This window comes from Faecalicatena orotica, assembly GCF_003149245.1.
In the GTDB taxonomy this organism is placed as follows: Bacteria; Bacillota; Clostridia; order Lachnospirales; family Lachnospiraceae; genus Faecalicatena_A; species Faecalicatena_A orotica.
On the sequence record NZ_QGDL01000018.1, the window covers coordinates 57,672 to 115,342 of the forward strand.

Here is a 57,671-nt window from a genome sequence, read left to right on the forward strand (position 1 = left end):
TGGCCACTCCCTTTCCGCCCCTAAAACCGTTGTAAAATGGAAGAATATGTCCGATAACCGCCATACTCCCGGCCACAATGCCTCCCAAAAGGAAATCCGGGTATAAATATCTGCTGACTACAACCGCAAGAACTGCCTTTCCCATGTCGCAGATCAGCACCAGCACCCCATATACTTTTCCAAAATTTATAAAAGCATTCGTGGTTCCCAGATTCCCCGTTCCCTGATTTGTAATATCCTTGTCCTTCATCTTAGAAATTAGGTATGCGGGGTTTATACATCCCAACAGATAGCCAATCACTACACATATTAATAGTTTACCCATCTTTAATATTTTTCCTCCATTTTTGTTTTATTTACGTCACATCCAGAACAAAGCTTCTTATATGATAAAAACCGCCGCCACATATCTACTCGAAATGCAGCGGCAGTGAGGTTCAATACCTTAGTCTCGAATCCCTTTCATAAGTGGAATCAGCATCAGCAGGGCAACAATGCCTATCAGCCCGATTACGATGCCAAGGATCATTTTATTAAATACCATCGTCAGGCACATGCCTATACCCAGCAGCAGAGCACCTATAACACCAACCGCTACAGAACCTACTGTTTTCGCATTCAGCTTAATGGGTTCTTTCCCTTCCATTTTTCTCCACACAAGCAATGTGAGCAGCAGGATAAGGAGACCGACGACACCAACGATAATCCCCTTGTTTAGCATGCCCCATTCCTCTATCAATACCATGCACATACCCAGTGCAAAAAACACACCGCCGATTGTTCCCAGGATCAAGGCAACAAAATTACTCTTTTTCATAATATCTCCTCCGTTTTTATTTAGGTTTTATTATTTGGCTATTAACTGTACTAAGGATATAATTACAATTACTCCTAAGATAACACCAACTCCCGCGCCAATACCTAATACTGCTTTCTTCATGATAAAATCCTCCTTTTTATATGTCTTCAATACCCATTACCAGACCGCCTGTACCCCATCTATTTCTTTTTCTTTACAAACACTGCCACGACACCTGCCGCTATTACAACAATTGCTGCTACTACAACCTTTAACATTCCATTTCCTCCTTTCCCATTCTGTCTGCAGTATCATGATATTATTGCAGACTTTATCTGTTTTCTGTACCAGATTTCCTGTCACTGTATTGATCTGATGAAAACAGAATACAGCAGAAATATTTGACTTTTAATTGAATCTTGTTTCTGTAATATTAAAAACAAAGGAATAAAAACGAGTTTCGCTTGCGAAACTCGCGCCTGCGGCGGTCGCCTCGCGACATCTACCTTGTACGCCGCATTGTGCATCCCGCCGGGAGGGCTTTTTATCTTATAGGCGCACTTTCCTATAAGATAAAAAAGAACCGCCGGCTTTGACGATTCTTTTTCTTACTTTCAATTACACTCCCTATATCAACAGATCTTTCCCTTTCCTGCACACCTCATAGAGTTCTTCCATTTCATCTTCGATCAAAGGCTGTATCTTGGCCGCCCTTTTTCTGACAAGCACCCGGTACACAAACCAGGGTGCAATCCAGCCGGCAAATCCCGGAATGGCAAGAATGATACACAGCGTAATAAGCGGTGGCTCTGCAGTCACTGCAAATACGGAGCCTGCCATACAGGCAGTGCCCGCAACGCCAATCACCATTGCTGCAATTGTTGCAAGGGTGGCTTTCGACTTTTCCAGCCTGTCAATTTCCAGAATACAGCCGTCAAAATTTCTCTGCAGCCTGGTCAGTTCCACCTTATTGCATATCTTCCTGTCCCGCCGGAAATTTAAGGTCACATACCCTCCCGGCTGGGTCCGCTCCTGTGCGATCTCTGCATTTGGATCCTCTTCCCATCCGAAACAGGGATAACTGTCCAGATATAAAGAAGCATGTTCCTTCAATATTTCCTTTCTTTTATACTCGTAACCCACATATTCGGATCCGACTTTACTGACTTCTGCCATGCGTTCACTCCTCCTGTTCTTTACCTTCCTGTTCCTTTTCCGTCATAAGGGAAACCGGGAACCTCACACGGAAAACAGTTCCTTTCCCTTCTGTGCTTTTCACCGTGATCGTCCCTCCGCTCATCTGCAATATACGGAGAATTAACGACAGCCCCAATCCATTTCCTTCCGTTGCATGGGATGTATCCCCCTGATAAAACTTATCAAACATCCTCTTCATGGTCTGTTTTGACATACCACATCCTGTATCAGATACCTCTGCCGTAATATATTCCTTGTCAGAATACTGGCGTATGCCCACTGTACCGCCTGCATCCGTAAATTTAAACGCATTGGATAAAAGGTTGTTCCACACCAGTCCCATCAGCTCCCTGTCCGCCTCCACATAAGCACAATCTTCCATATCCGCTTCAAATTCAATCCCTTTCTTTTCCCAGACCGCCTCAAACCCAATGGCACACTCGGCCAACTGGCCGCACAGGTCATACCTTTCGGGCTTCGGCTGTATCTTCTGACTTTCCAGTTTATTGAGTTTTAGAACATTAAAAATCAAGGAAGACAGGCGTTTTGTACTTTCCAGTATGGCGTCTGCATACTCCCGCTGCACAGTATCCAGTTTTGTTCCCTGCAATAGCTGCACATAATTATTAATAGCAGAAAGCGGCGTTTTCATTTCATGGGACACATTTGCTGCGAAATCATTCTTCAGCGTTTCAATGGAACCAAGCTCCGCCACCATCTTATTAAAATCCATATACAGGGTATCAATATAATCCATATCATTTGGTGCATGGCGGAGCGGGAGGTATACGGAGAAATCTCCCTCCGCGACCTTCTTCGCAGCAATGCTCAGCCTGCGGATCGGGCGCTCCACCGTCATGTACTTATGCAGATTGAGCGCAGACAGAATCACCGCCGTAACTACAACACAGTAAATAAAATACCATTTCACATAAGGCCCGGACTCATCCCGGATCAAATGGATACCCCCATATAAAACAGTGGGCAGCATCATCAAAGTACCCACTGCAAAAAACAATGCGAGATAAATGGGGAATACAAAATATCTCCGGGATATTCTCGGATCTGTTGTTTTTTCCTCCTGTTTCATAAGATCACCGCCTTATATCCCAGACCGCGGATTGTCTTGATCTGTATGTTCTTACAGACAGAAAACTTATCCCTCAGCTTTGTCACATAAACATCCACCGCACGGAGCCCGGTGTCACTCTCCACACCCCAGAACTCATCCAGAAGCTGCGCTCTGGAAAAGGTATGGTTTGGATAAGACAGCAGCTTGAACATAATATTAAATTCCCGTGTCGTGACGGTAATCTCCTCATCGCCGTACATGACCGTCATGGCGTCCGCGTCCAGAATTAATTCCCCCACCGCCAGCCTCCGGCTTTCCTCAATATTAGCACGCCGAAGAAGCGCCCTGACCCGCATCAGAAGTTCACTCATGTCAATGGGCTTAACCATATAGTCATCAATCCCCATATCAAAGCCTTTCTGCTTTGATGCCATATCGTCTCTGGCGCTCATGAATAGAATTGGAATCCGTTTGTTGAGCCTGCGGACATTCTCCGCAAACGCAAACCCGTCCGTCCCCGGCATCATGATGTCAGAAATGATCAGGTCATACAGCGCGCCGTACATTTCTTCATAGGCACGATCCACTGACAGCATGCCTTTCGCCTGGTATCCGCTGTTGTTCAGATAAGCACAGACACTCTGCGTTAATTTTGCGTCATCATCTACCACAAGTATAGAAATCATCTTTCTCTTCCTTTCTTTCCGGACAGGCATTTTTCTGCGCCTCCATTTTCACGATCCGCCAGATCAGATATCCGCCCAGCAAAGCAGCCACAGCCCCCATGACAGAGCCAAGCAGCCCGTTCACGGATGGATTCTGCACATCATCTGCAAATGCAAGAATCGCCGATTGGGTCAGCACCAGAGAGATCAGGGAAGTTCCAAGACTGATGGTCTTGATCGCATGGAGCACAGGGGATTTTGCTTTCCTGTATTTCATGACTCCCCGCAGATTCATTCCAATTTCAGTAAAAGTGATCGTAGCAATGGTGATCGCAGTAATTTTCCCATAATACACCGTTTTCGGATGCCAGATTGTCCACAGGGAATATGCTACATAAAGCAGGCTTGCCGCCACCATAACTGCACCTGCCAGACGGTAATAATCATACTGGCTTCTCCGCCCGTCCTTCTTCACTAAACCCGCCAGCGCACAGTACCGCGCTAATGCCATCCCCAGGGTATACCCGCCATTCATACAGACAAACCCCGACAGGGAAAACAACCCTGACGCAATCTTTCCCATGCCAAGAAGAATGCTGAAACCGCCTACAGCCCCGGTAATATGCAGGGAACGGCTGTCGGACGCATTATTATTTTCCCGGACCGCACTGCTGATCTCCTTTATCGCTTTTTTACCTGAACTCAGCCAATGTAAACCCATCTGCAGCTCCCTCCTGCATGATTAAAACCGGATTGCCACGTTCAGCGCATGATCAGCATCCGACGCTGTCCGGATTGCCTTGTCAATCTCATCAATCGAAAATTCATGGGTAATAATAGATTCCAGATTCCATCTCCCGCCTGCCATCATGTCCATGACATCCTTTACATCTTCGGGAAAATAACCGCCGGAACCAATGATGCTTTTCTGTGCGTAAGTCATATGGAGCAGGTCAAGCTGGCGCATTGAATTGTTCACTGCCACAGACACAAAGCGGCTCTCTATTTTCCCATGCGCCATAAAATCCTCCAGAATACTCTCATGGCCTGCGGCATCCAGAAAGATGTCTACATCCGCCGTATCCCCCATAAGAGCCGGCGCTTTACCAAAGTATTCTTCTGCTTTTTCCCACATAGGTTCTTTTACTGTATTACAGTTGTCAAATCCGAGTTCTCCTGCAATATGCAGCCGGTAATCTGATAAATCACAGACCATTACCTGCTCCACACCAAAATGTTTCAGAGCGACTGCCGCAGCCAGACCAATGGTTCCGCAGCCAAACACTATAGCTTTTTCTCCCGGCTTCGGCTGTCCCCGCCTGGCCGCCCTGCATCCCACCGTAAAAGGTTCAATCAGACAGGCCAGCCGGTCTGAAATATGTTCCGGTACATCATACAGGGAATAATTCTTTTTCGCCTGCGGCACAAGGATATATTCTGAAAATCCGCCAATGGTACCCGCCCGTCTGGTGTCATTTTTGGCGTAGCGGGGATATGGATAAACTCTTTCCCCTATCTGAAATTCCGTCACATTTTTACCTACCGCCGCAACCCTGGATACTGTCTCGTGGCCAAATTCTCCTCCAACAGCAATCCTGTGTCCTGTATTCGCTCCATGCTGATAGACCGCCACATCTGTTCCGCAAATACTGGAATAAATATTCTTGATCAAAACATCATTTCCCCCGCATTCCGGCAGGGGAAGTTCTCTCACCTCTACCTGCTTTCTTCCTAAATAAATTGCCGCTTTCATCTTTTCCATTCCTCCATATCAGTACAATGCTATCTGAGAATATCATCTGTTCGTTTTCATTCTGTTTGAGTTTTGTTTTAGAAATATTAAAAATAAGGCATTTTCGTTCTTTTTTCCAACGCGTGTTGCTATTATACCTGTTTTGTATTATGATTTTATCACCAGCTTCCACACTGTTCAATCATCAATACGTCAATTCGTGTTGGAATAAAGGAGATTTTTGATGAATACAAAGAATAACAAAAGATTTCGTGATATGGATAAGAAATTGAAAGCCACAATGCTGGAGCTTTTAGAGACAACTGATTTTGAAAAGATTACCGTAAAGTCCATATGTGAAACTGCCCATGTAAACCGCTCCACCTTTTATGCCCACTATTCCGATGTCTATGAGATCATGGAACAGATGGAAGAACATCTGAATGAAGAACTGTTGGAAAGCTATACCGGCAGCCCACAGGAAAAGGACAGCGTATTCCCCATGTGGCCGTTCATCCCTTTTCTGCGCCACATAAAAAAACACGCCTGCTTTTACCGGACAGCATTAAAGCAGCGCAGGGACTTTCCACTAAAACAGGGATATGAGCCTATGTGGAACCAAATCATAAAACCCAAATGTATTGCCGCAGGTATCACCTCAGAATCAGAAATGCTCTATTATTTTGTCTATTTTCAGGCAGGCTTCACAATGGTTTTGAGGCGTTGGGTAGATACCGGATGCCATGAGTCAGAGGAAGTGGTTGCCCGGATTATTGAAAACTGCATACCTGCTATATGGAACACAATACAATAATGCCGGGATTTTTAACAATTTTTTGCTGCGATACGGTTTAATCTTTTCATCAGATCACCTATCTGCTGTCTGTCCCGCACTTTCCACAGGCCATACATCTATTGGACTCAGACCATAATCTTTCTGCCACCGGTTTCCATTTTGCGGCAGTAAGCACACATTTATCAGAAAACTCTTTTGCGGTCTCCAGATTTTGGTAATCTGTGCTTATGGCACCGCTCTTGTCTACAATTTCTGTCAATCGGCCCGGATTGTCCAGTACCGGGCATGGGCGAAGCATGTTGTCATTCCACGGCTGGTTGTCATGGTATCCCATGAATAAGGGTGAGCGGTAAGCCTCTAATAATGTCTTTTCCCGGATATTGGAATCAGAATAATGGATGAAAGCACAGGGTTCAATGTCTCCGTTCGCGTTGATATGACAGTAGCTCCTGCCACCGGCAATACAGCCGCCAACATATTCGCCGTCATTCCAGAAATCAACCGTAAATATTGGCTTTGTCTGACGATACTCACGGATCTTGTGATACATCATCTCACGCTGCTTAGCTGTAGCCATCAGTTCAGGTACCGCTCCTTTTCCAACCGGCATATAGGTAAAGAACCATGCAAATTTTGCTCCAAGTTCGATCATATAATCAAAATATTCTTCACTGCCGATCACCTCTGCATTATCGCTTGTATAACAGCAGGAAATTCCAAAGGGAAGCTTTTTCTTTTTTAAGATTGACATGGCATTTAAAATTTTTTCATAAGTTCCCTCACCGCGTCTTCCATCTGTCGCCTCTTCAAATCCTTCAATGCTGATAGCCGGCATGAAGTTCTGCACGCGGAGCATCTCGTCAGCAAAGGCTTCATCGATCAGGGTTCCATTGGTAAATGTGGAGAACACACAGTCCTGATGCTCCTCACATAACCGGATAATGTCTTTTTTCCGCACCAGCGGTTCCCCTCCCGTAAAAAGATACACATAAGTTCCAAGTTCAACCCCCTGGTTTACAATATTAAACTGTAGCCCATCTCTCCCAGCCCTTGATTTTACTGGCCTTAACACCATACACTTCTGTGTTTTATGTACGGTTTTTAACGAAATTTGCCGTTTTTATTTCACTTTAGCATACTCTTCATCAGTCACTGGTCGTACCCATTCATTTGAAGCTCCTTCCGCTGGAACTTCAATCGCCAGATGTGAAAACCAGCTATCCGGTGCAGCCCCGTGATAATGACAAATTTCGGGGTCTATTGAAATAATTGACCCCGGTGTCATTTCAATTGGTTCTTCACCTTCCGCCTGATAATATCCTCTTCCTCCGGTACACAATAAGATTTGACCACCCTTATGATGTATATGCCACCAATTCCGGCATCCTGGCTCAAATGTCACATTTCCAACACTGACTCCCTCTGTTGTCAGCATTTTCAAGTAACTCTGACCGGTAAAATATTTTGCAAACGCTTCGTTCTTTTCTCCGATTTCAAATACTGCCCCGGCTCCTAATTCTTTTTTTATCTGTTCCATATCCATAATAATCTCTCCTTTTGTTTAGTTAAAACTTTTACTCCTTGTTAATCTTAACAAAACTTTTTTTCCATTAGAATTTCTGTTTTGTTATTGCAATATAAACTTTTGATTCATACTATATTCTACTTTCATAATCAAACCTCGTCAAATACTTGTAAAATATATCTAATCATTCACAAAATGAATAACTAATTTTATCTCTATATAAAGCAAGACTGACAGACATGCTCCTGCATGTCCTGTCTGCCATTACTGCTGATTTTCAATATTTATAAGTTCTTAATAATATTCAAATCTTTTTTCCCTAATGCTTTGTTTAATTTCAAATTTTCACTTTTTAAGCTACTATTTTCAGCCTTTAATTTTGCTATCTGCTGTTGTAGCAATTCGATTCGACTATCCATAGCCTGATCTAAAATCTTCCTTTTGGGATTTACCATCCCCACCTGCTGTTCCATCGCATTGTCTATTGCTTTTCTTACGATAGGATTTTTATAGAAAAACCCTCTGGAGAATCCTGTTTTTCTCATCAATTCAGGTACCGTGATTTTTTCCTGCTCCATGACCATGTCTTGAACAGCATGAAGGGCAGTTTCAACTTTTGCTTCACTCCGCTTTCTATTTTGCTCCAGCATTTTGTCGTATTTGCTCATATTCTTCACCCCAACCATCCAGATTCATCAGTATTATCTCTGACATTTTCTCTCTTACTTTTCTTGTCTCGTCAGCCAGGAGTTGGTTGCTCATTCGTCTATAATGTTGCACACTTTTTACCCCTTTATGACCAAGCAGCTTTGATATGGTCCAGTCATCCAGATGAAGTTCCACCAGCTTCACTCCATAATAATGTCTGAACATATGAGAACCAAAACCAAATAATTCGCCTTGATCATCTCGTAAATCATTCTTGGTAATCAGCCACATAACCTTATTTTGAATCGTTATGTATTGATAAGGTTTCTGTGGGTTATCTTCATTTACAAAAATATATTTCGATTCACCATACTTCATTTTCGAATATTCTATTGCTTTTTTTATCAGCAACACAAGCTCCGGGCTGACTGGTTTGACATAGGTTTTTGTTTTGGGCTGATTGATTCTTATCATATCTTGTGCCCCTATTTTATATAGGCAGTCCCGTCCCAACGTAAGCGTATCGGACATTCGTGTTCCTAGCAATTGGTGAATAACCATCATCCTGGTAATCTGTACATCCAGTTTTGTAAGGCCGGCATTTAAACGTTTGATTTCCGCTTCTGAATACACTTTAAATACCGGTTTCACTTTGGGCGGGATGTCTGTACTGAGAAACAATTTACTCAGGTGCTCATAACCGTATATCTTCCCTATGTTTTCAAGCAAATCTTTCAGTGCGTAAATAATCGACGATACATGTTCTACCTTCCGTTCTTCCACCTTAATATGTATTAAATATTTTTCTATGATTTCCCGGTTTATTTCTCCGCTTGAATGTACTTCTGGAAAATTCTTTGCTAAATATTCGGAAAATTTCTTCATTACACTAATCTGGCTACGCACCGTTCCGACCGAATAGTAATGGAGCTGATAAAAAATTGCTTTTTTAGTTTCTTCCCTGATATCATCAGTCTTAATCCCAGTAAAATTAAATGAATTAACATTTTTAACGGGGCACCGCCTTAATTCAATTCCCAGTTTACTTAAATCCCATATATCCTTTTCTATCTCCGTTCTATCATCCGGTGGCTGTATAGTTCTTAATACTCTCCGGAAATAGCGGTATACTTCACCATTTTCCCTTCCTTCTTTTCCATATACATTTTTTTTGGTTTTTACTGTCTGAAGACCTTCTGACATCATCCAGGCTTTTAGCTGTAACAACCATCTTTCCATATCACGATTTAGGAAACTATCCTCATGATGTTTTGGATTTTCCAGGAAGCGGCACAACGGTCCATATAAAAACCGCTCACTGTTCATTGTAAGAACGGATACCTGTTTTGCGCGTTCATATATAAAATCTGTAAATTCTTTACGCATTCCCTCTGTAGGCAGCCTTTCCAAATCATAACCTTGTTCCGGCTTTATCTTGTTCTTTTTCTCATCTGGTGCTGATTTGTAACATGATAGTTCTGTCAAAAATATTTTACTTTTCATCTGTTCCTCCCTTCATCATTGCTGCCAGATTGTTCCCGGAAGTTTTGAAGTATTCGTCATTCGCCTTTGCTATCTTTTGCGGCATATAATCTATGTACTGTTCCGTCATTTCTTCATAAGTATGTCCCAGATAATCACGAATACTTTGCAGCGACACATCATTATCGTAAAACATTGTGGCCACACTGTGTCGGTAATCATGGGATTGAAAGGAATAATCAAATCCACCAATCTGATTAAAATATTTTTTCATTTGAGTACATAGCGTTATTTTTGAAAATGCACCCCCTTTTTTATTCTTAAACAGATATTCTCCTGACTTAATTTCGTTTTTTGTGATATAAACCTGCATAATATCATAAAGAGCACGAGGTATGGGGACTCTTTTATAATTCTTCATTTTGACCTGGTACACCTGTATCCATGCATCATCTCCCTGCAAATAGTAAGCATCACTTTTTAAGGTACAGATTTCGCTAATCCGAAGACCCAGACACCACATGTGCAGATACATCACCCGGATATGTTCCGGACAATTTTTTAATTCTTTTATGATCTCCAGACTCACTTCTATATCTACACTTCTGTCATAGTGTGCTGGAATCTCTTTCTGTTTATAATATTCTTTGTAAAAGGGCACTTTATCAATAACGCCTTTTACTTCAAAGAATTTATAAAATTCCCAAACAGCACTTATATTTGAATTATAGGCACTCGCGGCTCTTCCAATTCTGAGTGTATTAAAATACTCGTCTATTATTTCTATCGGGCAATAGCAGGCATCTATTTTTTGTTTATCTAATGCCATTAAGAAATTTTGAATTTCACAATATTTTTCAATCAGGGTACTGACTGCCAGTTCACCAATTCCTAATTGATATTTCATATACTCCTTTGCATATTGCCGGTTTTTCCTATACTCAATATTCAAAAAGGATACCTTCTGAGGAATCTGGCTCGGATCAACTCTGTTTTTTGAAAACTGGAATCGGTCTAAATACCAGACGTTTGCATACCAGTGAATAGGTTCTGCTTGCAAAAATAATGCTTTCCTGCCTAAACTTAGCAAAGGAATCATATTTTTAATGGATATAAATGAGTACCCCTTCTCTGAAAGGTATTCCTTATATGTAGCAATTTGTTCATTTTCCAGTGTCTCAATATCTTCAATATTACTTTCTACACAAAATGCGTATAATTCTTTTAGAGCTGATAACTTATATCCCCGGTTAATCCGAGCTTTGCACTCATCTATGACACAGTTTAATATGGCAAAAATCTGATGTTTTAATTTTACACTGCAGTTGATGCTAAAATCCCACACTGCTTTTTCACTATACCGCAGTCTTTCAAATTCAGCCACGATATCAGGGTCATGGTGGTATGGAATAAAAAGGCATTTATTTTCATATTTCCATTGGCAGGTTATTCTTCCGGCCAGTGTTTTTGTCTGTTCTCTGATGGAATGTTGTTTTATTCTATCAAAGGCAGTGACATATTCATAATATTCTCCGGATGGATTTGATTCCAGCACGTACTCCTTATATATCTGCCGGAGTGGGAAATCCATCTGTGTAATATCCCATATCCGCATTTCCTCTAAAAAAGATTTTAAATGCTTTCGATACTGGGATTTTACTCTCTTACATTCATCCAACTGTTCTGAAAGATGTTCCCGCTTCTCCTGAATATTTCCATCCGTTTCCACGGGATACGGTTGTTGTATACGAAAGGTTTGCATGTTTCACCTCCTTCCGAATCTACAGTAATTTTTCAATTCCGTACATAGGCTGTTGCTGTTCATAATACTTTTGGCTGGCATCAAGCAGTTCATCATCGACAATGTTTAGATATTTTACTGTGGTTTCCAAATGTTTATGTCCCAAAGCCTTTTGAATCAATTCCAGAGGCCACCCGGCTTCCCGCCTTGAATTTGCAAAATAACGGCGGAGCATATGCGGCGTTATCTTAATATTTGTTTTCTTTTCCATTCGCGTAAACATATCATAGACACTGTCAACCTTCAAAGGCTTTCCGGCTGTATCTCCTGTAATATTGATAAACAGATAATTTTGGCATTGCAGCTCTTTACGATACTCAGAGAGGTAGTAGATTAGAAATTCAAATGTATCATCACTAATCTTTGCTTTCCTGTATTCTGCATTCTTTGCTCTTGCATCATTTTCATTATCATCTCGAAAATAAACTTTCAACAGGTGATTCTCATAGTCTATATCACGGATATAATCCACCCCTAATATTTCACCAATCCGAAATCCAGTCTCTGCTATTAGTAAAATCAGTAATTGATCTCTGCAGTTTGTGCAGGCCTGTAACACTCTTACAATCTCGTCCTGTTCTGCTGGTTTTACATCACGTTCTTCCTCTTTTAAGTACCCGTGGAAAGAGTGCGATTTTATGACTTTTCTTACTCCTACTGCGTTCGGCGTTATAAATTGATTATAAGATAAAACTTTCAGGCTTCCAAATGACTGATATTCCATTTCAATAAAAAGATAGAACCTGAACACATCTTTTAAGTATGCGTTACAGGTTTCATTTCTTGGGGTCGTGCCATTTTCTTCTTTATGTTTGCCTTGTTTTAACCAGTATAAAAAATCTATAAACACTTCCGTCTGATCTGTAAATTTCATGCGGAGAACATCCGTTACATCTAATTCCTTTCCAGATAAATATTCCAGATAAAAGGATAGTGCAAACGCAGAGCGCCTTACAGTATTCGGTGACCTTCTGGACTTTGTTTTGTGCGCCAGATATTTTGTGGGAAGCAGCTCAATCTCATAATTCTCAAGATTTCGGATGTAGTAATACTTAACGGTCCCATCTTTTTGCATTCCTACTAGATATTTCTTCATCGCTGCTTCTCTCCTTTCCTCTAACGTCATACACAGTATACCCAACACTGGCTTATAAAGCTATCACAAATACTACCAATTCGGGCCAAACCCGCTCTTAAAAACCACTAAACATTCTCTCATATTTTACTCCAAAATGAAGCACTACCAACAACCCTGTGAGGGTGAAATTACATATAATATTCTGTTCCTTTCCGGCTGCGGATAAAAGCCTCCACTTCCGGTATCTCGTCTGCCATCTGACAGTCTGGCAGCGCACACAATACATCCGAATGGTATCTTCCGCCTGCTACTGCCCGATGATCCAGAATTGAAACTACACAAGTATCCTTCTCGGTCCGGATAGCTCTTCCAAAGCCCTGCCGGAGTTTTTTCTGCATGTCTGGCACAATAATGGATTGTATGTATCCTTCCAGTGATTCATGCTCTTCTTTTTCTGCCTCACTGACCGGATCCGGTACTGCAAATGGCAGCTTCACAATGATCAGGGAAGAAACCATATCCCCCGGGAAGTCCACACCTTCCCAGCAGGAACCGGCTGCGAACAGAACAGCATTCTTCATACTTTTAAATCTTGCAATCTCATCCTGAGTATGACGCCATACCTCTACCATCGGAAAAGGCAGGACATCTTTTAACATCTGGTATACACTTCCCATCAAAGAGTAAGAGGTGAACAGCACCAGCGTGTGCCCATAAGTAGAGCAGATTAATGACTGTATATGCATTGCAAGCATGACTGCCTCCTCCCGGCTGCCCCTTTTGCATTTCTTTATAGCCTTCGGTAAATACAGCAGGCAGTTCTTTTTATATTGGAATGGGGATTGTGCTACATATTCCCGCACATTTTTCATCTGGCTTAATCCGGTCACCTGCTTCGTCCGCTCAAACCCGGTTCCTGCTTTTAAGGTGCCGCTGGTGAGTATTCCGGGAATCCCCTTTTTCCAGAGGGTTTCCTTCAAAAGTCCTGGCACCTTCCGGCTGGTGGCACAGAGTATCGGAAGATGTTCCTTGTCCTGTTGGAGGTATAGGATATAATTCTTGTCCTGTCTGTAAAAGCAGCGCAGGATTTCCTCTGCCTCTTCCAGCCGGTTCAATGTCCAAGGCGGAACGGCGTTCCGGAGCCTTGTACGAATTTCGCGGATTTGAGTGATCCCGGTTTGAATTGTTCTGGAACATTCCTCGGAAAGTTCTATGGAGGTCCTTCCAGTTGTCTCCTCTGGGACACAAACTTTCAGGGACTCTAATGCATTCTGTAAAATCTCCTTCAGACGACCAGCAGTCCTATTCTGATGTTCTTTCTCTAAAAAGCCACAGATTTCATGGATATCATCATTGCTGAGTGTTTTCCCATACATCTGTCTGGCTGCTTCTGGCAGCTGGTGGGCTTCGTCTATGATCAAGGCCCGGTAATCCGTCAATAATGGCCTGAATCCTCTGTCTCTGTGGGAAGCATCGGCAAGCAGGTAATTGTGGTTGCATATTTGGATGAATATTTCTGGGTCTTTTGCTTTTTCCAGATATTTCTGGTATCTGCAGCCTGTTTTTCCAGAACAGTCCTTCGGACAGAATTTTGGCACACAGACAAGTCTCCGGTCAAATCCACTCAGCCCATGTACCTGATCGAGGTCATACTGATGGCAAAGTGACAGGAGGGCGCTCTTTTGTTCTTCATTTTTATTTTTATTCCTGACTGCTTCCAGCCGCTGGTCCAGACGGCGGTCACATACAAAATGTTCTTTCCCTTTGCGGATAATCGCCTGCAAGGGGGATTGGATGATCCCGTTTTCCCACAATATTTTAGATAAAAAGGGAATGTATTCCTCCATCATTGCTTTCTGCAGTGCAACGCTTGATGTAGAAATGACAACTGGCCGGCTGTTGTACAGGAAAAACTTTCCCGTCAGCATTGCATATTTCCGCAGCATGACACAGGCTGTCAGATAAGCATATGTCTTGCCGATTCCCACCCCTGCATCACAGAGGGATATATTCCCGCAGAACAGTGTATCCAGCATCTGATGGCAGAGCCGGATCTGTTCTTCTCTTACATTCAGCCCATTCTCAGGGAGCAGTTTGCGGAAAATCATTTCAATCTCCCTGTGGGCTTTCTTCTGGTATTGGTTTTGATATAACATGGCAGTTCCTTTTCCTGGTACGCCGTTAATACCACATCAATACGGCTGTGAGCATTTCCACAGCCGCATGTATCTGATATCAACGACACACTTCTATTGATTTCTATTTGGTTTGTTTACAGTTGGCGCCGTATTTGGCCTCGCATCCCCGGCATCCTGCCATGCTCCCACATGGCGGGGAACATTACAGGCAGGCATCTGGCGGATGCCGTTCGCAGATATTCCAAGGGTCTTGCTGATTACAACCCAAGGTCCATCTTCTGCTCTTTGGCAGGTAAACGTATCATTATCCCCCGTTTGTGATCATGGCGGAAAGCCAGCCGCGGCTTTATTTCAGATATAAGGAATCGCTCGAAACGAAACCAGACACTGCAATCCTACCCATCAACTGCCGAACATATAATCTGCTGGCTGTCTATTTACTCAGATGCAGTGCCGGTTCCGTCTGTCCTGGCGCTTATTCTGTTACGCTACTACTCACGGGAACGTACCTGTAATGCTGGTATTTGATTGTCAAAGAGCAGGCGAGGGATTTCCCCTCTCACTATATAGCCGGTGAAATCGTCTAATTTTGTTCACTCTTTTTAATATTTTTTATTTTTTTCCTTAGACGTTTCATTCTGGTATATACGGTATTTTCCGGCATCTCCATTTTTTCTGCTATCTCCCGGATGGAGAAGCCCATTATTTTTAGTAAAAGTATCTGCAGCGTCTTCCGATCAGACTCCAACAGAATATGTAGCAGACGTTCATCTTCAATATTTTCCAGCAGAGGCTGAATACCGTCTATCTCAGGTTCTCCTATTTCCGTAACTTGGAAATTCTCGTATTCTGGAAAAGGTGCCTGATGTTCCCTGTATCTGCGTTCCGCATTAAAGTCTTCCCAATCCATGCTCCTCAGTTCTTGGATCATGGATTCATCCGCGCCGTATTTACGCAGATTTTTTTCTTCTTGTTCTTTCCAACGTTTCCATTCCTTTTCTTCTCTTGCTTTGTTATAAGCCATTCTTCCGTTCCTCCGATTTGAAATTTTTAGAAATCAAATCGAAGTGCGGCGGAGATCTGGCTCTGTGGCTATGATGGAGCTTCTGTAATAACTTGTTGAAATTTGTCGATAAAAAAAGTGCAGGGATCCTTCTCTGAATCTCTGCACCCTTTCGGCTTTTATTTGATTTTCTCTCAAATAACGAGCCTTTCGTCAAATATACTACTCCTTTGTACTATGCCATGCCTCCTCCTTTCGGGCAGTGGGAGTAGTATACTAAACTTAACAGTCAATTAACGGTCAATCGCCAGTCAAAGGACTGTCACTTTGCTAAATCATGTAAAAAAACAGACCTAACTTATTAGGCTTTTATTTAATTTTCTCTCAAATAACGAGCCTTTCGTCAAATATACTACTCCTTATATGTTTTTAAGCACGCTACGGTTCGGCGACAATCAGTTAGCCCTCTGAGTTGTAGACGACCCGCTCTATTTATAGAATTGAAAATATTAAAACTGTAAATCTTTATTGCTTTATTGATTATGACTGCGACTTCTTCCAGAATAAGTTTATCTGCACTGCAATCAACAAAAAAAAGGGAAGCAAAATACAGAAGATATAGCTCGGTATTGTAACAAGCAGATAGAAAGCAGTTTCCGATGTCTCGAGTCTATATGAATACTTGCCTTGAACATCCTCGTATGTGACAAGAATTTCATCATCAGTATCGTTGGTTGTATCATAGGTGATAATGGCTGGAGCTTCCATTTGATCTGTAGTTATTGATTAAATTTTACGGCTAATTGTTTCTCAAAAGTTATTGGTTGCTGTTGATTGGTATGCCACCTGTAATGTGACAATATTCGCGTCCTTCACAAGAAATGAGATTGAAAGCCACATAATCCATCACACTCATAGAATCCGAACGCACAATAAACGCCTTATAGCCAAAGAGTTCTTGGTCATTCCAATTAAAAGTAGTTACAGATACAATGGTAAAAAACATCTTTGACACACCATTATGACGAAACATTAAGGCCCTTTGCTTTGCAGATTCCCTCTTTCGATAGATTTGCATTTGAAATCCTCATATACAGTTTAGCCTCCTGCCTGCATTGCATATGGGAGAAGCATATAATTTAAGTTATGTAGTGAATCACTGTGGAAATCTTTGCCAAATAAATACTACAAACTGACATCATAGTAAAAAGGGCACACGAAAGCACGCTCTCGGCTATTTTTTCCAAATTAACATGGAGAGCGTACTTGTCTGTCTTTATAAGAACTAATGCTATTTATTAATTTTGGGGAACGTTTTGTCAGCGAAAATCGCTTGATTATTGTAGGTTTAGGTAATTTAGTGTGAGTTCTATCATATATGTATTTCTAATACGAACAAGTCTTCCCATCATAACTTACTTAGAAATCATCACTAGACTATGAGTTGTATGATAGTTATATATAAATGAATACTCTCTTTTACCAGCATCCATTCCTGACACCCATAATCCGCTGTGTCCCATTGGGCCTTATTCCTCTAAAATAGATTCGTAGGCTATTAACAAACTGCATTTTGTTATATTTTAAAATCTTGTCAGGGCTTCAAAAGCACTGTATAGATTTAAGGTTCCATAACCCCAGGAACGGTTGGGATATAACTCATTATTGCTTCTGTTGGCCCCTCGGATAAGAAGTTGCTTAATCTCTAAACTGCTCATGGTAGGCCAATTCCCCCTTACAATACCCCACTCCAAGATCAGTGCTGCTGACCCAGCTGTCACTGAAGCAGCTATACTGGTTCCGGTCATGGACACAGAACGGTTTTCTGGACCTATCGTTTTCACGTCTACCCCTGCAGCTATCAGATCTGGTTTGATTCTTCCTCTCCTAGTAAAGCCTCGGCTAGAACTAATATAAAGGCTTTTATTCTGCACATGATAAGCCCCCACTGTAATAGGAATCTCTGCATTAGAAGGCCCAGTCAAGGTAATATCTGGATTTGGACTTAAAAATTTCGTACCTTCCGCTATAAATCCGGTTACGGGCAGCCAAATATTAAAAATTCTACGGAGCACATTAGTTCCATATACCCGCAGACGCCAAATCCCTGGCATAGGAAAGAACATGCGGATTACAATGAGTTGATCTCCACTCTGCGCTTCCACTGGCTGGAAATCAATGTATATGACTGTCTTTTCAAATATAAAATCAAACCGCTGATTTCCGCTTCTAGCAGAAAGACGGGGTATCATTTCTCCTGTCGGGGAGATTAAGGAAACAGACAGCACATCCGGTGAGCTTCCCCAAAGTTCCATTGTAATCCCATATTCCCCATCTGCCACTCGAAATTCCACATCTTCATATTCCTGCCCATCTTTCAACATTCCATAAAAATGATGCCCTTGATTTGCCTCATTGCCTCCTGCCACTACAATACAACGCCCCACGCGTGAGCCAATGGCACTGATATAAGAAGCAAGGGGACAAGTCCCTTCATGCCCTCCCATATTAGTTCCCAAACCAATACAGACCACAAGAGGTTTTCTTTCACGCAAAGCCAGTTCATGAAGATACCGGAGCCCCAGCATAATATCATTTTCTTGATAAGCAATCACATCTGCTTTTACACCGAAATATTGTTTCAGATATCCTTTCGCAGGCTTTAACTTCACAACTGCAATATCTGCTAGAGGGGCTGCACCAACCCAGCCAGTTTCTTTATCCAGACTTCCAGCGGCTATAGCAGCAAGCTGTGTTCCATGTCCTATTTCATCTCTGCTGGGGACGATAGAAAAAGGAATGTCGCTTTCCAACGCTTGATTAATGATCTCCCGTCCATAAATACTGCCATAGTCAATTCCAGCTGGTGTGCTTCCCGTCTGAATAGACTGATCCCAGATTTCTAGAATCCGGCTCTTTCCTACCGAGTTTCGAAAGCAGGGGTTGGTATAGTCAATTCCAGTATCCAAAAAACCCAAAATCACACCTGCTCCTTTTAGTTGCAATACTGGATGGTTTTGTATTTGCAGTATACGTGAAGCTTCCAGACTTTCATTTTCCAACAATCCATATAATTTGGGAAATACTTCATATTCATAATCAGTTCTGGATCTTGTTTCTAGATATTCTCTGGATACATAATATATATCATAAAAATCATTTATCATCTGAAAGCATACTTCCGGGAAAAAACTTTCCAAGCCATTGGGACTCCAACTAGACTTCCATATAAAATCCACATATTTCTCTGAGACAATTTTTTCTCTGCAGTTTTCAGTCATTCCCATACTCCGTCAATCTTTATTACAATATATGTAACTTTAATGGCTTTATGCCAATATGCCAACTAACTTTCGTGTTATCAATAGTTAGAATAGGCAGTAGTAACTATCCCTTTACCACTACTTTTTATCGGTGTAGCTTTTGTCTTCTCCGTATTCCTCAATAGCGGCATTGCATTCCATAACAAATTCTCTTACTATCAGCTTAACTCTTTTTTCTTCCCCGATTGCCGGCAGCCGGTCTAAAGCAATCCCCCTCTGCGGACAGTTCACCTTTTAATTCTGCATTTGCCCTCCGCTTTGCTATCTCCGGTCTGGATTTCATATTTTGAAGTGAATGTATCAAACAGAATTTCCTTGTTGTCGACAAAACTCCATCCTGGCATTAAAATCTCTCAAGGGCAGGAACCACATTCTGAAAGAAACTTTCCATTTTGTAATCCGTATTGTAGCTCGTTTGAGTGTGTAAACCACCACATACAGAAACAGTTGGGCTCCGCTTTTCTTTTAATAGCTTTTGATGATTACGCTCTCAGTATAGTCCAGCATTTCCTTATCCCGTTTTGTATTGTGCCAATCAGAGTAAACGACCTTATGCAGATGTAGGCGTTATTAGCTATCTATCATATCGCCATTTATATTATGTACTCTTTTACGTCTCTTTCTCCACGGGACGCCATGCCTCACCAAAGTTCACATCTTTAAATAATGAGGCGAGACCTGTGATCTGCTTGAGGCGCAATACTTCATCTCTATCCATTCCCAAATGTTTTGAGATCCATGCATCTGAACGTCCAAGCTCATGAAGTTCTTTTACGATGTTACTCATCAGATCCACATCGTGAGACCCTCGTGCCCTGTTGTGGCGCACGGTACTGGCTATACGTTTGTCAAGTGGTTTCTTGATAATAGAGACCGGTAACAATCCTTGTTCTCTTTCATAGATATCCGGATGGTCCATCATTACTTGATACCGATGGAAACCATCAACAATTAAATAAACATCCTGTGATTTTGAATAGTAACAGACCACTGGCATCGTATATCCATCTTCCTTAATACTTTCGTATAACAACTTCATTTCAGGTGGTGGTACTTTATTCGGGTTATAGTCATTGGGCCGTACCTTTTCTATCGGAACAGCGATAACATCATAAACTGGGCTTCTATACTTCATAATTTAATTCCTCTATACTTTTGTATTTAGATCGTATGGCATCCAACCTTTTCTGTTGCTGCCGTGTCATCCCAAACCCCATGAAACGGCAGATATGATCATGTTTCAAAATACAATAGCACATCCGCTTCCAACTGGGGATATCCCTTGTGGATTTGATATCATCCGTATGGTCTGGTATTTTCCCTTCAAATATAATCCGTGATTTTTTATTCAATGTATAATTTGAGACACCATTTCGTCTTATGTGATATCCTTGTTCCAGCAGTTCCTGAATCACGGCTTCATCCAAACCGCCTCCCGTCTCATGCCAGAACCGAATAGATGTATTAAATTTTTTTATATAGTTATTTTGCAGTCGTTTTGGCAATGTATCCAAAAGAAACATTGTGTAAGTTTTCCACGTATGCCCCTCTGGCAAGAAAATATTCCGGTAGCCCATTGCTTTGGTCTTTCCGTAAATTGCAGCAAAATTCGCCCCCTGCACACGACCTACAAGCTTACTCCAAATCTCCGGGTCTATGACACGGTATAGATTCAGAGCGTCCTTGGCATAATCATTGAACGGGGAAGCCACACGCATTTGTGACGGTTTGAGTCCTGCCATATAATAAAGATCATACAGATGGTTATAGTCATAATTAAATAAATAGTTGGCATGCCACACATCATTGATAGTCCAATCATATAATGGTGAAGCACACCAGACATCTTTAAATTGTTTGCTGATCCAGCAGGTATCTTTGTACCCATATTTTTTATTTAAAAATCCACTATACCGCTGTAAGGACTCATCAGCCCGCATCCCCAGCAGGCAAACAGTTTTCCCGCCGTTATGGATGTTCCTATACCATCGTCCGAACTGTTTTGCCAAATCCTCCTGATGCATTCGGTAGCGATAGGTTGTTATCCTGTTATTTTCCAGATTGATAACGTATTCTTTTTGGGGCATTTCACGTACCCAGATTTCCTTTTTTGTATCATCCCAGGGATACCAATACATCTCATAACTGCTTAGCGCTGTTCTGGTCGCCATAGGCAGACACACCCAGAAAGACTCCACTTTGTCTTTTATCCGTTCAAAGGTGCGCTCTACATACTCTGTAGTCATAGAATACTGTGCTTCAAAATCCTGATGAAATACACCAAGAGTTCTTTCAGGATAATACTGATCTCGATAGTCCAGGACCAGATTGAGCAACAAACCGCTATCCTTTCCTCCAGAAAAGGAAATATAGATATTATCAAATTCTTCAAAAAGAAAATGCATTCGGTTTAAAAATGCATCGTAAACATTCAAATGTAAATACTCCTTTATCAAAAACACACCCTCTTTTGTTCATTTTGGCATCTCCCAATTAATTTTTTTCTTTCGGAGTTTTAAGTCGAAATTTTTCATTGTTGCTGCATCCAATAGTAATCCAGCGACAAAGGCGCTCTTTTCTTTGAGCGTAATTGTCTCCATATCAGGTTTACAGTCAATTTCTTTAAGTACCGCTTGTAGGTCTTGCAGTTCCAACAGGTTGACCGCTACACAAAAGAGTGTCTTTTTGCGGCCATCATTATAATTAGATAATAAAACCTCCAGAATCTTGGCCTTCTCCGCCTGCTCAGCATTATAAGCGTCTATCCCAAGGCGTTTGGCCTTTTCCATATCGAATTTTCGATTTCGATGTGTTATAAAGGAATCAAAATCGTCAATAAGATCGTATTTTTCACAAGGATATTTGCTGCATTGGAAGCAGTATTCAACACCGACATGTTCCATGCTGCACCTTGCAATTTTACATGGCTGATTTCCTTCGCCACCGCCACAGCCGGGGCAGTTTTTATTCAAAAACATGGGGCAAAGCCCACAATTCAAACCGCAGAGGGAAAATAATTGATTTTGCCGGTTAAATCCTTTCATGGAACCTCCTTAAACAGCCTACCTGCAAACAGTTATGATAAGCTTTAATAATGCTTGACCTAACACAGTGGGAAATTTAAAAATTTAGAACTCATATCTTGTACCATGTGAGAGCAGCAGGCTATCTGTCAATTCCACACGCAAAATGATGGTGTTTTCATCGTTAAAATCAGTATGACCGTTTCAATCTATTTAGCAAAGACCTTTTTTAGCTTTTCAGCAATCACACAATTCTTTTTTTCCGAAATAACCCAGACTGGTGCCGTTCCCATCCGTTATATACTGGACTACACGGTCCGAATGCTTTACTCTTTTGCGGTTACATTTGGAATAGACGCTAAGCCTATATCTTTCCTGAATTACAATAACCTCTGCACAGGCACTTTTAGGGATAGATTTATATTAAAAATCTTTTCAATAAGCGGGTCAATTCTATGACATCGATCGGCTTTGCTATATGGGCATTCATACCACACTCCAGACAATGCTGTATATCATCAGAAAAAGCATCCGCGCTCATAGCTATAATTGGAACAGATAGGGCATTAGGATGATTCAGTCCGCGGATAGCTTTTGTGGCCTCATACCCTGTCATATGCGGCATCCGTATATCCATAAGAATGGCATCGTAATATCCCTCTGGTGATCTTTGGAACTTGTCCAGACATATCTGGCCATCCTCTGCCCAATCCAGTTCCACGCCTAAATCGGACAGTAATTCTTTAGCAACTTCCCAGTTCAGTTCATTATCCTCGGCAAGCAGGATACGGCGTCCGGATAGATCGATATTGGGGTTCAATGTCTGATCATTTTCTGTTTCAGCGCCCATATACTGACGCAAAGCATGATACAGCGTGGATTTAAAAAGGGGTTTGGAAATAAAACCACTAATACCCGCTTCACGAGCCTCCGCTTCAAATTCACTCCAGTCATATGCAGAAATCAGCAAAATCGGCACTTCATCTCCTAAATTACGTCGGATTTCCTTTGCAACCTGAATCCCATTCATGCCTGGCAGTTTCCAATCAAGTAGAATGATTTGATAATCATCTCTCTTTTTATGGTGTTGAATTACCAGATCTATCGCTTTTTCTCCACTTAATGTCCATTCTGCTTTTATTCCGATCGATTTTAGTGCGTCCGTTGCTGTCTCACATAACAATTCGTCATCATCAACCACCAGCATATTCCACGAGGGAAGAACCATATCCATCTCCTCGGCAACCGCTTTTTCAAAATCAAACCTGAGAAAGAACTCGGTGCCTTTATCAAGTTCACTTTTTATGTCAATGGTTCCCTCCATCGCGTCCACAATGTACTTGGTAATCGCCATTCCCAAACCGGCACCCTCAGTTTTATGTATTCTGGCTCCATCCGCACGGCTATAGGATTCATATATTTTTTTCAGGAAATCTGGCGACATACCAATTCCGTTATCCTTGACCTTAATATGAGTTCGGACATAGTTTTCTCCTTTCGGAGATTTTTCTTCAGAGAGGGATAATTGTATCGAACCTCCCTCCGGTGTATACTTTGTTGCGTTCGATAAAAGGTTTAACAAAACCTGATTCAAGCGTACTCCATCGCACCACACATTTTCGGTTAAGATATTTTCAACATGTATGTCAAAGGTTTGCTTTTTTGTCTTAACCTGTGGCTGCATAATATTAACGATTCCTTCAACAACTTCCTTTAATGAAATTTGTTCTGTTGTTAAAGTTAATTTCCCGCTTTCAATTTTAGACATATCCAAAACATCATTGATCAGCCCTAATAGATGTTTACTTGATAATGTAATTTTTCTCAGGCAGTTCTGTACCTGTTTCCGGTCATCTATGTGAGCTGTGGCAATTGCGGTCATGCCTACGATTGCATTCATGGGCGTACGGATATCGTGGCTCATATTTGCTAAAAATTCGCTTTTGGCTTTGTTCGCTTCAAGAGCCGACTGCCGGGCCTTCTCCAATTCATGCACCTGAGAACGGGTTATGGAGAAATACCGAAGAAAAATCAATGTTAGGATAATCAAAACAGAAGCACAAGACAATAATGTCATGAACATACGCTGGCTACTCAGATTGTTTATGGAATCGTCCAATATACCATAAGGCATAACCGACACTAAATACCACTCAGAACAGGGTAATGACATACCGTATATTTGCCGTTCCTCACCATTTACTTCAAGTGTTGTGGTAAATTCTTTATGGTTTTTTAGTGCAGCACCAAATTCTTTAACTGAATTTTCTACAGATAACTCCTTGGCCGTAGAATCAAGCTGCTTTTGTAGTTGTTCAAAGAAATGACACAACTCCGTGTTAGAGTTCTGTATTACAAAACTACCGTCTGACCTGATGATATGATAATACATTAACTGCCCGCCATCTGCTGTGAAAAGGAAGTCGGTAACATATTCCAGAGGGACAGCTGCGATCAGGCCCGTGCTCTTATCGCCATTGTTCATCGGATAAGCAGCGTCAACGCCAAACAATACCACCTCATTTCCAGAAGAATCAACACCTACAGCGACTCGTTGTTCTCCATGTAATAATGCTTCTACAAAAGGTTCTGGATTAAGTGGCTGTATGGATTCTCCATAAAGTGTCTGAAACTCTCCCTCGACAGAACAAAGCGCTAAATAGTCAAATCCCCTAACCTGCGCCCTGAAGATGAGTTCCTCATATAGAGACTCCTTATCCTGGTTATCTGCTGAAACAACAGAAACAACGCCGCTGACCTGATCAAAACGCAGTTTAATCACAGTTTCAAAGTGTCTGGACATCTCTTTATTCATTCCAGACATATAAATATTTCCAATTTCATAAACGGCATGTTTACTTTTTCGGTTCATATAGATTCCGAGCAGACTGAAAATAATAATACTAAAGATTAAAAGTCCAATGAAACTGTATATCAGAAAACGTGTTGTAGAATCCTTGGTTTTACTATTTCTCATTGTTGTTATTCCTCCCTGGAATTCTTAAAATCTTTAATAACATTGATGGTTTCATAGTAATCCTTTGATAATTTCGGCATCATATCGACAGCCTTATTCCAAGCGTTTTCTTTTAATGCGTTAGTTACCAAACTACTACTTTCAAATAATCTGGTAAAAGAAAGATTCTGACAAATTCCTTTGAGTGTATGAACGGCTCTTAGAGCCTCTTCATAGTCCTTATTCTCCATAGACGCTTCAAACAAATGAAAGCTTTTATCGTCCAGGAATTTATACATAAATTTCTGAACGATTTGCTCACGGCGCAGTCTACCCAGCACTTCATCAAAATCGCCGCCCAATTTTATATAACAATCTTTTAGATTCATAATCACAATTCCTCCTTTTTAAATGCTGCCTACACTGCCTACCATCTCGTTCAGAAAACAAATGGTCACCTGATTTTTTTGTTTTTTTGATTGATACATCATATTGTCTGCAACTTTGAACAGTTTTTTTGCAGTTCCGCTTCCATATGCTCCACCTATGCTTACAGACATATGTAGTTCGGGATGTCCATCAATTATCAGACCATCAACAGAACGCCTGATCCTCTCCAGTTTTTTCTCAAATGTCTCTTGGGGTATACCGAAAAAGATGATTACAAATTCATCGCCGCCATAACGGATAACTGCATCTGTTTTTCGCACACAGGATAAAACAGTTTGTGCAATGTTCTGCAATACGATATCGCCAACATCGTGGCCATAATTATCATTGATGTACTTAAAATTATCCACATCTATTACCACCATTGCCTGAATATCATCTGCGCCTTGAAAATGCTCGTCATAATAGCGGCGATTATAAATACTGGTTAAGGAATCAATATATAATAATTGCAGTTGCTGCTGTTTGCGAGACAAGACGGTGTATTTTTCATAAGAAAACAGCCTATCGTAGTCTATTTTATTTCTTATATCCTGAATATTTTTAGCCTCTTGTTCCTGAGAGGCATCCATTAGTTCGTTTTCAAGTGTATCGGCAATTTCTTGCAGACACAGTAAAAGAGAAGGATTAAATGCACCGCATTGTCCTTCTAAAATCATTTTCAAAGCTTCTTCATGTGGATAAGCTTTCTTATAGCAACGCTCACTGGTCAAGGCATCGTATACATCGGCCAGCGCAACCACTTGAGCGGCTATGGGAATTTCGTCTCCCTTTAATCCATCCGGGTAACCATTGCCATCATACCTTTCGTGGTGCCATCGGCAGATCTCAGAAGCCACCTTGACAAGCGGATCTTCCTGCTGTTCTATGGGCAGGTCTAACAGCATGTTAGCACCGATCACTGAGTGCGTTTTTATCACTTCAAATTCCTCTGCCGTAAGTCGGCTGGGTTTATTTAATATTGCATCTGAAATTGAGATTTTCCCAATATCATGCAGCGCAGAAGCAGTGCTGATCAAAGAAATATCTGCTTTAGACAAAGGATATTGATCTGTCAGCTGAACCAACTGCTTCAGCAAATATTTTGTAATCGTATTAACATGCAGTATATGTAGGCCGCTCTCTCCATTACGAAATTCCACAATATGAGACAGAATTGAGATCATCAACTTATTATTCTTTTCCTGCTCGTGAAATTGTTCTGCAATAATTTTTTCAAGGCGCTGCTGCCTTGCGTATAAAAACATCGTATTAGAAATTCGACGCTGGACAATGGTTGAATCAAAAGGTCAGCTGATATAGTCAAAAGCCCCCAAGTCATAGGCCCTCTTTATATTAGCAGGAGTGTCATCAGCAGAAATCATAATAACAGCGAAGGTGTCATTCCAATGGTATTTGTTTATGTAAGCTAATACTTCAAATCCGTCCATTTCAGGCATCATAATGTCCAAAAGCAAAAGGGAGAAATCTGCTCTTTGCTTTGAAAGGAGAGAAATTGCTTCCACACCATTCTCAGCCTCAACCACATCATATCGCTCTTCCAAAATATCTACCAAAAGAGCTCGGTTCATTTCTGAATCGTCCACAATTAAAATTTTTTGTTTATCCATGATACTTAAACTCTTTCCTAATAATTTTGCATTTTTATTATAAATGTTATCCTAACATACTGGCAATATCCATATTGGTAAGGTGTACAAATAGGTAAGCGTTTTTTATACTGACAAAATAGGTTCACCATGATATAATTAAACAGATAGGAGGCAAGTTATGAAACCACAAGAAACAAAATTTGAATTTGTATATAATGAAATTAAGCAGTGTATTTTAGATGGACAGATATCTCATGGAAATGCTTTGCCATCTTCAAGGATGTATTGCGAACAATTCCATGTTAGCAGATATACGATTAACCGTGTTTTCGAAGCATTGAGGGCGGAAGGACTGGTTGATATCCAGCCTCGCCTTGCGCCGATTGTTATTTCAACAAAAGATACCTGTAATTCATCAAGCACTGTTTTTGAGATTCTAAAACAAAAGGAATGTATTTTACAGGTATATCAAACTTTTGCCCTAATACTGCCTTCACTTTTGGTTTTTTCCTTACAGGGATGTGATGTGGAGGTACTGCCTTACTATAAACAGGCTGTGAAAGCATTGCGTTTAGGATATACTGCTGGTGGATGGCGTCCTCCTTCCAAATTAGGATATGAGATATTAAGAATAGGCGGTAATTCCCTATTCAGCGAACTCTACTCTACGTTTGGCCTTTATAATAAACTTACATTTTTTACAGAAGAGTGTACTTATTTCTCTAAGCATTTTTCACAGGAAGCAGTATCTGTAGCCAATGTCATTCCAGATGTCTTAAAAGGCGATGATCCACACATAAAGTACAACCTGCTCTCAAATATGTATCAGAAACTTACGGAATTCATTGAAAATACCTTGAATTATCTGTCAGAGGCCACCCCAAAATGTCATTCACAAACTGGTTTAAGGTTTTCATGGAATCCCATGCGTGGTCAGGATTATTGTTACTCAAAAATTGTTGATGACTTGAATTTAAAAATCGGTCTTGGAGAGTATTCTGTTGGAATGTTTCTACCATATGAAAAGCAACTGGCCAACCAGTATGAGGTCTCTATATCGACGGTCAGAAAGGCATTATCAGAACTCGAGCAAAGAGGTTTTGTAAAGACATTAAATGGGAAAGGCACTATAGTGATAGAACCAGATGATACGAAACTTCATCAGCTGGCTCTTAATTCCGGATATGTAGAAAAATCACTACGTTACCTTCACGCCCTACAGCTAATGGTGCTAATCATTCGCCCGGCCGCTTTAGCTGCAACTCCACAGTTTACTAGTGAAGAACTAGACGAGTTGGCTGATAGATTTACTTCCTCTGATTCTGTTTATTTGGCAGATATTTTGGAAGCCATAATGAGAAATACCACGTTAGAACCTTTATATGTTATATTATCTGAAACTAATCATCTTCTTGAATGGGGACACCATTTTGCTTATTATCCGTCCAAGAAACATACACTTTCACAACTCAACAAGCAAGTCATTCTTGCGCTTCAACAGTTAAGGGAAGGTAATGCAGACGCCTTTGCGGATAGCATAGCAGATTGTTATCGTTACAATTTGAGCCGTATGAAGAAGCATATGGTAGAAAAATATAAATTTCGTAATGTAGCTAATATTCGGGTTCCAGAAAAATACTAGTTAGCAAGCTATAGAAATGGGTATCCTTTACGCTTGTTGGGGAGTTCTCCAAGCCCCCGCCGAACACCATGCAAAGCATGGTGTTTGCCGCGCTCTGGCAGACGCTTAAAAGTCAAGGACATAGCAAAATCCGTTCTCTTCTTTATGATTAGGTCAGCGTTTACTTCTTAACAGTCATTTTTTAATAAATTATTTCATATACTTCAAGATATCACCAATATACGACCCCATATCCCATAATGGAACCATCGCCTACAGGATAACTGTTTTCCTTCACCTCATCTCCCGAATTTCCTTCGATGGTATACACAACTCCATTTTCACACCTTTCCACAATCCCCACATGATCGCTCTTCCCATCTCTGTTTCCATTCCTATCCGGCCAGTCAAAAAAGATGAATGTTCCTGCCGCAGGTGTATAATCCTGCTCTTTCCACTTGTTATGTTCTTTGAACCATGCAATCCCGTCATCACACAGTGAAAACTTGGGCACTGCACCAGAATCTATCAAACCGCATTGATCCGCACACCAGCTAGCGAAACAGGCACACCATGCTTCCCTCTTTGTAAATCCATACCAGGACCAGAACTTTTGTCCTCCTTTATTTCCGATCTGTGTCTTCGCTATGGTTACGATCTGTTCATTCCCAAATAAACCGGCAAAGATATTTCCACCGGAATAATACCGCCTTACATGGGGCACATACTCCGGGTCGCCGTACCCTGACCAGCCATGAGATGCTGCCTGCTCCTGGCTGAACCGCTGGGCATTCTCCTGCGTATATCCCCCATAATTGCGTAACGCCCAGGATATGTACCCATTTCCATAATTATATCCCTGCCAGGATAATTCAAGCTTCCCCATATCAGAAGGCGTGGTACACCCGGCCTCCTGCACACAGGCTGCATAATACTGTACACCTACCTGAATCGAGTATTCCGGCTCTGTGATGGCATTGGGAATATTCGGAAATCTGGTATTAAACGGACATTCACTGGACTGCATGGGGTCATTCCCCCTGCCTCCGGATTCCTGCATCATGATTGCCTGAAGGGAGGCTACATACTCCGGGATACCATACTCAGATGCATACCTTTGTAACATGGGTGTGTAATTCAGTACCTCCTGGCTCAACGGTTCTGCACTTTGAGAACTCCCTGAAAACAAGGCTCCGCCAATGACACCCAGTATTATAATCAAAAATACAACTCCACCACCAGCCGATGCAAGAATCGTCCCCAAGCCTTTTATAGAAGTTATCACCCCGTGTACTGCTGTTTTGATTCCCCGGACTGTTGTTTTAGCTGTCTTTGCTATCTTTACCGTTTCTGCAGGATTCAGAGCCTTGACAGCTGCCTGCTTCGCCGTCCTCATCACATGCAGATTTTGATATTGTGATACAGGCGGTTTGCTTGTCTTAATCTTCTCAAAAGGTACAGGGGAAGATTTCACGACTCTAGGAGTCACATTCACCTTCCTCCTCACAGAAGTCCGGATGGTTTTCTCTGCTTCCGGCTTTACCCTCACCTTTATCTGGGAACTTGTCTGTATCTGAGAACTTCCCTGTCTGGCAGGCGTCTTTCCCTGCTCTCCTGCTGCTTTAGCAGTTCTGTTTTCCTTCCCGGTTTGAAGTCCAGACTTTATCTCTTCTTCCGCTTCTTGGGCTGTTTCTGATGCTTCAGCAGCTGCTTCCGCTGTCCTATCCTCTTTTCTGCGCTCCCGCAGCTTCTCAAAAGACTTTTTCGCGGCCTTCCGCCCTGCGGCAGAGACAGCACCGCTCGACTTATATGCAGCCCATTCCTCTATAGATGATAGTTTTTCACTGCCATACTGGACAGGTGATTCCTGTCCAGCAGACGCCTCCGCTGCCTGAGTTACCCGGTTCTGCTTCTCTTTCAGTTCCAAGGCTGCTGACCGGACAAATTCTTTCGGCATTCTGGCAGCCGGATTCTTGAGCTTGGGGCTTCGGTTATGTTCCTTCATCTTGATATCCCGCATCCTTCACCTCCTCTCTGTGAGTAATCCATATAAAAAATCAACGTTCCGGAGTTTTTTTCTGCTTTTCATTCTTCGTCAGTTCCGGCAGATACTGTTTTAATTCCTCAACAGCTTCTTTTACCAAAGGATGATTCTGGTATTCAGGTATCAGTTTCAACTCTTCTGCTGCAATCTCCCGCCTGTTAAACAGCGGCCACTGGATATCTGAGTAATCAGGGATTGTCGTGTCCTGCAGGACAAAACCGATACCCGGTCCCTTAGCTGTACCTTTCTTTCGGATACGCTGGTACTCCCTGACTGCTTCCGGCAGGGTCAGATTCTCCTGCATTTCCCCGAAATTATGAAATTCCATGCACTCCGCTGCAAAAAAAGAAATACTGGCATGTTTATCATGTTCTATTTCCTTCCTGTCTTTTTCATGTTCTGTTCCTTCCGACTGGATTGATTTCAGGCTTTCCCGAATGGATGGCTTCTTCAAATATTCGGCATGTTCCGTCAGACGCTCCATCTTGGACAGCATCTTCTCCGTCCGGTCTTTCATTCCAGTCGTTACACCCATGACATGGTATAAACCTTTCTGGATCTGGAATACGCTCCCACGTTCCACATCACGTTCCGGTGCTTTTACAGATTCTTTGCCAGCCAGCTCTCTCCCGATATTTCCGATATGGGTCTTCGCCGCATGCAGTTCATCTGCCATACTGCCAAGCCTGTCAATCCCTCTGTCCATTGATAAGACAGACTGGCTTAACTGGTTATGCACTTTCTGGATACCCTTCTGCAGCCCTAAGAAATCGATCGTTTTTGCCAGTGTCAGGACTCCTTTTTCACGGAAATTCTTCACGGCCTTCTGGACACCCTCCATAAATTTTTCTTTCAGTACATGGACCTGCTCCCTTGCTTCCTGTACTTTACCTTCCACTTTAGCAACGACACGCACAGCGGCCGCCTTGATCCCCTGATCTTGGATCACACCAAGCTGCTCCTTCACATCCCTCAGTTCCTTTAGCACATCTCCCAGCTGTGTATCCATCGCATCCAGATATTGTGCAAGGCCGCTGACCTGCTCCTTTTCCTCCTTCATCCCTTTTTCATCCAGAATCCGGAGCAATTCTTCCAATTGTTCCTGTTCCATAAGCGGTACTTTTAGTGTTGATTCCATACAATATCACTCCCTTCTTTAAACATGTAATGCCGCGCCCCATATAGGACACGGCACATTTTTACACTCTTCTAAGCCTCCCCGGGCTTGGTTGTCATCAGTTTATATAACCCTGTATTTTTCGGGAACGAGTTTTCAAAAGGAACAATATTCCCGGAACACCGGATCAGCCCTCGCCCTGCACCTACATTCGTAATGTACGACAGCTGATTATCCGAAATATTGAGCAGGGCAGCCAGTTCCTCCCTGTCCGTACTTGACTGGTTCAGCAGGATCAGGAACTCACTGTTGGCAAGCATCAACCTTGCGGTATCAGATTTCAGAAGCTCTTCCACATTCTGTGTCAGCGCGGTAACAAAGCCGTTATACTTTCGGATTCTCTTATACAGCCGGTAGAAAAAATCGCTGCTGTACTTATAACGGAAAAGAAGGTAAAATTCATCTGCAAAAATCCATGTTGTTTTCCCTTCCTTCCAGTTCTGGATTACCCGGTTGAAAATACTATCCAGTGTTACCAGCATTCCCAAAGGCATCAGCTGTTCTCCCAGTTCCCGGATGTCATAATCAATGATCCTGCTTTTGGTATTGACATTCGTATTCTGAGCGAAAGTATTCAGGCTCCCATTGATAAACAGTTCCGATGACAGGGCCAGTCCCCTGGCCTCTTCCTCTGGCTGCAACATCAGTTGACGGTATAAATCTTTTAGAGTGGGCATATCTCCCTTATAACCATTTCTGATATAATCCCGGTAGACATCTGCAGTACAGCGGTCCAGTATGGATTTCTCTTTCGCAGACAAGTTCCCAGCTCCCACCAGCTGTTCAAATAGGGAGAGGATAAATTCAGACTTTTCGATTAACGGGTTCTTGTCATCTCCGTATGCCGCATCCATGTCCAGTGCATTCAGGTGGGTATCTGAGGTTGCTGAGATTCGGATGACTTCCCCGTTCAAAGATTCTACAAGGGAAGCAAATTCTGACTCCGGATCCAGAATTAAAATGTCGTCATCCGTGGATAGAGCTAAATCCACAATCTCTTCTTTTGCTGAAAAACTCTTCCCAGAACCGCTTACCCCCAGACGGAAAGAGTTGCCGTTTAACAGCTTCCTCCGGTCTGCCACCAGCATGTTTTTACTGACTGCGTTCTGCCCATAGTAGATCCCACCCGGCTGCATGATCTCCTGCGTGTGGAAGGGAATCAGGACAGCCGTGGATTCTGTGGTCAGAGTCCGCAGGACATTGATTTTCCGCAGGCCGTATGGCAGGACGGTATTGAGCCCGTCCACTTGCTGCCATTTTAAGACCGAAAGCTGGCACAGGTGCTTTCTGGCGATGGACAGCAGCGTATCGGTATCGGAGTCCAGCTGCTCTTTCGTATCTGCCATGTGCACCATCGTCAGAAGCCCGAACATCATCCGCTGATCCCGGGTCGTCAGGTCATCCAGCATCTCCTTGGTCTCTTTGCGCTGAAGCTCCATGTCGTAGGGCACCACTGCGGAAAAGTTATTGTTTGCGTTCTGGCGCCTCTGCCAGTTGGTCACATTCGTTTCCACACCCAGCAGACGGTTCTGGATCTCCCGGACCGCCTCATCGGTTGGCACCGGCAGGATGTCAATGGACAGCATCAGGTCCCGGCTGAGATCGCACAGTTCCGAAACCATGTCATCCTTCACATAACTGGCGTAATCCTGCATATATAAGACCCGTCCATAGCGGCCGTCAAGCTGGAAGCAGTCTTTGGAAACTTCCATACTTGCCGGGCAGATCCAATCCTTGAAGCTGTGCCCTTTTCTGGCATATTCTCTTAAGTCAAAGGGGACCCCCGTTGGTTTTCCTGCCCGAAAGAAATCACGGAAAACCTGCAGACGCTCCCCTGCATCCAGCTCTTCCCCTACGGAAGATAGCTTTGCAAGGTGGGTGATGATATCGGTTCCCACACGGGCAAAATAAGTCCTTGCCTCGTCAATGTTCTTTTTATGGACGCTGATAGTCAGGTACCGTTCCTGATAAATGCTGTTATTGGTGCCGCTGACTTTGGAGAGCAGCATGTCGTTATACTCCCTGCGGTATTCATCCAGCCCATCCTGTTTCATGGGAATCAATAAGGACTGTTCAAATTCCTCTTTATTAATTCTTCTATTATTCAGGGTAATCTTGGCAGATGTGCCGGAATCCAATGCATTTAAGAGTTCCGAATAATCCAGAAACATCTCTGTCTTATCGCTCTTGCTCGCAATGGAGTAATTGATATCCGAGAACCGGAATGTCTTTGAAAACTTGCTTTCCACTTGAAAAATCCCATCCGGCCAGATCTTACGGATGGGGACTGCCTGTTGGACAGATTTGGGGACTTTAAACTTCTCCCTGTCCATTTTTGTTGCCTGATTAAGAGTTTTAATCAACCGCATCCCCCCTTCCCTTTTTCTTCATACGATGCGTTTTTTTCATACTCTGCTTTCTTTTCTGTATGACCTGCGCACCGTCACTTCCTGTACGCTCCCCGGCCCGAATGCAGTCTTCCATGCATTGGTAATAGAGATTCTCGGACTGGAAGGTCAGACGTTTGGGATACAGTAGCTCTGATTTGATAACTGTCCATAGAAACTGTTCTGCGGTCATGCCGTGGTACTTAAAAAAGCCACAGACTGCAAAGGGGGCAGATCCCATCACACACAGCCAGCCGGTGATCTCCTCCCCTGCCAGTTCCCTCAGACTGAAATAAATCCCGAGCGTTGCCCCGACTGCCAGCAGGGAAAATACACATTGGCGGAAATTCAGCCCGAAAAACATAGATTCCTGATAATCCCTGATTTCTTTATTCATTTTTACTTCCATTTACCGTTCCTGTCCTTTCTTTGATTTCTTTGTGCGTCCCCTCTTTTCTGGTTCCTGTTTCGTCATCCCATGAAGAGCCCGGTATTTCTCTACACCCTTGGGATCCAGCTCTGCCAGACGGTCCAGATTAAATGCCACCTTGCTGTATCTGGCATATCCGGAATAACCCTCTTCCGAAAGCACCTTCCCCAATTTATGTTTTTTTATAAAGTCCAGCTTGCTGTTCTTGGCGAAATCATCAATATATGCCTCGTTGACTTCTGCCGGCGAATAGGGCAGATTGATGGTTAAGTCTGCGAAGGATTCCATCTCTCCGTCCTCTTTGTGCAAAAGTCCGATATAGAGCCGGTCACCGTATGCATAGGCACCCACTTCAATTACTAATTCTTCATGTCCAAATTCCCAGTCATATCCTAATGTTTTTTGTTCTTCCATCTCTAATCTCCTTTTTCTAGATATTTCATTTACTTTCTTTCCAACCTATTACAATCCCATAATCTCTTTCACAATCCGGTCGGATGCCTTGATTGCCCCCACCAATACCAGCAGGTTAAAGATCAGTTCTCCCACATAATTCCATACAATGGTCACTGTTGACAGGCTGCTGTCGCTGATGGCCGGCGGGCTGGCTGCAAATACGGAAAAGATGATGCAGGCCAGTGCTATGACTGCCCCTTCCAGACAGACACCGGCATATGACCGTACAAAGTTCTTCCCCACGGATTGTGTGGGTTCCCCTGCGAAGGTAGAGATGGGGATTGGTGCCAGTGCCGTATACATATACAGCTTGAACATCCTGCCGTAAACGCTCATGATCATGATAAAAGACATCACAGTAATCAGCAGGCTCCCAAGCAGCGTGACGATCCACAAAGGGATCGACTCCAGCATGCCGACAGACTCAATCTTTTCCACGATCTCTGCTGGAAGCTCCGTGACCGCTCCCCCGGCCATGCCGGATTGGGACATGATGGTGGAAACAACCCCCTGTATGATAGAGAAGATCGCTGTCATCAGTTCCATGCCGTACATGACAGCCCCCTGTGCCAGTGCGAAACGGACAAACGCTTTCACCGCATGCTCCGGCTTTTTCATGTCCGTGAAGCTGCCGCAGGTCTTGACAATCCCTGCCGCAAAGAACAATACTAAGAGCCCATATCCAATGGCTTTCAGCGCATCGTTGATGGTCACCATGACTCTCCAGATTTCCCCGCCCTTGAAGGTTTCCGGGTTCTGTGTCAGGAGGGTCCATATCTCTGCCAGCTTACTGCTCCAGGTTTCCAATGCAGAATTTAAATTCTGCACAATCCAGTTATCACTCAGTAATTTTCACCCCCTTTGCATTCAAAAATGAAAGGGAGGCCGTTTTAAGGCCTCCCGGTACATACGTTCCAGCCCTATCCCATGATCAGGTCTAGGATTTCTTTTGCAAAGGTGATGATGATCCCGCCGGCCAGCGTCAGGAAACCATTGGCTCTCTGGCTGGGGTCGTGGCTTTTCAGACTGAGCCCGACCTGCACCACTCCAAATCCCAACAAGATCAGACCGATTGCGCGGATCAGGGAAAATATAAATGTGGATAAGTTATTGACTACCGACAGGGGATCCCCTGCGGCATAGACAGACATGCTTCCACAGCATAAGAAACACACAGCGCCCACATAGCAGAGGCAAATCCCCTTCTGCAGCCTCTGGGCAGGTGTTAGTTTGAATCGTTTTTTCTTTCTTTCCTTTTTATTCAGTTTTTGACAAAATCTATTCGTCAATAGGCATTCCTCCATTCTTCTACTGCCGGAACGCATCTGGATGTGCTCCGGAGGTTTCAAAAGGCTCCCCAAGGATGTCTTCCCAGGAGAGCAGTTCATAGTCATCATATCGGGTTTCATCAAACGGAAAGCTGTCATGTGCCAACGGAGCCTCCGCATAGTTGTAGGCTTCGGCTCCTCCATCCTCCGTATGAGGATACCACCATGATGATCTCCAGATAATTCCTCATATAGTGCCGCAGCTTTATATGCGGTACTTCCTGGGCATTGGAAATATTATAATCGTCAATCATGTAATAGTTTACCTTTAACTGCTGGTCAATACGGCGGATCATCATCTGCTCATTTACCGACTGGTCCTCCCTGCCGATATAATACCTGTAAAAATCCACATTCAGATAATACATCGTTTTCACAAAAGGCAGAGGGTGGTAGACAAAGATATTGTCCACATAAAAGGTATGCTCCGGGAGCTGCAGGCGGCACTCTCTCAGCAGTTTTGTCCGATAGATGACGGAATGCATCAGAATGTACTGCCCTTTTCTTAAAAATTTTACATCATCCCATGTAAATACTCTATTCTGGGGAAATGCGCTCCGGTAACGCATGGCTTTTTTATGTTTTGCCCCTTCTTTTTCATAGACGAAATTGCTGATCACCATATCCACCAGCTGCTGCTCACCGGCAAGTGCAGCCAAAGTTTTCATCATCTCTTTGAATGCAGAAATAGACACCCAGTCATCACTGTCCACCACCTTGAAAAACAGCCCTGACGCATGGCGCAGACCGGTATTGACGGCTTCTCCATGCCCTCCGTTTTCCTGATGGATGACTTTAACGATATCCGGATAATCGTTGGCATATTTCTCTGCAATCTCCCCTGTACGGTCCAAAGAGCCGTCATTCACAATGATGATCTCCACCTCCGGCCCGCCCGTCAACAGGGAATGAATACAATTTTCCATATACGCCTCGGAATTATAACAGGGCACTGTAACGGATAAAACCTTCATGTTTCCATCCTCCACCTTTCTATTTCTTCCCGGCTTCCCCTTCCGGAAAGATAATCTTAAATACAAAGAAAAAGATAATCATAGATACACCGCCGGTAATAAAGGTCACCAGTAGATTGTAGATTGCCGGTGCCACATAAGCAGATGCAATGGGCATCCATAAATTATTAAATCCGTTGCAGATCAGGGAGATTACGATCCATGCAATAAAATACCACATTGCCTGATAGACAGGATTCCCTTTGCTCTTAAATGTAATGTTTCTCTGCAGTGGGAAATTAATGCACTGTGCCAGGAAAGAACCAACCTCATAGCTGATAAAGTAACCAAGTCCGCCGCCAATCAGTACCGCCCCGCTGGCATCATAGAGGACATTATATCCAAGCAGGCTCCATGTAAAATCAACTCCGAAGATGTGCAGTTCCTTCTGGGGCCACATAAATTCTGTCCCGGCAAGCCCGATTCCGAGAAGCGCTGGCATAAATGTAAAGATCAGGTACTGGAATACGGTCACCATCATGCTGAATACAAAGAAATAGAAAATCTGGTATACCCATTTTGCCAGCTTCGGGTGTTTCTCTTCAAACCTGTTCCATATCCCCATCCATTTTTCTTTTATCTGACTCATTTTTTTGCTCCTTTCCCGCTAAACAGCCTTTTTTCATATGCCTTATTTGCCCTGAGGTTGGCAAAGAACCCGCCAATCACTTTTCCCATTCCACGGAAGAAGTACCCGTTCACCACCTCTACCACACCGTTTACCATGTCCATACTCACCATTCCGCCCGTCATCTTTGCAATCGCGCGGAACGGGATATTGTATTGGAATAAAAGATTCAGGTCCGGTTTCCCTGTTGCTTCGTTTTTTAACTTCCTGTCTGTCAATATTTTATAGATGAACCTTGCCAGGGCACTTTTTGCATAATACATCTGGCACACAGCATCATTGATCTTCAGTTCCCCCGACCATTTGCCATCTGGAATGGGGTGTCCAAGCAGGGTCTCAAACTCCTGGTTGGATATCTGCTGTATGATCCCAGTGTAATAGTAAGGAAGTTCTGCCGGGTTGTACGGATACGCAGAAGCAGTCCCCTCCACTTCCAATTCTTTTACGAGCCGGATATCACTGACACTGGCCCCCACCATGATCTGATAGGTGCCCATCTCCACCTCCCACTTGTTGGCCCTGATATTCCAGTAGCGGAAAGTCTTGTCATCAAATGGAATCTGTACCACCTTACTTTCTCCGGCTTTCAGGAATACCTTTTTAAAACCTTTCAGTTCCTTTGCCGGACGGAATACGATGGCGTTGGGGAGCCCCACATACATCTGTACTACTTCCGCACCATCTCTATCACCAGTGTTGGTGACTACAACCTGGATTCCCTGTACATCTACTTTTAAGTCAGAATAGGAAAACTCCGTATAAGACAGACCAAATCCAAAGGGATACTGCACCCGTACACTGGTGGTATCATAATACCGGTAACCCACATAAATGCTCTCCCTGTACTCAGCATTGCGTTCTGTACTTGGGAAATGCCGAAATGCCGGCGTGTCCTCATACCGGACCGGGTAACTCTCCGCCAGACGTCCGGAGGGGTTCACCTTTCCGCTCAGGATATCCAGCATTGCACTTGCCCCGGCCTGTCCGGACAGGTAGCCATGCAGGATTGCCTTACAGCAGGTATGCCAGGGCATTTCTATGGATGCCCCTGCACTTAATACCCCCACAATGTTTTCATTTACCTGCGTAATCGACTGTAAAAGTTCTATCTGGTTCTGGGGTATCCTCATATGGGAACGGTCCATGCCTTCCACTTCGCTCATCTCATCCAATCCAAAATAGTACAGCACTACATCGGCCTTTGCTGCAGCATCCAGAGCTTCTTTCTTCAAGATATCGTCGACTTCCCCGGTTCGTTTATACCCTCTGGATATACCAGAAATTTTCCAGTCATAGTCTGTAATTGTTTGTTCGATTGTCTCCAGAGAGGTAGGCTTTACCATGGAAGATCCTGCCCCCTGATATCTTGGTTCTACTGCAAAATCCCCGATGACAGCCACTGTACATCCCGGCTCCAAAGGCAGGATATGGTCAGAATTCTTTAGCAGTACCGCACTTTCTGCTGCGGCACGCCTTGCAAGATTATGGTGTTCTTCTTTATCAAAACTTTCTTTTCTTGCTTTCTGGTGCTCCGAAACCGTGAGCACAGCATCCAGTAAATCATCCACTACAGTATCCAGTTCTTCCATGGTAAGGCTTCCATCCCGCACCGCCGCCACGATCTGCCTTGCGGAATCCAGCCCCGGCGTCGGCATTTCCAGGTTGGATCTTGCCTGCACACCCTTTACATGGTCATTGGAACCTCCCCAGTCTGTGATCACAATCCCGTCAAATCCCCATTCCTTTCGCAGGATATCCAAAAGCAGATGTTTATTTTCATTTGCATACGTTCCATTGACCTGATTGTAGCTTGTCATGATGGCTTTGGCCCCGCCTTCCTTTACCGCAATCTCAAATCCCGTCAGATAGATTTCACGGAGTGTCCGTTCATCCAGCACAGCGTTCATGGCCATACGGCGGAGCTCCTGGCTGTTGACTGCAAAGTGCTTCGGGCAGGCATAGACCCCCTGGCTCTGGATTCCCCGGATATAGGACGCCGCCATCTTTCCGGCCAGGTACGGGTCTTCCGAAAAATATTCAAAGTTCCTGCCGCAAAGTGGGCTTCGTTTAATATTCAACCCCGGTCCCAGCAATACTTGTACATCCAGCTCCGACGCCTCTTCGCCCAATGCTTTCCCAATTTCTTTTCCAAGCTCTTCATCCCAGCCGTTCGCTATGGTCGCTGCAGTAGGAAAACAGGTGGCTGGAAGGGATTCGTTGAGTCCGAGATGGTCGCCTGCCCCAGCCTGTTTTCGGATTCCGTGGGGGCCGTCAGAGCAAAACATAGACGGAATATTCAGGCGGGGGATATCACGGGTCTCCCATTCCCCTTTCCCGCTTAAAAAGGCAGCCTTTTCTTCCACTGTCATTTTTTCTATCATATCCTGATGTTTCATTTCATTCTCCTTTTCTAAATCCAGATACGTCTTGGCGTATGATAAAGGGCTCCCCATTTGATGAGAAGCCCCAGTCATTCTTTGCTTAACTCTTCCGTCTTTGGAACTACTTCAATGGTAACTTTTTTTCTTTTTTTGAAATAACGTACCAGCACAAGTGTCATGATTCCAAGGGATACTACTGCTACAGCAGCATCAATACCAATAAACAGCTTTGTCATATTCGGCATTTTTCCTGCATTGGGATCAGGAATCGTATAGTTTCCGCTGTTGACTGTTGTATAAAGGATATTTTTGCAGGCCTGCCGCATGGCTAGTACCATAGTTGCAGAAGTATTTGTGATCTCATTGGACTTCTGCGTTCCAAATCCAAGCATCGCATCATTTCCGTTACGGACAAAGTCATCGGTGTTCTGATAGCCATAGGAGCCATTCCAGTCAGATAATACCATGCCCCTAAATCCCCATTCGTCACGTAAGACGTTGTTTAACAGATTCGGATTTGCCCCGGTAGATCGGGGTCCGATAAAGTTAAAAGAGGACATCACAGCCAGAGACTTTCCGTCATAATTCTTGACACAGATTTCAAAAGGCTTTAAATAGGTTTCCCGGATCACCTGCTCATCGGAATAGGTTAAGAGGAGGGAACAGCGGTTGGTTTCCTGGTCATTCAGTACAAAATGTTTGATGTATGGATAAACACCTTTTGTTGTCATACCATTCACCGTATTGGATGCGATATATCCTGAGAGGACGCCATCTTCGGAATAATACTCAAAGTTACGGCCGGTAAAAGCGCTGCGGTGGATGTTCATGGCCGGTGCATATGCTCCAAAGATACGGCAGTCCGCATATTCCTGACCTTCAGCTTCCCCGATACGATAAGCCAGGTCTTTATTCCAGGTCTGCGCAATCAGCAGTTCTGTGGAAAAAGCAGTACCATACACCTGAATATACCAGTCATTCAGACCAGAGGTGCCATCGGAATCCAGTGTTCCAACCTTTCCGATGGAATCCACGGCTACGGTCTGGAAGCCGCCCAGGTTGACCATATCGATCATGTCTTCCACAGATAACTGGTCCAGCAGGTCATCCCATAAGGAGTCTTCATATTCCTTCCCCGCCAAATCTGCTGCAGTCACCCCATTGTCTGCCTCTGTGACAGGCATGGTGTCCTCTTCGTTATCATATTTTGTAGAATCATAATGGGCTACGGTCTTTTCTGCAACTGCTGCTTTCGTCTCCTTGTCCATGACATACATATCATCAGAGGGCGCTGCTGTTGCCGCACTGTAGTTGGCAAAACCGTCTGCCCGGGACAGATAGGTTACCTTTCCGGCAGAATAATCCTGGAACTGGTTCACCGCTGCGGTGTCATCCGAAGCACGTCCCTGTGTTTCATAATTCATGTCTGTATCTACGGAAAATGTCTCTTCGTCCAAAACTGTATGGGCATCTGAGCGGATGGAAAGGCTGTAATCCCCTGCTTCCAGTACATAACCGCCATGTTCAGTCTTGATACCTTTGGAATCATAAGCCGCCATCTCTTCCTTTGGAATTTCAAAGGATATGGTTTCGGAATCCCCTGGCTCCAATAATTCTGTCTTTCCAAATTCAATCAGGTTGACAGATGCTTTTTCAATCCCGCCATTATTATAAGGAGGGGGTAAATAAAGCTCTACTACTTCTTTGCCTGCTGTTTCTCCTATATTGGTGACTTCCACATCTACCGAAACGGTATCCCCGTTGTCTGTAAAATTTTTCATTTCCTGTGTGAATGTGGTGTAGCTAAGTCCATAGCCAAAGGGATACTGCACATGGTCTTCATATTGAATCAGCCCTTCTTCTGCCGCTGTCTCATAGAATTTATATCCCACATAGATATTCTCCACATAGTTGACGAAGGGCAGGACACCCTGATATGCTTCGTCCGCTTCTGTAAGCTCTGCGCGCAGGTCATCCACATTGTTATAGAGGAAGCTCCCGTAATTGTTATAAGTCGGGGTGCTTGTCAAGTCATATACATAGGTATCTACAGTTCTTCCTGACGGATTTACAGAACCATTTAAAATCTCTCCCAGCGCTGCCATTCCTGTTTTTCCAGGACCCGGTGCCAGAATCACGGAACCGATATTCTCATACTCATCTACCCAGCCAAGTTCCATGGGGTTATTGGCGTTGATGACAACCACAACCTGTTCAAACTCAGAAGTCACTTTCTCGATCATGGCTTCTTCTGTGTTGGAAAGCTCCAAATAGCTTTCTCCTTCATCGAAGTCATCATAGTCGCCGTTATTGGTGTAATTACAGGAAAAATAGTTGTACTGTTCATTTCCGTTGGCTACTTCATCGCGAGGGTCATATGTACCGTCAATGACGGCCTTCATATCAAGTGGAACATCCTGCCCCTCTCCGCCGGACCTGGAAATGACGATCATTGCTGTATCGGAAAAATCCTTTGCATCCTTCATCAGTTCATCGGTGTAATAATCTACCGTCGGCTCCGGCAGTGACCAATCTGTGAATGTTACGCTGACCACGTTCCCACCCAGATTTCTTGTGGGGCTGTACTCTTTATACATATCAACTAGATTTTGGTTCACATGGAAGCCTGCATCTGTAAGGGATGCCAGAATATCCACATTTCCTGAGTTGTCTGCCGACCCGGAACCTGTTCCGCCATAGATCGGGTTCGTGGATGCCCATCCAAACACATTCAGATTGGAGTCCTTATCAAGAGGCAGCATCCCGTCATTTTTCACCAGTGCCATTCCCTCTTCCCCGGTTTCTTTGATAATTTCTTCTGAAGTTTTGACGGATTCTTCTGATACGGAACCACGCCCGTTCAGTATGGGTGCCAGGTTGTTATACATGGGGCCAAAGCAGATGATGTTGGCCAAAACAGTGACGATCAGCACCCAGGCAATGCCTGCTCCCCACCGTACCACGTGGCGGGTGCCTTTTTTAACCAGCCAGTGAGCCGCGATTATGATAATAACGGCGACAGCCAGTGTACCCAGAATGGCGTATATATAGCCTCCCAGTGAATTTACATACTGCTGGACATCTGTGGGGCTGACACCCATGTTTTCAAAAATCGGTGTGAGCCAGTCAATTAGAAACTGTAACATTTTTCTTCCTCCCTTTCCTTGAGTAAAATAATTGATTCATTACGTTGTCCTCATTATAATCAAGTGAAAGGGCAAAACCGGGATTTGCGAAAAGTGGTCGTTTTTTTACGATAACCGGTAAGCAGGCTGTTATGCTTCTTCCTGTGAAGGCAATAGGATATCAAGATTGAACTTGCCGTTTTTTAATGACATAAAAAGCTCCCCATGATATTTCTCCACGATATAGCGCATACTCTTCACTCCAAACCCATGCTGTGATCTGTCTTTTTTATCTGTAACCGGAATTCCATTTTCAAACTGGAGCATACGGCTGCACCTGTTTTCCAGATGGATCAGCACCATGTCATTGTGGTGCCTGATCTGGAAGCTGATAATCCGTTCCCCCTTCTTTTCCTTCATCACCCGTTCCAGTGCATTATCCAGAGCATTCCCCATCAGGGCATACACATCGGCAGATGCCATGTAGGAGATCATCTTTCCTTCCACCATGCAGCCAAACTCAATTCCCCGTTCATTAAAAATCAACGTTTTCTCCCGCAGCACATAATCCAGGGCGCTGCAGCCGGTATGGTAGGTGGCATCGTAAATAGATACCGCATCCTGGATCTCCTGTATATATTCCGTTCTGGACCTGTCATCTTCTATCTTTGCCAAAGCCTTCATCTGATGCTTCAGATCATGGCATTTCATGTTGATGATATCTATGGCTTCCTTTGAGCTTTTCTGCTGCGCGGTAGATATCTGGAGAAGCTGTTCCATCATTTCCTGTTCCCGTTTCATGCTGTTTTCCCGGAGTACATAATACTCCATCAGCAGGACAAGGGCACAGCATAAGAAGCTGTATGACGGGCAGATCACATCTCCCATCGGGGTACCCATATACTCTTCGGGATAAGACCAGTAAACACTGAAGCCAATGGCAAAGACCATAATGATAAACGCAAGCACAACAATCCGGAAATCACCGTCACTTAATTGATTGGCTTTTTTATTAGGCCGTATAATCAAAAGATACACAGCCGCAGCCCCAGCCAGATAAATCACATACCTGGTAAGCAGCAGATGAGGCAGGCTTCCATACAGCGGATAAAGGTTGTGAAGCTTCTGCAATATAATCCGGGAAAGTGCAAAAGTCATATGTTCCGTGGCATATCCGCCCGCCAGAATAAAGATAAGTTCACGCAGTTCTAAATCAAAGCTGCCCCATATAGGGATAGCTGTGAAAAATGCAAAACCCAGGTACAGCAGCATATAGTAGAACAAGGATGTGGACTCGTAGGGTGTAAGTACCGCATTCCACAAAGCACTTAATAAAATCTGAAGCAGGAAACCAGTGAGCAGCCTTGGCAGGAAATGTGTTCTTTTTGGGCTGTCAGTCAAAAATACCGCTTCTGAGACAAGAAGCTGAAATGGAAACTGGATAAAAATAGCTTCAAAAATACCGTATAACATATCATAGACCTCCCATAAAGTTGATGTAATCCTGTGTAAACTGTTTTTTTAGCCTTCTGGAGAGCGGCAGTTCCTGTCCGGATGTGAGTGTTACACTGTCTTTCCCAATTCGTTTTATGTAATTGAGATGAACCAAACAGCCAGAATTGCACTCCGAAAAAGGCAGGGATGTAAGCTTCACTTTTATATCTTTCAGGCTTCCCCGCATTTGGGAGCATTCCTGTTTTGTATGGAACACAAGATAATCCCGGTCTTTCTCTATGTACAGGATATCCGACACCGTGATCCGGAAAATCCCCTCTTTATTGCTGATCAGAATATCCTGCTCCCGGTGGCTTTCTATAAAGCGGAATGCTTTTTGAAGCTTCATGGAAAAATTGTAGTAGCTTACTGGTTTCACCATGAAATCAATAGCCTGCACTTCATACCCGTCTATAGCATACTGTGCCAGGCTTGTGATAAAAATAATCCCCACCGCCTGATCCCTGCTGCGTATTTCACGGGCCACCTCAAGCCCATTACTGCCCGGCATCTCGATATCCAGAAAAATAACATCATATTCGCCCTGATATTCTTCCAGAAAGTCAAAGCTTGCATAGAATATTTTTATCTCAAAAGTTAGATTCTGTTCCTGCTGATACTGCTCCAGATAGGAAACGATACGCTGCGCATCCTCTTTTGAATCATCTACCACTGCTATTTTCATTTGTCTGTTCTCCTCTTCTCCAGAGTGTGTTTTAAAAATGCTATCGCTGGTATTGCTATCTGTTTTTATCATAACAAACGTATTTTTAAATAACAAATACTTATATTTGATTGTATTATATAGCTTTTAGTTAGTGATAAAGTCATTGAACATATGCAACATATACAAGTATTTAAAAAGCCAGCCCCCTCAAGGAAGACTGACCCATTTTTTCTAAATATTCATATTATTAAAACCGCGATACTCTTTACAATCTCTCCTTTAAGAGAAAAGACAGAACAGTTTTTGCCTTCTACCTCTGTTATTTCAAATATGTTTGAAAGAATGTGACCATCTTATCAAATGGAATCACATCTGTCCGGTCATATAAATCCGTATGGACTGCCCCCGGAATGATCATAAGTTCCTTGTTATCGCCGCTCAGCTTATCAAAGGCATCTCTACTGAAGTAGCAGGAATGTGCTTTTTCGCCATGAATCAACAGCACTGCACTCCTGATTTCCTGGCTGTACTGTAAAATCGGCATATTAAGGAATGACAGTGAGGATGTGATATTCCAGCCGCCATTTGAATTCAGTGACCTTGCATGATACCCTCTGTCTGTCTTGTAATAATCATAATAGTCTTTTACAAAGAACGGCGCATCATCAGGCAGTGGATCTACCACGCCTCCTGCAAGGGCATATTCCCCATTTTTATAATCCTCAATTCTCTGGGTGTTTAATGCCCTGCGTTTCTCAAATCTTGATTCCTCGCTGTCCTCGGAATCAAAATACCCTTTTGCGTTGACCCTGCTCATATCATACATCGTAGAAGCCACCGTTGCCTTTATTCTGGTATCAATGGCCGCCGCGTTCAGTGCCATCCCACCCCATCCGCAGATACCGATGATACCGATTTTCTCAGGGTCAACATTATCCTGAACAGACAGGAAATCCACTGCCGCCTGAAAATCCTCTGTGTTGATATCCGGTGAGGCCACATATCTGGGAGTTCCACCACTTTCCCCTGTGAAGGATGGGTCAAAAGCAATGGTTATAAATCCCCTTTCCGCCATTGTCTGTGCATACAGCCCGGAAGACTGCTCTTTGACAGCGCCAAACGGTCCGCTTACCGCGATTGCTGCAAGTCTTCCTTCTGCGTTTTTCGGCACGTACATATCTGCCGCCAATGTGATGCCATAACGATTGTGGAAAGTCACTTTGCTGTGCTCTACTTTTTCACTCTGTGGGAATGTTTTATCCCATTCTTTTGTTAATTTTAATTGTTCTTTCATCTTTATAATTCCTTCTTTCTATAAATATTTTTTGAAATAATCTGCAATCTCTTCCATACGGGTTTCCTGCTTCACATGGAAAGGACATCGCAATTCACAATGTCCGCACCTGATGCAGGCATCTGCCTTGACTGGGAGCTTCCTGTAATGCCCCGCCGCCATTTCATCCCCGGCAAGGGCAAGGTCATAATATTTATTGATCAATCCAATATCAAGTCCTCCCGGACATGGCTGACAGTGATTACAATAGACACAGACCCCTTTTGCATCCTGAGGCGTAAATTCCCCAATGACCGAATAGTCCTTTTCTTCCGAAGATGCAGATACATATCGCAATGCAGTCTCAAGGTCCTGCATATTGCGGACGCCAGGCAGCACAGTCATAACCGCCGGGCGGTCCAGAGCATACTGAAAACATTGTTCATGTGTTAATGCTCTTTTGAAAAGGGAAGTTTTTGCATCCAGAAGCTGCCCGCCTGCAAAGGGCTTCATAACTGAAATTCCTACCCCCATCTGCTCACATTCCCGGTACAGTGTGGCACGTTCCTCTACCTCACCAATGGCATAGTCCCCTTTCCGGTAGTCATAAGCTGGATTGATACTGAACATCATCATGTCCACAAGTCCTGTGTCCAGTATCCTGCGGGCGATATCTGGATTGTGGGAGGAAAATCCCAGATGGCGTATGGTGCCTTCCGCCTGTAATGCCTTCATATACGCCCAGATACCACCGTTCATCACCTCATCCAAATCCTCCCTATCATCAATGCAGTGGATAAACCCTACATCTGTGTAATCAGTATTCAAAAGCTTCAATTCCCATGTAAACTGCTCCCTGATGTCATTTAAGTTCCGTGTCCACCCATAATTTCCACCTTTATAGACTGCGCCAAAGTGCATCTGCATCATAATGTTTTCCCTGTAGCCGGCAAATGCCTTTGCATACGCGTAAAACGGCGCTTTTTTCGACGGAGCCATGTCAAAATAATTAATTCCCCTTTGAATGGCTGCCAAGATAACATCCATCATTTCCTGTTCCGTACCACAAAGACTTCCGCTGCCCAGTCCGATCACACTGATTTTCTCTCCTCCATGAGGCAAAGTACGATATTCCATAATTGTCTCCCATCCAGGCTTACAGCCTTAAAATAATGTATCTCTAAGTTTCTTATCCTGTAGATCAGACTCTTTCCTCATCTGAAAGAATCGTCTTTATCACTCTGGCCGGAACACCGCCTGCAACTGTATTTTCCGGTACATCTTTTGTTACAACTGCACCGGCTGCAATGACTGCGCCATCACCAATAGTAATCCCCGGTAAAATAACTGCATTAGCTCCGATCCAGACATCCCTGCCAATATGGATGGGGGCCGGAATGACATCTTTTCTATTTGCAGGATTCAGACTGTGATTCAAAGTGGCAAGGACTACATTGTGGCCAATCTGGGTTCCATCTCCAATAGTGATTCCTCCCTGATCCTGAAATTTACAGCCAGAATTGAGAAATACATGTTTCCCAATGGTTAGATTTTTCCCGCAGTCGGTATAAAAAGGCGGAAACAGATTAAAGGTCTCATCTATGGGTTTTCCAGTCAGCTTTTCCATAAGCCCCCGGATTTCCTCTGGGTTATGATAGCCACCATTTAATTCTGCTGTCAGCCTTAACGCCTCCTGAGAAAGCATATGCATACATTTACGCGCTTCCGCGTCAATGCTTATGGTCTGTCCGCTTTTCATTTCTTCTATAAACTCCTTTATTTCCATTATTTCCTCCAATATTAATACAATAAATTCCTCATGCTCCTATCCCTTGATCAATTGATCCGGAAACGGTATCCGGCTCCCCAGACCGTTTCAATAAACTGGGTCTCTGAATCATTTTTGCCAAGTTTATCCCGAAGACGGTTTATGTGCACCGTAACTGTAGCTACATCTCCAAGAGAATCCATCCCCCAGACCCGGTCAAACAGGGTGTCCTTTGAAAAGACAATATTGGGGTTCTCTGCCAGAAAAAGCAGGAGTTCAAATTCTTTATTTACAAGAACAACCTCTTTTCCATCCAGATAGACCATTCTGGATTTCGGAAGAATCGTGAGATTGTGATACGTGATTTCCGTCTCCTCTTTTTCTTCCTGAGACTCTAGGAGCAGGTTATGGATATGAATATGAGATTTGACCCGGGCAACCAGTTCCGCCGGACTAAAGGGTTTTACCAGATAATCGTCTGCCCCAAGGCCTAAGCCACGGATTTTATCAATGTCTTCTTTTTTTGCGGTCACCATGATAATGGGAAGGCGCAGAGAACGCCGCAGCTCCCGACATACTTCAAATCCGTTTTTTCCCGGAAGCATCACATCCAGCAAAACGGCGTCATGTAATCCTGTTTTCGCCTTTTTCTCTCCTTCCAGACCATCAGAAGCGATTTCTGTCTCGTACCCATTGGCTTCCAGATAATCCCGCTCAAGTTCCGCAATCAATTCATCATCTTCTACAATCAGTATTTTTTCCATCTATTTCCTCCCCGGCAATCGGCAGATGGATGATGATTGCAAGTCCTTCTCTGTTTTCCGCCTGAACTTTTCCTCCGTGGCCAAGAATAATCTCTTTGACTACGGCGAGTCCAATGCCGCTTCCTTTTTCAGACTGGGTCCTTGCGTCATCCACCCGGTAAAAACTGTCAAATATCTGTTCCAGACTTCCTTCCGGCACGCCCGGGCCGTCATCTTTAAATACCAGTTCGATATCCGTACCCATTAAGGTGCGTTTCAGCGATATCTCAATATGTGATCTTTCCGAAGTCCGGTACTTCACTGTGTTTGTAAACAGATTGTCAAACACACGTTTTAACTCCTCCCTGTCAATCCGAACAGGATAAGTCTCTTTTCCATATACAAATGCAATCGTTACCTGATTCTGTTCTGCGTCATGTATGCAGGTTTCCAGATACTGCCCCACAAATTCTTTGAAATCTGTTTCCTCCATATGATAACGGAAACCGTTGTCCAGCCTGCTGTATTCCGAGAGACTCTCCACAAGGCTCACTAGATTCCCTGTTCTTGTCTTGATTGCCTGTAAATAACGCATCCTTTTTTCCGGAGTATTTGCAATCCCGTCCATCAGCCCATCCAGATATCCGCTAATGGAGGTCAGTGGGGTTCTCAGATCGTGGGAAATCCCTGTGACAAGATCCCTCCTGCGCTTTTCGTCTCTCAGGCGCTGCTCTACAGATTCTTTTAGATAGGCGCGCATCTCATCAAAATCCCTGCACACTTCTCCGAACTCATCCTTTTTCTGGTATTCCATTTTTCTATCCAGATTTCCCTCCCGGATTTCCTTTGTTCCTATGCTCAGCCGTTTCAGGGGCTTCAGGATGCTTCTGGAAATCCACCAGGAAGTAATCCCATTTACACATACCGTAAGAACCACGAAAAAAAGAATGAATCCAAAGAGATACCGTAAAATATAGTTCTTCAGATAATTCACCACGGTTCCGTCCGTCTGCTGCCTGTGGACAGCCGTGATGCAGAAGGCCTTCTCCCCGTGGTAAAAGGTATTTTTAATCACAGACACCTCATGCCTGCTGGCAGTCAGGGATTTGGCCGTATCGATTGCATCTCCGGCCACAGACCGGGCAGCCTGCATGTCTTCTTCAGTAAGGTTGGTATAAATAAGCTTTTCATTTTTTGTGATCATAAACTGATAGCCCATCCCGGACAATTTATTCTCCAGATGGTACATTTCATCGCTTTTTCTGATTTCCCCGGCATCATCCGTATGCTCTCCCTGACCCCAGTTATTTTCCCACAGTTCTTTCTGATAGGTATAGATCATGCTTTGGGCAAACTGTATGCCGTTCTCATCACTGTACATGGCTTCCAGCGTATACCAGAAACTGCCCAGAGATGTGTGCAGACATACATTTATTACGATAGCCGTAAACAGTATTGGAATTAGAACCATCATTATATTGGACAGCCTGATCTTTTTCTTAATCGTCAATGCTATATTCCCCTTTATCCCTGCTTCTACTGGACCCGGTATCCTGTATCAAGAAAAGTATGGACTTTTTCCCAATACTCTTCTTTGGTTCTGGCCACTATCTTTTCAAAACCTGATATTTGTTTCAATGACAGAACCTTCCTGGTCATGGAAACCCATAAGATTAAGTCTTTTTTCACAGACGATATCCCTCCTGTCCGTTTTTCTTGTATTAAAAATCCACAGGCGACCGCCAAATGTAAAAACATTTATATACTTGCTGCCGCCTTGAAAATACACATTATCATACACGGATAAAAGATTTCTCACAGAAAGATAAACAATTTATAAACTAGCCTTTTCCATCATGACTTTTTTCCTTTCTTATAGAAACGCTCCATTGCAAACCTGGAGCACCTGTCCTTTTACCGCTCTTCCCATCTTGCTCGCAAGGTACAAACAGGCATATGCCTGATCTATGGCATCACATTCCGGACCTGGGAAATACACGTAATGGCCGCTGTATTTGAGCATCTCATTGCCCCCAGGCTGTTCTCCCGCCTTATTGGCAAGATGAGCCGGTGTGATGGTTGCTCCGGGCGCAACGGCGTTGCACCGGATGTTGGTATCCACAAGCCGCATAGCTACATTTTTCGTCAGCGTGTTCAATGCGCCTTTCGTGGAAGTATAGGTAGCCCCGCAGAAAGGTCTGTCTCCGTTTACAGAGGATATATTGATAATGACCCCTTCGTTTTTAGGCATAAATATTTTCAATGCCTCTCTGATATACCGCATGGGTCCTCCCAGATTTGTATTCATCACCTGCATCATCCATTCGTCATCCGTTTCATCAATCATTTTCTGCTCCCCGATTCCCGCATTGTTGATCAGGATATCCAGATCACCGAATGCTGCCAGTGTTTCCTGCATCACTCTCTTTGTATCTTCCGCAGAACAGGTATCCGCCACAACGCCAATGGCTTTCCCGCCTTTTTCACGGATTCCGTTCACTACCTGATCCAGTTTCTCTTTTCCTCTGGCTGTCAGTACAACACTGGCCCCTTCTTCTGCAAACAGTTCTGCCATTGTCTGCCCCATTCCATAACTCGCCCCTGTGATAATTGCTACTTTTCCTTCTAACATCTTTGCATCCATAGTTAATAATCTCCTTTTCTATACCTTATGACGCAGCACTTGCTGCTACATGAATTACGGGATACCCTGTGGGTATACTTTATGTGACACACTCGCTGTGTCATAGATTGCGGGATGCCCTTTTGGGTATACACTTTGTTTACATATTGCTTGAACCATTACCGCAGACTCTTACCAAAATTCTTTAATTCATCCAGCTTTTCTTCTGACTGGTTTTGTTTATCAAAAGCTGTAAAAATTCCCATATCCTCTAATTTTAAATACTCCAGAAAAGATTTTTGATACTCGTAAACAGCGCCCTCGTACACATCATCACTGCCGGAACTGAGTATCAAAGCTGCTTTCTTTAAATGGTCCGGTCTGTCTAACGCATAAATTCGGTTGATGGCACATTGAAGCTGTCCTGTAAAACTGTGATAATAAACCGGGGATGCCAGTACGATCATCTCCGCCTCATTAAGTACCGGATAAATCTCCTGCATGTCATCCTGTTGTATGCAGGTTTTATGTCCTTTTGTGTGGCAGTATTCGCAAGCCAGACATCCGGAAATCTGTTTACTGGGTATATTGACCACTGTTATATCGTGGCCGTTTTCTTCAGCGCCTTTCACAAAGGCGTTTACCATAGCAGCCGTATTTCCCTTTGGGCGTGGGCTTCCATTCAGAACTAATATTTTCATATCCGTTACCTCCTATCCCTACATTTCTTTTCCCATTTGATATGCTCTTTCAAGTGCAGGATGGTTCTCAATCTCTCCTGCCTGATCCACTCCACCCGCAAAAACATTTCCAGCAAGCTGTGCTTTTTCAAAACAGGATATCCATCCCTGAATACCTGTAAGTGCGCCATTTATGGCATGTTCATCTTCATCGGCTGCTGTCGCTAACAGATAGACATCCCGGAACCGGTAATCCAAAAAATACAGTGGATTTGCCCGGTCGAGCATGGTCTTCATCTGTCCGCTCATCCCGTAATAATAGATGGGTGTGGCAAATACAAGAACATCGGCTGACAGCATTTTTCGGGCAATTTCATCCCCATCATCTTTGATCGCACATCCGCCTGTTTTCTGACAGGCAAGGCAGCCCCTGCAGAAAGCAATCTCCTTATCCCGGATACATACTTTTTCCACATGATTGCCGGCTTCCTTTGCCCCGCATATAAGCTTATCAGCCAGAAGTTCTGAATTGCTTCCTTTACGCAGGCTGGCTGTAATAACTAAAATATTTTTTTCCATCTTTCTTCCTTCTTTCTTATTTTTTTATCTGGTATACTAAATAATCCAGACAGTAAATCTTCTTCTCTTCCTTATGCACTACGTTTAATAACTCTTTTCTGTGTTTTTCCAACAATGCAAGCTGCTCCTCCTTCTTGTTGCTGTCTAAGTATAAAAGAAAATCTTTAATGATATTCGGACTGCACCCCGCATCTTTTAAGTTTTGAATGACCGCTTCTCTGGATTCTAAATACATCATTTACTTCATTCCATCCTCCTGATTTTTTATCTGCATGCTTTAAGGACACTTTTGAAGGTTTCCAATGCATTGTCATCTCTTTGAAAACAGTATAAATCCCGTTATTAAAAATAACAAATACTTATATTTAATTCATTTGTATAATTGAAACCTATTGTATTTTGTGATAAACTACTGTCAGATAGATACGAAACAACAAATACAAATCAAGGAGGAAGTCAAATGGAATTACGGGTTCTCCATTATTTTCTTGCGGTCGCAAGAGAACAAAGCATTATACGGGCTGCGGAATCCCTTCATCTTTCCCAGCCCACACTTTCCACCCAGATAAAAAATATGGAGGAAGAACTGGGCAAATAGTTATTGATCCGCGGTACAAAAGGATCGCGGAAGGTAACATTAACGGAAGAGGGGATGATTTTACGGAAACGTGCAGAAGAGATTCTCGATCTGGTAGCGAAAACAGAAAAGGAAATCACTCTCACCAATGATATTATTCTGGGAGACATTTATATCGGAACAGGAGAGACCGATGCCGTGAGAATTTTAGCAAAAGCTGCAAAAAGTCTGCAGAACACCTGCCCCGGAATCCATTATCATATTTCCAGCGGAAACTCCACCTTTGTAAAAGAACGACTGGATAAAGGTCGGCTGGATTTTGGAATTGTATTTGGAACCGTAGATTTAACGAAATACAACGCGTTGAAAATACCCGCTAAAGACATCTGGGGGGTTCTCATGCGTAAAGATTCGCCGCTTGCACAGAACAGGACACCGCCTTGGCAATGTCTGGACTCTGTCTGTGTACTAACGCGTCCAAGTGGATACCATCTGCGGAATATCCTATATCCCCCAGAACCTTGCGGACAATGTCAAACACATCGGGTTCATATTGGCTTGTGATTTCCCCCGCCACAAGGATGTTACCCTGTGTGGCAAGTACCTCGTATGCTACATGGGAATTTTTATCCTCCCTCAGACAGGCATCCAGAATGCTGTCTGCGATGATATCGCACAGTTTATCCGGATGCCCTTCTGTTACGGCTTCTGCTGTATAAAATCGTTTCATTAACATACCCCTTCTTTCTGTAAAAAAATAGCAGGATGTACTCTTTTTACAGAGTGCATCCTACACCTAAAATCGTTTCTATTCTATTTTCCTGTCAGCTGTTTTTCTCAGGACAAAATGTTTTGGCTGCTATCTTAACAAACTTCACCATCAGTGGAATGTATGTGGCTACAAATATGATCCCGGCCACGAGGAATGGATATTTCCTTTTTTCCTTCGGTATGAGCAGGCCTATCATAATCCCCATCGCACATAAACAGAGCTTGAGCAATGCCAGGTCCTTCCAATCGCTGTCTCTTACATATTGGTTCGCACATTCAAATATTTTTTTCATGACCGGATACCTCCTATTTTCTGTAAGTTTTCTACTTTTATATTATCACAGAAACGGATAAGAATCATTATATTTTCAAGAGATATTCTCGCTGATAGATTTGTCTTTCCTCACTGCCACAATTACAGTTCTAGCATTATCCCACTCATAAGAGCAGGTGACAAGTGTCAGTACATGTTCCGAAACGTCTCCAATATCCTCAGTCTCGAACAGTCCAAGGCTTTTGGCCTGCCTTACATATTCCCTTACCCCACTTTCTCCGTCAAACGCTGCCTTCTGGAACGGAAACATGGACACGTCTGCTTTCATTACAGACAAAATCTCATATTCTGAGATTCCAGACAGGGTCTGAAAAAAGACACGTTTGTGCTCCCTCCAGTAATCCCGGGAAGTGAATTGATCCAGCGTTCCAAACATAGAACCGGAATTCATATTGTGACCGTAGATGATTAGGTTCTGCCCCTCCGGCACAGCACAGTTCCACTGCAAAAATAGGCTGCCGTTTTCATCCCATTCTCCCTTGTAATTGCGTTTCAGATAGTATACCTGATCCTCTTCCCCGCTTTGGAGAACAGGGTAGTCGATGCCAGTTCCGGGAATAGTGAGCCATCCCTGAATATCCGGGTACTGTGCCTGCATTGCCATGAGGTCAACGGTTGGAACCTCACTTTTTTTCCCAGCCTGGTGTCTTCCGGAGATGGTTCCTCCGGGAATTTCTCTTTGAGCTGCTCTGCCGTCTGCCGGTTTTGTTCCGGCTCGATGACCATTTCCTTTAGAAGGACTCCTGCGCTAACAATGCAGATAAGAAACAACACTGCCTGCAGGAAAACGCTATTTCTCTTTCTTTTCATCCGTCTGTATCACATCTTCCTGATGTTTCCCTTCTCGTATTCTGATCACGGCCAGTGCTGTAGCAGACAACGCACAGATTATCACCAGCGCAATCAGTTTCCAGGGATTCTCTCCTGTCTTGGGAACAGAGGCAGCCGGGGTTTCCGGTTTCTTTTTATCCTTCATCTCCACTTTCTGTACTTTTGCAGTGTCCTCCAGTGTAAATTTCACATCTTCCGCTATTTCATAACCATCCGGCGCTGTGATTTCACGCAGGGTCAGTTCTACGCCCACTGGAAGCTTTTCTATCTTATGCGGTTTCCCATCGGTTACCCACTCTTCCAGAATATTACCATCTTTATCAAGAACCTGAAGCTTTGCTCCTTCCAGCTCTTTCCCGGTTGTGAGATCTGTTTTGGATATCTCCACTTTGGAATATTCATCCTTCATCTCTACCTCCGGAATACTTCTCCATACTGCAGGGGTTCCCTCCCAGGACACGCTCAATCTGAACATCCGTTACAGACAGTCCTGTCCGTCTTCGTACCTGCTCCATGATCTCGTCAATGCACCGTATGACACCCAGTTCCAGGCTGCGGCATGTGCCTGCATTGGGAACAGCGTTATCCAGCCGCATCAGATCCACCGTCCATCCCCCTACATCGATCAAAAGCACAGAAGGCTCTCCATTTATAAACTCCGGGTACAATGCCAGGGCAGAATATCCCTGAGGGAACAGTTTTACATCTTCTATCTGAATTTCATAACCTTCATTTTCATAGCGGAAACGGAGTGGCTGTTCTTTGCGGAACAGATATTCCCGGAACGGCTGTTTCTCCCTGCCGAAGCTGGCAAGCGGAAGACCGGCTGCGAGGACAACTCTGGTCTTCTTTTCTGTTTTCCGGTACCGGATTTCCTGTGCGATTGCTGCCATAGTCAACAGGTAATAATTGTCATTGGCGGTCTTATCCTTCATTAGCGTCTGCCGTCCCGTGCCGCAGACATAATATGTTCCCTGAAACTGCAAGACATTCTGCATCGTATACGGCTCATAATCATAAGCGGTAAGCCCTGTTGGGAAACACACGTGGGAGCTCTTCATAGCATAATATCCATGATCTATTCCAATAATAATTGTTATCACATCCTTTCTGTCATTTTGGGTTTGGAAAAATTTTCCCTCCTCTCAAAGCACTCCCCAGTTCCTATTGCCTTTTAGTAAATTTCGTGCTGGGGGAGGCCTCTTTCTTTTTTCCCAGTTGGTAGGGTCTTGTAAGTGCTGGTTCGATGCATTATGAACCTGGAACGGGTAAATAGTGGAGAAACTCCCCACATCTCTCTGCATGTTTCTTGATTTGAATACTTCCATGTTTATTCAGCATCAACATGTTTTGGTATTCCACCTCTGTCAGGAACCGTCTATGGTACTCACCTTTTCTTCCCAGAGCAGGCTGATCCTCTATAATTAAGAAACTCGACCATATGAGCTGTGTCTTCCCGAA

At 43.5% G+C, this 57,671-nt stretch carries 49 protein-coding genes and 8 pseudogenes (2 of these 57 cut by a window edge); 3 read left to right on the forward strand and 54 right to left on the reverse strand.

The features are described 5' to 3' along the window. From A8806_RS22910 to A8806_RS22940, 7 genes are all read right to left on the reverse strand, one after another. Positions 1–325 carry the 5' portion of a glycerol-3-phosphate acyltransferase gene (locus A8806_RS22910; RefSeq protein ID WP_109733496.1) on the reverse strand. The gene continues 293 nt to the left of window position 1, outside the view, so only the first 325 of its 618 coding nucleotides appear in the window; the start codon lies at positions 323–325; the stop codon falls past the left edge of the window. 120 nt (positions 326–445) lie between these two features. Further along, positions 446–817, reverse strand: coding sequence for a hypothetical protein (locus A8806_RS22915; RefSeq protein ID WP_109733497.1), 372 nt, complete (start codon positions 815–817; stop codon positions 446–448). Between the two features lie 609 nt (positions 818–1,426). Beyond that, entirely contained in the window at positions 1,427–1,975 is a 549-nt protein-coding gene (locus tag A8806_RS22920; RefSeq protein ID WP_109733498.1) for a hypothetical protein, read from the reverse strand. A gap of 4 nt (positions 1,976–1,979) precedes the next feature. After that, complete coding sequence (locus tag A8806_RS22925) at positions 1,980–3,086, reverse strand: sensor histidine kinase (RefSeq protein ID WP_109733499.1); 1,107 nt, start codon at positions 3,084–3,086, stop codon at positions 1,980–1,982. After that, positions 3,083–3,754, reverse strand: coding sequence for a response regulator transcription factor (locus tag A8806_RS22930; RefSeq protein ID WP_109733500.1), 672 nt, complete (start codon positions 3,752–3,754; stop codon positions 3,083–3,085). The genes A8806_RS22925 and A8806_RS22930 overlap by 4 nt, the downstream gene beginning before the upstream one ends. Next, positions 3,729–4,454, reverse strand: coding sequence for a hypothetical protein (locus A8806_RS22935; protein WP_109733501.1), 726 nt, complete (start codon positions 4,452–4,454; stop codon positions 3,729–3,731). The genes A8806_RS22930 and A8806_RS22935 overlap by 26 nt, the downstream gene beginning before the upstream one ends. A 21-nt stretch (positions 4,455–4,475) precedes the next feature. Then, the gene (locus A8806_RS22940; RefSeq protein WP_242996239.1) at positions 4,476–5,495 is read right to left on the reverse strand and encodes a zinc-dependent alcohol dehydrogenase; all 1,020 of its coding nucleotides are present in this window, start codon (positions 5,493–5,495) and stop codon (positions 4,476–4,478) included. 214 nt (positions 5,496–5,709) lie between these two features. Between A8806_RS22940 and A8806_RS26335 the strand changes: the two genes are divergently transcribed. Continuing rightward, the gene (locus A8806_RS26335) at positions 5,710–6,279 is read left to right on the forward strand and encodes a TetR/AcrR family transcriptional regulator (RefSeq protein ID WP_181368842.1); all 570 of its coding nucleotides are present in this window, start codon (positions 5,710–5,712) and stop codon (positions 6,277–6,279) included. Between the two features lie 58 nt (positions 6,280–6,337). Here the strand turns inward: A8806_RS26335 and A8806_RS22950 are convergent. The 17 genes and pseudogenes from A8806_RS22950 to A8806_RS23040 form a co-directional block, all read right to left on the reverse strand. Then, positions 6,338–7,285: pseudogene (locus tag A8806_RS22950) on the reverse strand (radical SAM protein); the annotation flags it as partial. A 96-nt stretch (positions 7,286–7,381) separates the two neighbouring features. Beyond that, positions 7,382–7,804, reverse strand: coding sequence for a cupin domain-containing protein (locus tag A8806_RS22955; RefSeq protein WP_109733503.1), 423 nt, complete (start codon positions 7,802–7,804; stop codon positions 7,382–7,384). A 266-nt stretch (positions 7,805–8,070) separates the two neighbouring features. Further along, the gene (locus A8806_RS22960) at positions 8,071–8,454 is read right to left on the reverse strand and encodes a DUF6262 family protein (protein WP_109733504.1); all 384 of its coding nucleotides are present in this window, start codon (positions 8,452–8,454) and stop codon (positions 8,071–8,073) included. Next, a complete protein-coding gene (locus A8806_RS22965; protein ID WP_109733505.1) occupies positions 8,420–9,937 on the reverse strand; it encodes a tyrosine-type recombinase/integrase in 1,518 nt (505 codons plus the stop codon). The genes A8806_RS22960 and A8806_RS22965 overlap by 35 nt, the downstream gene beginning before the upstream one ends. Beyond that, positions 9,927–11,678 carry a tyrosine-type recombinase/integrase gene (locus tag A8806_RS22970; RefSeq protein ID WP_109733506.1) on the reverse strand — a complete coding sequence of 584 codons (1,752 nt, stop codon included), beginning with the start codon at positions 11,676–11,678 and terminating at the stop codon, positions 9,927–9,929. The genes A8806_RS22965 and A8806_RS22970 overlap by 11 nt, the downstream gene beginning before the upstream one ends. Positions 11,679–11,697: 19 nt before the next feature. Next, on the reverse strand, positions 11,698–12,813 hold the full coding sequence (locus A8806_RS22975; RefSeq protein WP_109733507.1) for a tyrosine-type recombinase/integrase: 1,116 nt from the start codon (positions 12,811–12,813) through the stop codon (positions 11,698–11,700). 170 nt (positions 12,814–12,983) lie between these two features. Continuing rightward, a complete protein-coding gene (locus tag A8806_RS22980) occupies positions 12,984–14,951 on the reverse strand; it encodes an ATP-dependent DNA helicase (protein WP_109733508.1) in 1,968 nt (655 codons plus the stop codon). A gap of 565 nt (positions 14,952–15,516) precedes the next feature. Further along, positions 15,517–15,957, reverse strand: coding sequence for an RNA polymerase sigma factor (locus A8806_RS22985; RefSeq protein ID WP_109733509.1), 441 nt, complete (start codon positions 15,955–15,957; stop codon positions 15,517–15,519). Positions 15,958–17,519: 1,562 nt separating this feature from the next. Further along, positions 17,520–19,223, reverse strand: a complete 1,704-nt coding sequence (locus tag A8806_RS23000) for a S8 family peptidase (protein ID WP_109733512.1) — start codon at positions 19,221–19,223, stop codon at positions 17,520–17,522. Between the two features lie 114 nt (positions 19,224–19,337). Continuing rightward, positions 19,338–19,490 (reverse strand): hypothetical protein, encoded by a 153-nt coding sequence (locus A8806_RS26340; protein ID WP_181368843.1) that lies wholly within the window; start codon positions 19,488–19,490, stop codon positions 19,338–19,340. Between the two features lie 379 nt (positions 19,491–19,869). Beyond that, complete coding sequence (locus A8806_RS23010) at positions 19,870–20,394, reverse strand: IbrB-like domain-containing protein (RefSeq protein ID WP_109733513.1); 525 nt, start codon at positions 20,392–20,394, stop codon at positions 19,870–19,872. After that, positions 20,384–21,715, reverse strand: a complete 1,332-nt coding sequence (locus A8806_RS23015) for a phosphoadenosine phosphosulfate reductase (protein ID WP_109733514.1) — start codon at positions 21,713–21,715, stop codon at positions 20,384–20,386. The genes A8806_RS23010 and A8806_RS23015 overlap by 11 nt, the downstream gene beginning before the upstream one ends. Positions 21,716–21,733: 18 nt before the next feature. Continuing rightward, positions 21,734–22,303 carry a DUF3795 domain-containing protein gene (locus A8806_RS23020; protein ID WP_109733515.1) on the reverse strand — a complete coding sequence of 190 codons (570 nt, stop codon included), beginning with the start codon at positions 22,301–22,303 and terminating at the stop codon, positions 21,734–21,736. A gap of 84 nt (positions 22,304–22,387) precedes the next feature. Beyond that, positions 22,388–22,573: pseudogene (locus A8806_RS27065) on the reverse strand (pyridoxamine 5'-phosphate oxidase family protein); the annotation flags it as partial. A gap of 127 nt (positions 22,574–22,700) precedes the next feature. Next, positions 22,701–25,259 (reverse strand): hybrid sensor histidine kinase/response regulator, encoded by a 2,559-nt coding sequence (locus tag A8806_RS23030; RefSeq protein WP_109733516.1) that lies wholly within the window; start codon positions 25,257–25,259, stop codon positions 22,701–22,703. Positions 25,260–25,264: 5 nt separating this feature from the next. Continuing rightward, positions 25,265–25,627, reverse strand: a complete 363-nt coding sequence (locus A8806_RS23035) for an Hpt domain-containing protein (RefSeq protein ID WP_109733517.1) — start codon at positions 25,625–25,627, stop codon at positions 25,265–25,267. An 18-nt stretch (positions 25,628–25,645) separates the two neighbouring features. Next, a pseudogene (locus A8806_RS23040) lies at positions 25,646–27,298 on the reverse strand (diguanylate cyclase). A gap of 160 nt (positions 27,299–27,458) precedes the next feature. Between A8806_RS23040 and A8806_RS23045 the strand changes: the two are divergent. Continuing rightward, positions 27,459–28,922, forward strand: coding sequence for a GntR family transcriptional regulator (locus tag A8806_RS23045; protein ID WP_109733518.1), 1,464 nt, complete (start codon positions 27,459–27,461; stop codon positions 28,920–28,922). 211 nt (positions 28,923–29,133) lie between these two features. Here A8806_RS23045 and A8806_RS23050 read toward each other — a convergent pair whose 3' ends face one another. The 24 genes and pseudogenes from A8806_RS23050 to A8806_RS23155 form a co-directional block, all read right to left on the reverse strand. After that, positions 29,134–30,921 carry a lysozyme family protein gene (locus A8806_RS23050; RefSeq protein ID WP_109733519.1) on the reverse strand — a complete coding sequence of 596 codons (1,788 nt, stop codon included), beginning with the start codon at positions 30,919–30,921 and terminating at the stop codon, positions 29,134–29,136. A 37-nt stretch (positions 30,922–30,958) separates the two neighbouring features. Then, positions 30,959–32,083, reverse strand: a complete 1,125-nt coding sequence (locus A8806_RS23055) for a DUF6674 family protein (protein WP_109733520.1) — start codon at positions 32,081–32,083, stop codon at positions 30,959–30,961. 71 nt (positions 32,084–32,154) lie between these two features. Continuing rightward, the gene (locus tag A8806_RS23060) at positions 32,155–34,485 is read right to left on the reverse strand and encodes a VirB4-like conjugal transfer ATPase, CD1110 family (RefSeq protein WP_330405449.1); all 2,331 of its coding nucleotides are present in this window, start codon (positions 34,483–34,485) and stop codon (positions 32,155–32,157) included. Beyond that, positions 34,478–34,918: a PrgI family protein gene (locus A8806_RS23065; RefSeq protein WP_109733522.1), complete on the reverse strand. Its 441-nt coding sequence runs from the start codon at positions 34,916–34,918 to the stop codon at positions 34,478–34,480. Before A8806_RS23065 ends, A8806_RS23060 begins: the two co-directional genes overlap by 8 nt. Beyond that, positions 34,919–35,353: a DUF4313 domain-containing protein gene (locus A8806_RS23070; RefSeq protein ID WP_109733523.1), complete on the reverse strand. Its 435-nt coding sequence runs from the start codon at positions 35,351–35,353 to the stop codon at positions 34,919–34,921. A gap of 48 nt (positions 35,354–35,401) precedes the next feature. Further along, on the reverse strand, positions 35,402–36,241 hold the full coding sequence (locus tag A8806_RS23075; RefSeq protein WP_109733524.1) for a VirB6/TrbL-like conjugal transfer protein, CD1112 family: 840 nt from the start codon (positions 36,239–36,241) through the stop codon (positions 35,402–35,404). Between the two features lie 74 nt (positions 36,242–36,315). Beyond that, positions 36,316–36,594: a glutamyl-tRNA amidotransferase gene (locus tag A8806_RS23080; RefSeq protein ID WP_242996243.1), complete on the reverse strand. Its 279-nt coding sequence runs from the start codon at positions 36,592–36,594 to the stop codon at positions 36,316–36,318. Between the two features lie 109 nt (positions 36,595–36,703). Beyond that, positions 36,704–36,829, reverse strand: coding sequence for a hypothetical protein (locus A8806_RS26795; RefSeq protein WP_278321139.1), 126 nt, complete (start codon positions 36,827–36,829; stop codon positions 36,704–36,706). A gap of 46 nt (positions 36,830–36,875) precedes the next feature. Then, positions 36,876–37,697 (reverse strand): annotated as a pseudogene (locus A8806_RS23085) (glycosyltransferase family 2 protein); the annotation flags it as partial. A 19-nt stretch (positions 37,698–37,716) separates the two neighbouring features. After that, entirely contained in the window at positions 37,717–38,325 is a 609-nt protein-coding gene (locus A8806_RS23090) for a hypothetical protein (RefSeq protein ID WP_109733526.1), read from the reverse strand. Beyond that, a complete protein-coding gene (locus A8806_RS23095; protein WP_109733527.1) occupies positions 38,322–40,760 on the reverse strand; it encodes a glycoside hydrolase family 3 C-terminal domain-containing protein in 2,439 nt (812 codons plus the stop codon). The genes A8806_RS23090 and A8806_RS23095 overlap by 4 nt, the downstream gene beginning before the upstream one ends. A 74-nt stretch (positions 40,761–40,834) precedes the next feature. Then, positions 40,835–43,891: a glycoside hydrolase family 3 N-terminal domain-containing protein gene (locus tag A8806_RS23100; RefSeq protein ID WP_109733528.1), complete on the reverse strand. Its 3,057-nt coding sequence runs from the start codon at positions 43,889–43,891 to the stop codon at positions 40,835–40,837. Positions 43,892–44,020: 129 nt separating this feature from the next. After that, positions 44,021–45,343: an ATP-binding protein gene (locus A8806_RS23105; protein ID WP_109733529.1), complete on the reverse strand. Its 1,323-nt coding sequence runs from the start codon at positions 45,341–45,343 to the stop codon at positions 44,021–44,023. A gap of 1 nt (position 45,344) precedes the next feature. Continuing rightward, positions 45,345–46,049, reverse strand: coding sequence for a LytR/AlgR family response regulator transcription factor (locus A8806_RS23110; protein ID WP_181368844.1), 705 nt, complete (start codon positions 46,047–46,049; stop codon positions 45,345–45,347). 301 nt (positions 46,050–46,350) lie between these two features. Next, positions 46,351–47,325, reverse strand: coding sequence for an alpha/beta hydrolase (locus tag A8806_RS23115; RefSeq protein ID WP_109733531.1), 975 nt, complete (start codon positions 47,323–47,325; stop codon positions 46,351–46,353). An 18-nt stretch (positions 47,326–47,343) separates the two neighbouring features. Further along, complete coding sequence (locus A8806_RS23120) at positions 47,344–48,441, reverse strand: aldo/keto reductase (protein WP_109733532.1); 1,098 nt, start codon at positions 48,439–48,441, stop codon at positions 47,344–47,346. Positions 48,442–48,505: 64 nt separating this feature from the next. Then, positions 48,506–49,090 (reverse strand): sugar O-acetyltransferase, encoded by a 585-nt coding sequence (locus A8806_RS23125; protein ID WP_181368845.1) that lies wholly within the window; start codon positions 49,088–49,090, stop codon positions 48,506–48,508. A gap of 50 nt (positions 49,091–49,140) precedes the next feature. Further along, positions 49,141–49,836, reverse strand: a complete 696-nt coding sequence (locus tag A8806_RS23130) for a response regulator transcription factor (protein ID WP_109733534.1) — start codon at positions 49,834–49,836, stop codon at positions 49,141–49,143. Next, the gene (locus A8806_RS23135) at positions 49,808–51,325 is read right to left on the reverse strand and encodes a HAMP domain-containing sensor histidine kinase (protein ID WP_109733535.1); all 1,518 of its coding nucleotides are present in this window, start codon (positions 51,323–51,325) and stop codon (positions 49,808–49,810) included. The genes A8806_RS23130 and A8806_RS23135 overlap by 29 nt, the downstream gene beginning before the upstream one ends. Before the next feature lie 26 nt (positions 51,326–51,351). Continuing rightward, a complete protein-coding gene (locus tag A8806_RS26345; RefSeq protein ID WP_181368846.1) occupies positions 51,352–51,504 on the reverse strand; it encodes a hypothetical protein in 153 nt (50 codons plus the stop codon). A gap of 184 nt (positions 51,505–51,688) precedes the next feature. Next, a complete protein-coding gene (locus A8806_RS23140) occupies positions 51,689–52,459 on the reverse strand; it encodes an SDR family NAD(P)-dependent oxidoreductase (RefSeq protein WP_109733536.1) in 771 nt (256 codons plus the stop codon). Between the two features lie 158 nt (positions 52,460–52,617). After that, on the reverse strand, positions 52,618–53,139 hold the full coding sequence (locus tag A8806_RS23145) for a flavodoxin family protein (protein WP_109733537.1): 522 nt from the start codon (positions 53,137–53,139) through the stop codon (positions 52,618–52,620). Between the two features lie 18 nt (positions 53,140–53,157). Next, positions 53,158–53,697 (reverse strand): flavodoxin family protein, encoded by a 540-nt coding sequence (locus A8806_RS23150; RefSeq protein WP_109733538.1) that lies wholly within the window; start codon positions 53,695–53,697, stop codon positions 53,158–53,160. 16 nt (positions 53,698–53,713) lie between these two features. After that, entirely contained in the window at positions 53,714–53,935 is a 222-nt protein-coding gene (locus tag A8806_RS23155) for a hypothetical protein (protein WP_109733539.1), read from the reverse strand. A gap of 222 nt (positions 53,936–54,157) precedes the next feature. Here A8806_RS23155 and A8806_RS27070 point away from each other — a divergent pair. Continuing rightward, positions 54,158–54,718 (forward strand): annotated as a pseudogene (locus tag A8806_RS27070) (LysR family transcriptional regulator); the annotation flags it as partial. Here the strand turns inward: A8806_RS27070 and A8806_RS23165 are convergent. The 6 genes and pseudogenes from A8806_RS23165 to A8806_RS23190 all read right to left on the reverse strand — a co-directional run. Next, positions 54,702–55,004, reverse strand: a pseudogene (locus A8806_RS23165) (S-adenosylmethionine synthetase N-terminal domain-containing protein); the annotation flags it as partial. The pseudogenes A8806_RS27070 and A8806_RS23165 overlap by 17 nt on opposite strands. A gap of 94 nt (positions 55,005–55,098) precedes the next feature. Further along, positions 55,099–55,338: a permease of phosphate ABC transporter gene (locus A8806_RS23170; protein ID WP_109733540.1), complete on the reverse strand. Its 240-nt coding sequence runs from the start codon at positions 55,336–55,338 to the stop codon at positions 55,099–55,101. A 75-nt stretch (positions 55,339–55,413) separates the two neighbouring features. Beyond that, the gene (locus A8806_RS23175; protein ID WP_242996240.1) at positions 55,414–55,983 is read right to left on the reverse strand and encodes a class B sortase; all 570 of its coding nucleotides are present in this window, start codon (positions 55,981–55,983) and stop codon (positions 55,414–55,416) included. Positions 55,984–56,169: 186 nt separating this feature from the next. Next, a pseudogene (locus A8806_RS23180) lies at positions 56,170–56,637 on the reverse strand (MSCRAMM family protein); the annotation flags it as partial. A gap of 4 nt (positions 56,638–56,641) precedes the next feature. Continuing rightward, positions 56,642–57,304: pseudogene (locus A8806_RS23185) on the reverse strand (ParM/StbA family protein); the annotation flags it as partial. Positions 57,305–57,461: 157 nt separating this feature from the next. After that, a protein-coding gene (locus tag A8806_RS23190; protein WP_242996244.1) for a DUF5720 family protein crosses the window boundary here: on the reverse strand, positions 57,462–57,671 show its 3' portion. It continues 24 nt past the right edge of the window; the window shows 210 of its 234 coding nt (coding positions 25–234); the start codon falls outside the window, past its right edge — the gene reads right to left on this strand; its stop codon occupies positions 57,462–57,464.

Coding starts and splice junctions, on each gene's coding strand:
- A8806_RS22915 (WP_109733497.1), bottom strand. CDS start 817: ATGAAAAAGAGTAATTTTGTTGCCTTGATCCTGGGAACAATCGGCGGT.
- A8806_RS22920 (WP_109733498.1), bottom strand. CDS start 1,975: ATGGCAGAAGTCAGTAAAGTCGGATCCGAATATGTGGGTTACGAGTAT.
- A8806_RS22925 (WP_109733499.1), bottom strand. CDS start 3,086: ATGAAACAGGAGGAAAAAACAACAGATCCGAGAATATCCCGGAGATAT.
- A8806_RS22930 (WP_109733500.1), bottom strand. CDS start 3,754: ATGATTTCTATACTTGTGGTAGATGATGACGCAAAATTAACGCAGAGT.
- A8806_RS22935 (WP_109733501.1), bottom strand. CDS start 4,454: ATGGGTTTACATTGGCTGAGTTCAGGTAAAAAAGCGATAAAGGAGATC.
- A8806_RS22940 (WP_242996239.1), bottom strand. CDS start 5,495: ATGGAAAAGATGAAAGCGGCAATTTATTTAGGAAGAAAGCAGGTAGAG.
- A8806_RS26335 (WP_181368842.1), top strand. CDS start 5,710: ATGAATACAAAGAATAACAAAAGATTTCGTGATATGGATAAGAAATTG.
- A8806_RS22955 (WP_109733503.1), bottom strand. CDS start 7,804: ATGGATATGGAACAGATAAAAAAAGAATTAGGAGCCGGGGCAGTATTT.
- A8806_RS22960 (WP_109733504.1), bottom strand. CDS start 8,454: ATGAGCAAATACGACAAAATGCTGGAGCAAAATAGAAAGCGGAGTGAA.
- A8806_RS22965 (WP_109733505.1), bottom strand. CDS start 9,937: ATGAAAAGTAAAATATTTTTGACAGAACTATCATGTTACAAATCAGCA.
- A8806_RS22970 (WP_109733506.1), bottom strand. CDS start 11,678: ATGCAAACCTTTCGTATACAACAACCGTATCCCGTGGAAACGGATGGA.
- A8806_RS22975 (WP_109733507.1), bottom strand. CDS start 12,813: ATGAAGAAATATCTAGTAGGAATGCAAAAAGATGGGACCGTTAAGTAT.
- A8806_RS22980 (WP_109733508.1), bottom strand. CDS start 14,951: ATGTTATATCAAAACCAATACCAGAAGAAAGCCCACAGGGAGATTGAA.
- A8806_RS22985 (WP_109733509.1), bottom strand. CDS start 15,957: ATGGCTTATAACAAAGCAAGAGAAGAAAAGGAATGGAAACGTTGGAAA.
- A8806_RS23000 (WP_109733512.1), bottom strand. CDS start 19,223: ATGGGAATGACTGAAAACTGCAGAGAAAAAATTGTCTCAGAGAAATAT.
- A8806_RS23010 (WP_109733513.1), bottom strand. CDS start 20,394: ATGAAGTATAGAAGCCCAGTTTATGATGTTATCGCTGTTCCGATAGAA.
- A8806_RS23020 (WP_109733515.1), bottom strand. CDS start 22,303: ATGAAAGGATTTAACCGGCAAAATCAATTATTTTCCCTCTGCGGTTTG.
- A8806_RS23030 (WP_109733516.1), bottom strand. CDS start 25,259: ATGAGAAATAGTAAAACCAAGGATTCTACAACACGTTTTCTGATATAC.
- A8806_RS23035 (WP_109733517.1), bottom strand. CDS start 25,627: ATGAATCTAAAAGATTGTTATATAAAATTGGGCGGCGATTTTGATGAA.
- A8806_RS23045 (WP_109733518.1), top strand. CDS start 27,459: ATGAAACCACAAGAAACAAAATTTGAATTTGTATATAATGAAATTAAG.
- A8806_RS23050 (WP_109733519.1), bottom strand. CDS start 30,921: ATGCGGGATATCAAGATGAAGGAACATAACCGAAGCCCCAAGCTCAAG.
- A8806_RS23055 (WP_109733520.1), bottom strand. CDS start 32,083: ATGGAATCAACACTAAAAGTACCGCTTATGGAACAGGAACAATTGGAA.
- A8806_RS23065 (WP_109733522.1), bottom strand. CDS start 34,918: ATGGAAGTAAAAATGAATAAAGAAATCAGGGATTATCAGGAATCTATG.
- A8806_RS23070 (WP_109733523.1), bottom strand. CDS start 35,353: ATGGAAGAACAAAAAACATTAGGATATGACTGGGAATTTGGACATGAA.
- A8806_RS23090 (WP_109733526.1), bottom strand. CDS start 38,325: ATGAGTCAGATAAAAGAAAAATGGATGGGGATATGGAACAGGTTTGAA.
- A8806_RS23095 (WP_109733527.1), bottom strand. CDS start 40,760: ATGAAACATCAGGATATGATAGAAAAAATGACAGTGGAAGAAAAGGCT.
- A8806_RS23100 (WP_109733528.1), bottom strand. CDS start 43,891: ATGTTACAGTTTCTAATTGACTGGCTCACACCGATTTTTGAAAACATG.
- A8806_RS23105 (WP_109733529.1), bottom strand. CDS start 45,343: ATGTTATACGGTATTTTTGAAGCTATTTTTATCCAGTTTCCATTTCAG.
- A8806_RS23110 (WP_181368844.1), bottom strand. CDS start 46,049: ATGAAAATAGCAGTGGTAGATGATTCAAAAGAGGATGCGCAGCGTATC.
- A8806_RS23115 (WP_109733531.1), bottom strand. CDS start 47,325: ATGAAAGAACAATTAAAATTAACAAAAGAATGGGATAAAACATTCCCA.
- A8806_RS23120 (WP_109733532.1), bottom strand. CDS start 48,441: ATGGAATATCGTACTTTGCCTCATGGAGGAGAGAAAATCAGTGTGATC.
- A8806_RS23125 (WP_181368845.1), bottom strand. CDS start 49,090: ATGGAAATAAAGGAGTTTATAGAAGAAATGAAAAGCGGACAGACCATA.
- A8806_RS23130 (WP_109733534.1), bottom strand. CDS start 49,836: ATGGAAAAAATACTGATTGTAGAAGATGATGAATTGATTGCGGAACTT.
- A8806_RS23140 (WP_109733536.1), bottom strand. CDS start 52,459: ATGGATGCAAAGATGTTAGAAGGAAAAGTAGCAATTATCACAGGGGCG.
- A8806_RS23145 (WP_109733537.1), bottom strand. CDS start 53,139: ATGAAAATATTAGTTCTGAATGGAAGCCCACGCCCAAAGGGAAATACG.
- A8806_RS23150 (WP_109733538.1), bottom strand. CDS start 53,697: ATGGAAAAAAATATTTTAGTTATTACAGCCAGCCTGCGTAAAGGAAGC.
- A8806_RS23155 (WP_109733539.1), bottom strand. CDS start 53,935: ATGATGTATTTAGAATCCAGAGAAGCGGTCATTCAAAACTTAAAAGAT.
- A8806_RS23170 (WP_109733540.1), bottom strand. CDS start 55,338: ATGAAAAAAATATTTGAATGTGCGAACCAATATGTAAGAGACAGCGAT.
- A8806_RS23175 (WP_242996240.1), bottom strand. CDS start 55,983: ATGGCAATGCAGGCACAGTACCCGGATATTCAGGGATGGCTCACTATT.